Genomic DNA, 56876 nt, shown 5'->3' on the forward strand with positions numbered 1-56876 from the left:
TTTCCCCGCCAAACAGCAGGGGCTTGGTGCGGACTTCGATACAGGCCCTGGGTGTCTCGGATCGGACACACCGGGTGGGGCTCACCCGGTCCGGCCACGTAATCTCGTCGCGTGTCCTGTGCGAGTGCCACGCTGGTCGTGTGGACGTCGGGATGGCTGCACGGTCTGGCCGCCTCCGACGACGTCCTCGACGCCCTGCACACGTGGGCCGAGCAGCACGAGGTGGTGGCCGACGACGACGGCACCGCCACGGCGCTCGACCTCCCCGGTCCCGACGAGGCCCCCGTGGGTCCCGCCCTGCTGCTGGCCGCGTTGCGGCGCGCGGGGGCGACGTCCGCGCGGCTGGTGCTGCCCGTGCCGGGTGACGTGCGGGGTCTGGGCGGCAAGGGCCCGCTCGCGACGTGCGCGCTGCGGTCCGGTGAGGCGCTGGTGATCCCGTCGGTGCACGTCGGGCTGGTGCCGAAGATCGTGGCGGACGGCGTGATGCGCTGGACCGTGTTCGACCTGCCGTCCTCGAACGGTCTGGAGCACATCCCGATCGGCGAGGCCGAGCACGGGCTGGGCGCGGCGCTGCGCGAGGCGACGGCGGCGCTGGCGTCACTCGACGTGGCCAAGCACCGTCCGAACGTGCGCAAGGAGATCGCGGACCTCGCCGCCGCGAACTCGTCGCTGCCGTGGCCGGACGCGATGCCGCCGCGTGCGCTGCGGGTGTTGCAGCGTGCGGCCGAAGTGGACGCGATCGTGTCCGTGGCCAGGTCGGACTCGCCGGGTGGCGCCATGTCGGCGTCGGCGACGTCGGCCCGCACCGAGGCGTTGCGGCCGTTGTCGGAGGCCGTGCGACGGGCCCGGTGCGCGGCCGTGGACGAGGCCGTGCGCGTGCTCGCGGACAGCGGCGCCGGCAAGCACTGACCCAAACGAGTGGTTCTCGTCCGGCCAACTCCCCCTCACGCGGCAACTCTCCCGGAACTGTCGGTGGCCCCGCATAGGGTGCCGATGGGGAGGAACGCCGGATGGACGACGTCGACCAGCGCCGGTCGAGCACAGCACCCAGGTACGCGGGTGCCCTCATGCTGGCCGCCGTCGCGGGCCACCTGCTCTCACAGGCGGCGACGGGGGCGCTCGCGACCTGGCAGTCCTGGGTGCTCTACGGCATCGGCACGGCGCTGCTCGTGCTGTCGGCGTCCGCGATCGAGCGGCTGAACCAGCTGGTCAAGCGCATCCGGTTGCGCTGGGTGGTGTTCACGGCGGTGCTGGTGGTGGCGGCCGGGCTGATCGCGCTCGCGGCACCGCCTGTGGTCGCGTACGGCCGGGTGCTGCTGCTCGGCTGCCCGCAGCCGACCGAGGTGCGGGTGCTGACGTCGCAGGACGCGTTGCCCGCGATCAGCGAGGTGGCGCGGAAGTTCGAGCAGCACACGGCGAAGGAGCACCACGACTGCCGCACCGCGCGGCTGCACGTGTTCTCCGCACCGGCCGATCGGGGCGCCACGGCGTTGCGGACGTCCTGGCCGTCGCAGGCCCTGCGGGAGATCGGGCCGCATCCGGACGTGTGGCTGCCGGACTCCACTGCGGAGACGGCCGAGGTGGTGCGCCGCGCCGGTGGCCTCGGCTCGACGGTGCGCATCAGGCCGGGCGGCTCCGCGGCGTTCTCGCCGGTCGTGCTCGCGGTGCCGACGCGGATCGCGAAGGACGTCGTGACCGGTTCTTCCGAGAAGTGGGGCGACCTGCTGACCGCGGTCGCGGGCAAGGGTCTCGCGATCGGGCGGCCGAACCCGCTCACCTCGATCGACGGCAAGCTCGCGACGTACGCGTTGTACCAGGAGCTGACACCGGCCGTGGTGGAGCGCCGCGTCGAGGACGCCACGAGGTTGCGGCCGGACGCCGCGATGATCACCACCGAGCAGGTGTTGTTGCGGCACAACAAGAGCAGCTGCGCGCAGAGCCCGTGCCTCACCGCGCTGTACCCGTCGGACACCTACCACGCGGACTACCCGGTGAACCTCGTCGAGTGGGACGAGTGGGACGTGTCGAACTTCGCGGCGCGCGAGCCGGCGCGGGAGTTCCAGGCGTGGCTCGGCACGCCGGAAGGGATGTCTGCGCTCAACGCCGCCGGACTGCGGCCCGCCAAGCAGGCGGCGGGGGCCGAGTTCAGCGAGGAGCACGGCGTGCAGGCGGGTCTGGCGCTCGACCACGCCGAGGCCGCGCCCGAGGACAAGGCCCTGGAGTCCTTCCAGAAGAAGTACGAAGAGGCCAAGAGGGCCGGCCGGGTCTGGCTCACGCTCGACGCCTCCGGCTCGATGACCGAGCCGACCGCCACCGGTGACTCACGGTTCGCCGTCGCGGTCGAGGGCGTCCGCAAGGCTCTCTCGCAGATAGGCGCCAAGGACACGTACGGCCTGTCGGTGTTCAACAACAACGACGTCCGGCCGCTCGTCCCTCTCGGCAAGCGCGACGAGCAGACGGCGGCCACCGCCTTGAGCACGGTGCAGCCCACCGGCGGCACACCGCTGCACACCGCGATCCTCGACAGCCTCGACCGGGTCGGCGCGAACGACGCGGAGCACGTCAGCGCGGTGATCGCGTTGACCGACGGCGAGGACACGACGAGCGCGCAGACCCGTCAGGACGTGGTGGACGCGGTGCGGCAGAAGGGAATCCGGGTGTTCGTGATCGCGGTCGGGGACGCGAGCTGTGCGGCGCACGGGCTCGCCGCGATCACGGACACGTCCGGCGGTGAGTGCCGCGACTCGACGACGGACACGCTCGGGGACGACCTGGCCGCGTTGTTCCGCAAGGTGTGGGGAGGCACCGGATGAGGTGGATGCGACGACTGTGGGCGGCCAGACCGAGGCTCGGCCCGCCCGGCGTGGTGTGGGCGAACCGCTCGTGGCTCGCGATGGGCGTGGCCGTCGGCGTCGTGCTGACGATCCTGTTCACCAGCGGGATCCAGCCGCTCTTCCGCGAGTCGACCGAGTGGGAGAAGGGCAAGCTGGTCGTGCTCAGCGGCCGTGACCAGAGCGAGGGCGGCCAGCGCCGAGCGTTGATCAACCAGTGGAACGCCGAGCACCCCGAACAGCCGGCGGAGATCGTCGAGCTGCCCACGGAGGCGGACGGCCAGCGCAGCGAGATGGTGGCGCGCGCCAGGGAGAAGGCGGAGAACGCGGACGTCTACAACCTGGACGTCACGTGGACCGCGGAGTTCGCGCAGTCCGGTTACCTGCGCCCGCTGTCCGGTGTGGACACCAGCGGCTTCCTGCGCCGTCCCCTGGAGAGCTGCCACTACCAGGGCGTGCTGTGGGCGTTGCCGTTCAACACGGACGCGGGCCTGCTCTTCTACAACAAGAGCCACGTCACGGACAAGGAGGTGCCTCTCGACCTCGACGACATCGCCACCACCTCGACCCGCCGCCTGCGCGCACCGGAGGGCGAGGGTCTCGCCGCCGGCTACGCGGGCCAGCTCGCCGACTACGAGGGCCTCACCGTGAACGCCCTGGAGCTGATCTGGGCGGAGAAGGGCGATGTCGTCGACGAGACCGGCAAGGTCGTCATCGACTCCGACCGCACCCGCAAGGCCCTGCGCTGGCTCGCCGACGGCCTCAAAGGCGACGAACCGGTGGTGCTGCCGGACTCCCGCTCCCAGAACGAGCCGCTGAGCACCCAGGCGTTCCGCGACGGCAAGGTCGTCTTCATGCGCAACTGGCCGGTCGCCCACCGCACCCTGCAGGGCAACCGGGGCGAGTCGGCCGGTCGCCCCGGCATCGACTTCGAGGTGGCGCAGCTCCCCGGCCCGAGCGTCCTGGGCGGCCAGAACCTCGCGATCTCCGCCAAGTCCACGAAGCCGCGCGCCGCCCAGGCCCTCATCGAGTTCCTCACGAGCCCCCGCAGCCAGCAGCTCCTCTTCGAACGAGGAGGCCTGGCCGCCACCCGCGGCATCGTCTACCAGGACAGCCGAGTGGCCACCGAACACCCGTACGCGCGCACTCTGCTGAAAGCCATCGAGGACGCCCGATTACGTCCGGTCACCCCGTACTACTCGCGCTTCAGCGACGAGTTCCGCACCGTCGTCCGCTACGCCCTCGACCACGACGGTGCTCTGCCCAGCAACGCCTCCCAGGTGCTGAGCGCGGCACTTCAGGGCCACTGATCGGCGGAAGGAACAGTTTCCATCGCTTGGGATGCACCAGAGACCTCAACATCCTGGTCTCATGCCCTACAAGTTCAGGAAAACCGCCATCGCCCTCGCGGCAGTCGCCCTGACCGCCGTCGTGGCTCCGCCCGCGAGCGCCACCACCGCGCTCGCCGACTGCACAGCGAGGCTGAGCCCGCAGTACTGGCAGTGGACGGCGCAATGCACGGCGCCGCACACCGTCACGATCCGGACGGACCGCGTCTGGTACTGGCTGCACGCGCCCGACAAGGTCTACACCGACACGTGGAGGACCAGCCGCGAGGTCGTTCCCGGAACCCCGTGGAACGCGTGGTTCCTCCCTCTTCCGGAGTCGATGACCATCCAGCTCTGCCTGACCGCCTACCAGGACTCGACGCTGGTGATCGCGCCGACTACCTGCTACTTCCGCCCCAGACCGTAGAACCGCTCATGGCGTGCGCCTGCGCAGCGTCACGGCGCCCAGCACCAACGCCAGCAACCCGCACGCCGCCACGATCACGAGGTTGCGCAGCAGTTCGCCGGTGATGTCGGACGACGTCGTCACGGCCGTGAGCGCGTCCACGGCGTACGACAACGGCATGACGTTGGACAGCCACTCCAACACGGGCGTCATCGACTCGCGCGGCGCGAACAGCCCGCACAACAACACCTGCGGCATGACGAACAACGGCATGAACTGCACGGCCTGGAACTCGGTGCGGGCGAACGCGCTGGCGAACAACCCCAAAGCCGTGCCCAGCAAGGCATCCATCCCGGCGATGACCACGAGCAGCCAGACCGAACCACCGATCGACAGCCCGAGCCACCACAACGAAACACCAACGGCGACAAGCACCTGCACGAGCGCCACGACCCCGAACGCCAGCGCGTAGCCGAACAACAGGTCCAGCTTGGCGATCGGCATCGTCATCAGCCTTTCCAGCGTCGCCGTCGTGCGTTCGCGCAGGGTGGTGATCGACGTGACGATGAACATGATCGCGAACGGGAAGACCGCCAGCAGTGCCGGTGCGGCACGGCTGAAGGCGGCTTCGGAGTTGAAGACGAACCGCAGCAGGATCAGCAGCAACGACGGCATGAGCACCATCAGCGCGACGGTGCGGCGGTCGTGGCGGAACTGGTTCAGAATCCGCGCGGTCGTGGCGAGCAGGATCGAGGTGTTCACGCCGCCTCCTTCTCCCTGACCAGCGACAGGAACGCCTGCTCCAGGTCACCGGTGCCCGTCCGGGCGAGCAGTGCGGAAGGCGTGTCGTCGGCGAGCAACGCACCGTCGCGCATCAACAACAACCGCTCGCAGCGTGCCGCCTCGTCCATGACGTGGCTGGAAACCAGCAACGTCACCCCACTCGACGCCAACGTGCGGAACAACGTCCACAGCTCGTCACGCAGCAACGGGTCGAGGCCGACCGTCGGTTCGTCGAGCACCAACAGCTCGGGTGTGCCGAGCAGCGCGACAGCCAGGCTCGTGCGCGACAGCTCACCACCGGACAAAGAGGACACGAGCTGGCCTTCGTGCCCGCCCAGGCCCACTTCGTCAACCACGCGAGCGACGTCGGATCGAGGCGCGCGCAGGACCGCACAGAAGTAGCGCAGGTTCTCGACCACGGTGAGATCCCCGTACACGGAGGGGTTCTGGGTGGCGTATCCGATCCGGTTGCGCAGCCCGGGGCTGCCGGCCGGTGCACCCAGCACGGAGACCGACCCGCCCGAGACGATCTGCACGCCCACCACCGCGCGCATCAGGGTGGTCTTGCCGCAGCCGCTCGGGCCGAGCAGCCCGGTGACACTGCCCTGCGGGATCGTGCAGCTCACATCCCGCAGGACCAGACGCCCGCCCCGGTGGACCCGGAGCCCCTTGACCTCGACGGCCGCGGAACTGGTCATCCACCAATTCTGCGCCCGTTGAATAACCGGTGTCTAGGGGCGAACGGGCCTCTTGGCCGGTTCGCAACACAACGGCGCGCACGGCGCACCGTTCACCGTGCACCCCGCCGCCACGAACGACGACAGCTTCCGCACGGGCGCACCCGCCGTGTGCTCGGCGACCAGCTCGACCACGAGCTCGGCGAAGCGCGGGTCCCCGTTCGGGGTCGCGGCGCGGGCGAACTCCATGCCGAGCTCCGCAGCGCGGTCGCGGGCCTCGGTGTCGAGGTCCCACACGACCTCGAGGTGGTCGGACACGAACCCGATCGGGCACACCACGACCCCGGTGACGCCCTTGGCGTGCAGGGCGTCGACGTGGTCGACGATGTCCGGCTCCAGCCACGGGATCTGCGGCGGACCGGACCGCGACTGCCACACGACGTCGTACTCGGTGATGCCCAGCTCGGCGGCGACCAGGCGGGAGGCCTCGACGACCTGGCGCGAGTAGCGGTAACCGCCCTCGGACGGCGGGCCGGCGGCCTTGTCGGCCGACACCGGCACCGAGTGCGCGGTGAAGACGAGCCGGTAGGAACCGGACAGGGACGCAGCCGCGGCACGCACGCCGTCCGCGAAGGCGGAGATGAACAGCGGGTGGTCGAAGAACTGGCGCAGCTTCACCAGTTCCGGACCGTCCGGCACGGCCTGCAACGCCCGCACGATGTCCTCGTCGTACTGGCGGCACGCGGAGTAGCCGCCGTACGCGCTCGTCGGGAAGACCAGCGCCCTGCGAACGCCGTCGGCCTTCATCTGCGCGACGGTGTCCTCGACCATCGGGTGCCAGTTGCGGTTGCCGAAGTAGATCGGCAGCTCGAAGCCAGTGGCGCGGACGGCCTCGATGGCTTCGAGGTTCAGGCGGTTGATCGGCGAGACGCCGCCGAAGTGCTGGTAATGGGCCTCGACCTCGTCCAGCCGCTCCGGCGGCACGCCACGTCCGCGAACCACGTTCTCCAGGAAGGGGCGGACGTCCTCAGGACCCTCTGGGCCACCGAACGACAACCAGAGCAGCGCATCGAAACTCACCGCCCCATCCAATCAGACGCCGAATCGACTCACACGACGAGCCGCCGCCCCTGTTGCGAAGTGCACGCGGGGAGCTTTCGTTCACCCAGTGCGAACGAAAGGGCCCCGCGTGCGACTGAAGCAGGACGTCAGAGGCCGAGCAGAGAGGAGTACGCGGGGAGCTTTCGTACTCTTCTGGCGCACGAAAGGGCCCCGCGTGCCTCAAAACAGGCGTCAGAGACCTAGGAAGTGGACGCCGCCGTCGACGAACACCATCGAACCGGTGGTGGCCGGGAACCAGTCGGACAGCAGGCCGCACACCGACTTCGCGACCGGCGTCGGGTCGTCGACGTCCCACGACAGCGGAGCCTTCTCGCCCCACATCTTCTCCAGCTCGGAGAAGCCGGGGATCGACTTCGCGGCCATGGTGCGCACCGGGCCCGCCGAGATGAGGTTCACGCGGATGCCGTCCGGGCCGAGGTCGCGCGCCATGTAGCGGTTGATCGACTCGAACGCCGCCTTCGCCGCGCCCATCCAGTTGTAGGCGGGCCACGCCTGACGGGCGTCGAAGTCGAGACCGACGACCGACGAGCCGTGCGACAGCAACGGACGGACGGCCTGCACCAGCGCCTTGTACGAGTACGCCGAGACGTGCATCGCGACGGAGACGTCCTCCCACGGCGCGTCCATGAACGGCGCGCCGAGGCAGCTCTGCGGGGCGAAGCCGATGGCGTGCACGACACCGTCGAGGCCGTCGACGTGCTCACGGACGCGGTCGGCGAGCGTGTCCAGGTGCTCCTGGTTCTGCACGTCGAGCTCGACCACGGGCGCGGGCTTGGGCAGGCGCTGGGCGATGCGCTGCACGAGGCTCATCCGGCCGAACCCGGTCAGCACGACCTCGGCACCCTGCTCCTGGGCGACGCGTGCGACGTGGAAGGCGATCGACGCGTCGGTGATCACACCCGTGATCAGCAGTCGCTTGCCTTCGAGCAGTCCGGTCACTTGATCCAACCCTTTCCCAGAAAGAACAGAAACTTCAGTGGCCCATGCCGAGGCCGCCGTCGACCGGCAGCACGGCACCGTTGATGTAGCCCGCCTCGTTCGCCGCGAGGAACGTGACGGCGCGCGCGATCTCGTCGGCCGCGCCGTAGCGACCGGCCGGGATCTGCTTCAGCGCGGCCTCCCGGACGGCCTCGGGCAGCTCGGCCGTCATGTCGGTGGTGATGAAGCCGGGCGAGACGACGTTCGCGGTGATGTTGCGCGAACCCAGCTCCAGGGCGATCGAGCGCGCCATGCCGACCATGCCGGCCTTGGACGCCGCGTAGTTGACCTGGCCCGCGCCACCGGTCAGACCCACGACCGAGGAGATGAAGACGATGCGGCCGAACTTCTTGCGCAGCATGCCGCGGGAGGCGCGCTGGGCGAACCGGAACGCGCCGGTCAGGTTCGCGTCGATGACCTTGGTGAACTGCTCCTCGCTCATGCGCAGCAGCAGGGTGTCCTCGGTGATGCCCGCGTTGGCGACGAGCACCTCGACCGGGCCGTGCGCGGCCTCGATCTCGGTGAACGCGGCGTCGATCTCCTCGGAGTTCGTCACGTCGCACTTCACGCCGAGCAGGCCTTCGGGAGCGCCGGACCCGCGGTGCGTCACCGCGACCTTGTCGCCCTGCGCCGCGAACGCCTGCGCGATGGCGAGGCCGATGCCGCGGTTGCCTCCGGTGACCAGAACGGACCGACTCACTAGCTCTCCCTGCAATCGCTGCTGGTTGACCGGGTGAGGCTATCGGCTACCGGCAGGTAGACCGGCATCGGCGGGGACATGTCACACCAGCCGGGGCATGATCGGGTGATGCGGGCCTTTCTCGATCAACTCCGGCGCCACGTGGACGGCGACGTCCTCGACGATCCCGCGAGCAGGGCGCTCTACTCGGCGGACGCGTCGAACTACCGGCACGTGCCACGGGTGATCATCCGCCCGCGCACCCCCGAAGCGGTAGGGGCCGCTGTGGCGCTGGCCGCCGAGCACCGCGTGCCGATCACCAGCCGGGGCGCCGGGACCTCCGTCGCGGGCAACGCGTGCGGCACCGGCCTGGTGATCGACTTCAGCCGGTACCTGACCGCGTTCGAGATCAGTGGCGACCGGGCGTTCGCGCAGCCGGGCGCGGTGCTCGACAAGATCAACGCGAGCGCCGGCGACTACGTCTTCGGACCGGACCCGTCGACGCACTCGCGCTGCACGATCGGCGGGATGATCGGCAACAACGCGTGCGGCGCGCACTCGGTGAAGTGGGGCAAGACCAGCGAGAACGTCACGAATCTGAACGTGCTCACGGTCGACGGCCGCACGTTCGACACGACCGCTCCCCCGCCGCTGAGCCTTCCCGCGCACGACCCGGCGTGGTTCCCGCAGCTGGGCCGCAGGGTCAGCGGGTACGCGCTCGACGCCCCGACGCTCACCCAGCAGCTCGTCGGCACCGAGGGCACCTGCGTGGTCGTGCTCGGCGCGGAGCTGAAGCTCGTGCGCAGGCCTGAGCGGCGCGTTCTCGTCGTGCTCGGCTTCGCGGACACCTACGAGGCCGCCGACCAGGTCACCCAGATCGAGGACGCGCTGGCGATCGAGGGCCTCAACTCCTCGCTGGTGGACAGCGTGCGGACCCGTCCCGACCTGCCGGAAGGCCGCAGCTGGCTGTTCGTCGAGGTGGAGGACCACCCCGAACGCGTCGCGGCGATCACGAAGAACTCGATGATCGTCCACGACCCGGCGCACCAGCGGGCGCTGTGGCGGATCCGCGAGGACGGCGCCGGGCTCGCCACCCGCATGGCCGACGGCAGCGAGGCGTGGTCGGGCTGGGAGGACGCGGCCGTCCCGCCGGAACGCCTCGGCGCCTACCTGCGCGAGTTCGACCAGCTGCTGACCGGGCACGGCCGGCGCGGCGTCACGTACGGCCACTACGGCGAGGGCTGCCTGCACGTCCGCATCGACTTCGACCTCGCGCACGGCTACCGCGAGTTCCTGCAGGACGCCGCGGACCTGGTCGTGAGCCACGGCGGCAGCCTGTCGGGCGAGCACGGCGACGGCCAGGCGCGGTCCGAGCTGCTCAGCCGGATGTACCCGCCGGAGGCGATCAGGGCGTTCGAGGAGTTCAAGCACGCGTTCGACCCCGCGAACCTGCTCAACCCCGGCCGGATCGTGGCCCCGGCGAAGCTCGACGACGACCTGCGGATCCTCGTCGCACCACCGAGGATCCCGACGCGCGCGGAGTTCGCGAGCGACACCCGGCGGTGCGTCGGCGTGGGCAAGTGCCTGAACACCAAGGGCGGCGTGATGTGCCCGAGCTACCGCGTCACCCGCGAGGAGAAGCACTCGACGCGCGGCCGCGCGCACCTGCTGTTCGAGATGCTCGCCGGTGACGTGATCAAGGACGGCTGGCGGTCCGCCGAGGTCGCCGAGGCGCTGGACCTCTGCCTGGGGTGCAAGGGCTGCAAGCGCGACTGCCCGGTCGACGTGGACATGGCGAGCTACAAGGCGGAGTTCCTGCACGAGCACTACAAGGGACGGCCGCGGCCGCGTTCGCACTACGCGATGGGCTGGCTGCCGACGTGGCTGAAGTACGGGCTGGTGAACAGGTTCACCGCGAGGTTCGCCCGGTTCGCCGGGATCACCCCGGAGCGCTCACTGCCCACACCCACCACTCCCCTGGTCCGGCAGCTGCACCCGTTCGGCAGCGGTGACCCGGTGCTGCTGTTCCCCGACACGTTCACGAACTTCTTCGAACCGGGCATCGGTCTCGACGCCGCGAACGTCCTGGTGCACCTGGGAAACCGCGTCGAGCTGCCGTCGGCGAACGTCTGCTGTGGACTGACGTGGCACTCGACGGGTCAGCTCGCCAAGGCGCGCCGGGCGGTCGAACGGACCGCGCGGGTGCTGCTGCCGTGGACGAGCCGGGGCGTGCCGGTGATCGGCCTGGAGCCGAGCTGCACGGCGTTCCTGCGCGAGGAAGCCCCGAAGCTGTCGAGCGAACCGGCCGTGCACGCGCTCGCGGCGGCGACCCGCACGTTCGCCGAGCACGTCGCACCGGAGCTGCCGTCGCTGGAAGGCGAACGCGAAGCCGTCGTGCAGACCCACTGCCACCAGTACGCGGAACTGGGCTTCGAGGCGGACCGCGACGCGCTGGCCAAGGCCGGGGTGAAGCCGAAGATCGTCGAGGGCTGCTGCGGCCTGGCCGGCAACTTCGGGTTCGAGCAGGGCCACTACGAGGTGTCGATCGCGTGCGCGGAGCAGGACCTGTTGCCCGCCATCAGGGACAACGCCGGCGCACTGGTCATCGCCGACGGCTTCAGCTGCCGCACGCAGATCCGCCACACCACCGACCGCGAACCCGTCCACCTGGCCACCGTGCTCGCGACCCGGCTCGGTGTGACTCACCACTGAGCCCGGTCGACGCCATGAGGAGGCGGAGGGCGGTCGCCGCAAGACCGCCCTCCGCGTGGCCTTTCAGTCGCGGTCGAGCACCGAGTCCTTCGAGGTCTCCCGCATGAACCCGTAGACCAGCAACGAGATCAGCACGCACCCGGCGACGTAGTAGAAGAACACCGACTCGTGGCCCGCCTGCTTGAACCACAGCGCCACGTACTCCGCCGTGCCGCCGAAGATCGCCACCGTCAGCGCGTACGGCAGACCGACCCCGAGCGCGCGGATGTTCGTCGGGAACAGCTCGGCCTTCACGATCGCGTTGATCGACGTGTACCCGGTGACGATCACCAGGCCGCCCAGCATGAGCAGGAACGCCGGAAACGCCTCGGACGTCTTCGCGAGCGCCGACAGCAGCGGCACGGTCGCGAGCGTCCCGAGCACGCCGAACCCGAGCAGCAGCGGACGCCGGCCGATCCGGTCCGACAGCGCCCCGGCAACCGGCTGGAGCACCACGAACACCAGCAGCGCGGCGAAGTTGATCCAGCTGACCGTCGCGGCGTCGATCTTGCTGGTGTTCACCATGAACTTCTGCAGGTAGGTCGTGTACGTGTAGAACGCGACCGTGCCGCCCAGCGTCAGGCCCACGACGAGCAGACATTCCTTGGGGTGCCGCAGCAACGCCTTGAACGTGCCCTTCTGCGGGTTGTCCTTCTGCTTCTCGAAGTTCTCCGACTCGTCCATGCCGCGGCGCAGCCACATCACGATGATCGCCCCGGTCGCGCCGATGACGAACGCGATCCGCCAGCCCCACGACGTCATCTCCGCCTTGGACAGGAACTGCTGCAACACGATCTGCACGCCCAGCGCCACGAGCTGCCCGGCCGTCAGCGTCACGTACTGGAAGCTGGAGTAGAAGCCGCGCCGCGCAGGAGAGGCCACTTCGGACAGATAGGTCGCCGAGGTCGCGTACTCGCCACCGACCGACAGCCCCCGCAACAACCGCGCGAGCACCAGCAGAACCGGTGCCACCACACCGATCGACGCGTACGACGGCGTCAGCGCGATGATCAGCGAGCCCAGTGCCATCAACGTGACCGACAGGGTGAGTGCGGCGCGACGCCCGTGGCGGTCGGCGTAGCGGCCGAGCAACCAGCCACCCAGCGGACGCATGAGGAAGCCGACCGCGAACACGGCGGCGGTGTTGAGCAGCTGCGCGGTCTGGTCGCCCTTGGGGAAGAACGCGGCAGCGAAGTAGATGCTGAACGCGGTGTAGGCGTACCAGTCGTACCACTCGATCAAGTTTCCGACGGATCCGCGCAGCACGTTCGCGACCACTCGGCGCTCGGTGCTCTTCTCCTGAACGACTGTCATGCCGGACACCATCGTGGCGCCCCGAGACGTGTCACAACCTGGGCGGACGCTTCTTTACAGTCACTTAGGCGCGTCGCCACGCGCAGGAAACACCGGTCATGGCCGATACTGCTCGCATGCGGGTGCTGTTGGTCGAAGACGACGACGGTGTCGCGGACGCCCTGGTGGAGGCACTGCGGGCGAACGGGCACCGGCCTTCCCGCGTGAGCAGGGGCGCCGACGCGTTGATCGCCCACCGCGACGCCGACGTCGTGCTGCTGGACCTCGGCCTGCCCGACCAGGACGGTCTGGAGGTGCTGCGCAAGCTCCGCAAGATCGACCCGGTGCCCGTGCTGGTGCTGACCGCGCGCGGTGACGAGCGGACCGTGGTGCGCGGGTTGCGGCTGGGCGCGGACGACTACCTGGTCAAGCCGGTGCGGCTGGCCGAGCTGCTGGCCCGCATCGACGCCGTGGCGCGGCGCAGTGCGGCTCGGTCGCAGGAACCCGGGTACATCGTGCGGGTGTCCGATGTGGAGATCGACCTGCAGAGCCGCCAGGTCGTGGTCGGTGGGCGCGAGATCTCGTTGACCACCAAGGAGTTCGACGTCCTCGCGGTGCTCGCGCGCCGGCCGGGCACGGCGGTGAGCCGCCAGCAGTTGATGGACGAGGTGTGGGGCAACGCGTTCGTGGCCGTGTCGCGCACTCTCGACGTGCACCTCACACAGCTGCGCGCCAAGCTCGACCGGCCGGGCCTGCTGCACACGATCCGCGGTTTCGGTTACCGGCTCGGTGAGTGATGCGGCAACGGCTTCTGTTGGTGCTGCTGCTCTTCTCGCTCTCGGCGGTCACCGCGTTCGCCTTCCCGCTGCTGATGAGCACGGCGTCGGAGCGCACCCAGCAGTTCGTGATCAGCCGCACCGCCGACCTCGATCGCTTCGCCACGCTGCCCGTCGACGTCGTCGTGTCCGAGGCGCAGCGCTACGCCGAGGTCTACGGCGAGGAGGTCGTGGTCGTCGACGCGTCCGGCACTCCCGTCGTCGAGTCGGGCATGACGGTCGCCGACGTGTCCGCGCAGATCGACGCGGCGTTGCGCAACCAGCCCGCCGCGCCCGTGCCGACCGTGATGCCGTGGGGCGGTGGGGATGTCCTGTTCGCGCGTCCCGTCGGCACCGGCACGAAGGTCGCGGGGGCCGTGGTGCTGCGCGCGTCGACCGACGTGGCCGCTCTCGACGTCGCACGGCGGTGGGCGATCGTGCTGGCAGGGGCGTTGCTCGCGGCCTGCGCGTGCGTGCTGCTGGCGCTGGTCGTCGCCCGCTGGCTGCTGCGGCCGCTCAAGGAGCTCGACCGTGGCGTGCGGGCGGTCGCGGAGGGCCAGCGCCGCACCCACGTGGCCGACACCGCGGGTCCTGCCGAGCTGCGGGCGTTGTCCGAGTCGTTCAACCGCATGTCCGACGCCGTCGCCGAGGCGGCCGACCAGCAACGACGCCTGATCGCCGACGCCTCGCACCAGCTGCGCAACCCGATGGCGGCACTGCGGCTGCGCGTCGACATGCTGCCGTCCAACGGCTCGTTGCTGACCGAGGTCGAACGCCTGGAGTCGTTGCTGGACGGCCTGCTCGCCCTGGCCTCGGCCGAGAGCACCGCCACCGAACGCGCGGCGGGCGGCGTCGAACCCGAGCTCGCCGACCTCCAGGTCGTCGCGCACGACAGGGTGGACGCGTGGCGCGCCGCCGCCCACTCGGCCGGCGCCACGATCACGGTCGAGGACCGTGCGCCTGGGCTGGTGCGGTGCGCGGTGTCGGACCTCGCGCAGGTGCTGGACGTGTTGCTGGACAACGCCATCAAGTACGGCGGCCGGCAGATCACCGTCGTGTGCGACCGGGCGAGGCTGACCGTGCGGGACAACGGTCGCGGTCTGTCCAAAAAGGACATCAAGCACGCCACCGAACGGTTCTGGCGCGGCGACGACTCCCAGCGCGGCACGGGCCTGGGCCTCGCCATCGCGGAACGGATCGTCACCGCGCACGACGGGAAGCTCAAGCTGCACACCGACAACGGCCTGGTCGTGACGGTGGAGCTGCCGAAGGAGCCGCTGCTGTGAGACGCAGAACCTTCCTGCTCGGCGCCCTGGCCCTGACCGCGTGCGGCACCAGCGAGCCGTCCGGCACGATCCGGATCGCGGGCGGCGAACCCGGCGGCTTCTACAACGACTTCGCCGCGCTGATCTCCCGCCTCGCCCCCAGCCCGCTGACCATCACCCCGGTCGAGACCGGCGGCAGCGCCGACAACCTCAAGCACCTCCGCGAGCACACCGCCGACCTGGCGCTGACCCTGAGCGACAGCGCCCACCTGGAACCCGGCCTGGTCGCACTGGGCCGCGTCTACGAGAACTACCTGCAGCTGGTGGTCCTCGACTCCTCGCCCTACCGCTCCGCCACCGACCTGATCGGCAAACCGGTGTCGCTCGGCGCGGCCGGCTCCGGCGCCGCACTGCAGGGCTCCAGGCTCGCGCTGGGCGTGCAGGAGGAGCACTACCCGTTGCGCAACGCCGTGGACGCCCTGAAGGCGGGTGAGATCGCGGCGCTGCTGTGGTCCGGCGGCGTCCCGACCCCGGAGCTCGACAAGGCCAGCGGCATCAGGCTGCTGCCACTGGACAGCTTCCTGCCGCGCCTGCGCCAGGACTACGGCAAGGTCTACGAACGCGTGGACATCCGCATGGGCGTGTACGGCGCGGCGTTCGACGTCCCGACGATCGGCACGCCGAACCTGCTGGTGTGCCGGCCGGACCTGAGCGCGGACTACGCGGGCGCGGTCGTGCGGCTGCTCGTGGGCAAGGCGGCGCAGCTGGTGCCGGACCAGGCGCTCGGGACCCAGTACCTCGACGTGCGCAGTCTCATCGACACGGGCAAAGTACCTCTGCATCCAGGCGCGGCAGCGGAATACCGGAGGCTCCACGGATGATCATCACGATGGCGTCGGTCTCGCTGGACGGGTTCTTCGAGGGACCCGGCCACGACATCAGCTGGCACCACATGAGCGAGGACATGCACGACTACATCAACGCCGACCTGGCGTCGATGAGCCAGCTCCTCGACGGCCGACGCACGCACGAGCTGATGCTGGAGGCGTGGCCGCACGCCGAGGACAACCCCGACTTCACGCCGAAGATGCGGGAGTTCGCCCCGATCTGGCGGGACGTGCGCAAGATCATCTACAGCCGCACGCGGACGTTCACCGAGTGGAACAGCGAGACCCGCACCGAGGTCGATCCCGACGAGGTCAGGAACCTGCCGGGCGACAGCATGGTCGGCGGCCCGAACCTGCTGGAGACGTTCTTCGAGCACGACCTGGTCGACGAGATCCGCCTCTACGTCAACCCGGTCGCGATCGGCGGTGGCACGCCGTTCTTCAAGAAGCCGAACGCCCTGGCGCTCAAAGGCACCAGGGCGTTCGACAGCGGAGTCGTGCTGCTGACCTACGGCAGGTCCTAGGGAAGTCTCTGCCCCAGGAGCAACGCCGCGGCAGCCGCGAACATCGCCGTCATCGTGCCGAGCAACAGCCACGGCTTCGACGCGTCCGCCTGCTTCTTCTCGTAGCCGATCTGCTCGCCGAGCGTGTCGTAGACCCGGCGCAGCTCCTCGGCGGAGGCGGCCTTGAAGAACTCGCCGCCGGAGATCTTCGCGATCTCCTTCATCGAGTCGTCGTCGACCGGCACGGACTGCTGCCGTCCCTCGATGTCGACCACGCCGTCCTCGGTGCCGAACGAGATCGTGGAGATCGGGATCCCGGCCTTCTTGGCGTCCTCGGCCGCGTCGAACGCCTTGCGCGTACCGACCGTCTCCTTGCCGTCCGTCATCAGCACGATGCGGGCGGGCGGCGGGCCCTCGGCGCCACCGACGACCTTGCCGAACGAGTCGATCGACGCCATCGCGGCCACCAGCGCGTCACCGGTCGCGGTCGACTGGGCGAGCTTGAGCCCGTCGATCGACTGCGTGACGGCCGCGCGGTCCGTCGTCGGCGCGACCAGCACGGTGGCCGACCCGGCGAACGAGATCAGGCCGAGGTTGATGCCCGGTGTGAGGCCCTCGGCGAACGACTTGGCGGCCACCTGCGCGGCCTCCAGGCGGGACGGCTTCACGTCCGTCGCCTTCATCGACAGCGACACGTCGACCACGAGCATCACGGTCGCCCGGTTGCGCGGCACCCGCTGCTCGGACGTCGGCCCGGCCAGCGCGACCGTCAGCAACGCCAGCGCGGCCAGCAGGAACGCCGCCGGGACGTGACGCGACCAGCGTTCCCGCTTGGGCGCGACCTTCTCCAGCAGCTCCAGGTTCGTGAACCGCAGCACCCGCTTGCGCCGCATCCGTTGCGCCACAACGTATCCGGCGCCGAGCAGCGCGACCGCGACCAGCAGCAGGAACCACCACGGGGCGACGAAGTTCGAGAAGCTCACGCGACACCCCCAGACCAGCGGCGCTTGCGCGCCACCACGAAACGAACCGTGTCCGCGATCCAGTCCGAGTCGGTCCGCAGCACCAGGTGCCCGGCGCCCGCGCGCCGCAGCCCCGCCGCCACCTCGGCCCGGTGTTCCGCGGCCGCCGCGTTGAACTCCTTGCGCAGCAACGCGGACGCGGTCACCTCGCGCTGCCGTCCGGTCTCCGGGTCGGACAGCACGACGGTGCCGACCTCGGGCAGGTCGACGTCACGCGGGTCGACGACCTCGATGGCGACGATGTCGTGCCGCGCGGACAACGCTCGCAACGGCCGTTGCCACTCCATGCCGCCCAGGAAGTCCGAGATCACCACGATCAGGCCGCGCCGGCGTGGCGGACGGCGGAGCTGTTCGAGCAACGCCGCCAGGTCGCCGCGCGTGCCCTCTTCCGCGCGCGGCATCTCGGCGATCTTGCGGATCATGCCCCGCGCGTGGGCGAGGCCACCGCGCGCCGGGATCCGGAGGTTCTCCGCGCCGGTCGAGACGGCGGCGCCGATCCGGTTGCCGCCACCACGGGTCAGGTGCGCGACCGCGGCCGTCGCGGCGATGACCAGGTCGCGCTTCTCGCAGGCCGCCGTGCCGAAGTCGAGCGACGGCGACAGGTCGATCGCCATCCACGTCTCCAGCTCGCGATCCGCGACCGTCTCGCGGATGTGCGGCACCGTCGTGCGCGCCGTGACCGCCCAGTCCATCCGGCGCACGTCGTCACCGGGCTGGTAGGTCCTGGCCTCGCCCGGTTCGGTGCCCGGTCCCGGCACGAGCCCGAGGTGGTTGCCCTGGAGCAGTCCGTCGAGTCGGCGCCGGACGTCGAGCTCCAGCATGCGCAGCGCGGCCTCCATGCGGACACCGCGCAGGACGGGTGGCGCCCACGAAGGGCGCTCGGCGGCGGTCTTGTCGCGGCTCACTGCCTACCAGCCGGAACCGGCTGCTGCGGACGGGCCGACACCTGCGGCAACGGCACGATCTGCAGCACGCGCGTGATGATGTGGTCGATCGGCACGCCGTCGGCCAGCGCGTCGTACGAGAGCACCAGACGGTGGCGCAGCACGTCCGGCACCACGTCCACGACGTCCTGCGGCAGCACGTAGTCGCGGCCGCGGACCAGTGCGAGGCCACGGGCGGCGGCGATGATGCCGAGCGACGCACGCGGCGAGGCACCGTAGGCGACCCATCCGGCGACGTCGGTGAGCCCGTGCTCGCCGGGCGCGCGGGTCGCGATCACCAGGCGCACCACGTAGTCGACGAGCGCGTGGTGCACGAAGACGCGCGACGCCACGCCCTGCAGGCGCACGAGCTCCTCCGGCGAGAGGACCTGGTTCGGCGTGGGCGCCTCGACGCCCATGCGGTAGACGATCTCGCGCTCTTCCTCGGCCGTCGGGTACTCGACCTGGATCTTGAACAGGAACCGGTCGCGCTGCGCCTCCGGCAGCGGGTAGACGCCCTCGTTCTCGATCGGGTTCTGCGTCGCCAGCACGAGGAACGGGTTCGGCATCGGGAACGTCCGGCCGCCGATCGACACGTGCCGCTCGGCCATCACCTCGAGCATCGCCGACTGCACCTTGGCGGGCGCGCGGTTGATCTCGTCGGCGAGCACGAAGTTCGCGACGACGGGGCCGAGCTCGACGTCGAACGCCTCGCTGGACTGGCGGTAGATGCGGGTGCCGAGGATGTCGGCGGGCACCAGGTCGGGCGTGAACTGCACGCGGGAGAACGAACCGCCGACCACGCGGGCGAACGTCTCGACGGCGAGCGTCTTCGCGACGCCCGGCACACCTTCGAGCAGCAGGTGGCCCTTGGCCAGCAGACCCACGAGCATCCGCTCGACGAGCCGGTCCTGGCCGACGATCACCCGCTTCACCTCGAACACGGTGCGTTCGAGCAGCTGGGCGTCACGAGCCGGGGTGACGGGCGCCGATGCGTTCGGCGTTGCCTCGGCGGCGGGCTCGGTCACGTGCGGGCCTCCATGGAGAACAGGGTTTACCGATCGTGGGACAGTCTTGCTCTTCGCCTGTTCAACCGCTGTGAAGGGTGTCCAGGTCGGCGGGCGTGTCGACGTCCCGCGCCTCACCGGGCAAAGCGGACACCTCCACCGGGTCGAGTCGCTGAAGAGTCTTGCGCAGCGGCATGTTGCGCGGATCTTCAGGGAGGGCTTCGCGCAGCGCGGCGGTGTTCCAGACGCCGATCAGCCACTGCGTGCGATGGTCGGTGAGCACAGCGTTGCGTCCCGGCGCCCGCAGTCTCGCGATCGTGTCCTTCGTGAGGCCGGGCTGGTCGACCGCGAGCACCGCGACCCACTCCGCGCCGACGTGCCGCAGCCCCGCGGCGAGCCCGGCCAGCGGACCCCCGCCGGGTGGGTCCTCGCGCGCCCAGATGATGCCGGGAACGTCTTTCTCCGGCCCCACCACGACGATCTCGCTCGCATCGTCCACCACGGACAGGACGTGGTCGAGCAGGGTCGCGTCCCGGTAGGACAGTGCCGCCTTGTCGACGCCGCCGAGCCGTTCGCCCCTGCCCCCGGTGAGGATGATCGCCGCGTACGTCATGAGCGCCCCTTGATGTGTGCCGCAACGCCTTCCAGGAACAGGTGCAGGCCGAAGTCGAAGTCGGCCCCGAGGTCCTCGGCGCGGACCACGTCGTCGAGGTCGAACACGCCGGCCTCGATGATCTCGGCGAGCGCGGGCATCGCGCCGGGGTCGACGATCTCGCGCAGCCGCTGCCCGTACTGGTGGTTGAACCGGCCGGGGTCGGCCTCGAAGCCCTGGGCGAGCGTGCCGATCAGCCGCGCCTCACCCTGCACGAACGTCGACAGGCCCATCACGACACCGATCTTCTCCCCCGGCTCCAGCGGGACGTTTTCGAGGGCGGTGAGCGCGCTGTCGAGCCAGGCGAGGTTCTTCGGGCCGGCCGGCGGGCCGCTGATCGGGATCTGCAGGAACCACGGGCGCCTGCGGATGGCCGCGAGCACCGCTTTCGCCCAGAACCCGAGCTTGTCGCGCCAGTCGCCGTCCGGCAGAGGAGGCGGTTCCTCCATCGCCGAGTCCCACATCAGCGCGAGGAGCTCGTCCTTGCTCTTCACGTGCCGATAGAGCGCCATCGTCGCGTTGCCCATCTCCTGCGCGACACGTGCCATCGACACGGCAGCGAGCCCTTCGGCGTCCGCGACCGCGATGGCGGCCCGCGTGATGCCGGCGGCGTCGATGGTCGGCTTGCGCCCCCTTTTCATGCCCTCTAGTCAAACAGATGCGTATGTCATACGCTAATTCCGATTTCGCGTATGACATACGCATAAAAGGGGGTGGCAAGTGATCGTCGAGACGACCGGGCTGACGAAGAGCTACGGAACCAACACCGTGCTCACCGGCCTGGACCTGAAGGTGGCGGAGGGGTCGGTGCTCGCGCTGCTCGGGCCGAACGGCGCGGGCAAGACGACCACGATCCGGATCCTGAGCACGCTGACCAGGCCGGACGGCGGGACAGCGCGCATCGCGGGGTTCGACGTGGTGCGAGAGGCGGCGAAGGTGCGCGGGGTGATCAGCCTGACCGGCCAGTACGCGGCCGTGGACGAGGAGCAGACCGGCCGGGAGAACCTGGTGATGATCGCGCGGCTGCGTCGTTTCTCCCGCTCGGCGGCCCGATCGCGGTCGGCGGAGCTGCTGGAGCGGTTCGACCTGGTGGACGCGGCCGACCGCAGGGTTCGCACGTACTCCGGTGGCATGCGACGGCGGCTGGACCTCGCGATGAGCCTGGTCGCACGGCCACGGCTGCTGTTCCTGGACGAGCCGACGACCGGGCTCGACCCGGTGAGCCGCACGACGATGTGGGACGCGATCGGCGAGCTGGTGCGCGAGGGCGTGACGATCTTCCTCACGACCCAGTACCTGGAGGAGGCCGACCGGCTCGCGGACCGGATCGTGGTGCTGCACAACGGTGGTGTGGTCGCGGACGGCACCGCCGACGCGCTCAAGAACCAGGTCGGCGGGACCCGGCTCGACCTCGACTTCGCCACCGCCCCCGACGCGGGGCGCGCGGAGGCCCTGGTCGGCGGCGTGCGGACCGGGTCGCGGGTCAGCGTGCCGTCCGACGGCAGCGCGACCCACCTGCACCGGGTGCTGGACGACCTGCTGGCCGCGGGGGTGCGCACCGAACGCGTGTCCACGCACCGCCCGACCCTGGACGACGTCTTCACGACCTTGACGGCGGTGGCGGCATGACCGGAACGCTCACGATGGTCGGCCGCAGCGTGCGGTTGAGCCGGCGCAACCTCGACACGCTGCTGATGTCGATCCTGCTGCCGTTGATGATGATGGCGCTGTTCGTCTACGTGTTCGGCGGCGCGATCGCCACGGGAACGTCCTATGTGAACTACGTGGTGCCCGGAATCATCGTGCTGTGCACCGGTTACGGCGCCACGTCCACCGCGATGTCGGTGGCCGACGACATGAAGAAGGGCACGATCGACCGGTTCCGCTCGATGCCGGTCAGCAGCTTCGCCGTGCTGACCGGTCACGTCACCGCGTCCGTCGCCCGCAACGCCCTCGCCACGGCGATCGTCGTGCTGGCCGCCGTCGGGATGGGGTTCCGTCCGTCGGCGACCCTGCTCGACTGGGTGCTCGCGATGGGCTTGCTGCTGCTCTACGTGCTGGCGTTGTCGTGGCTCGCGGCGGCCGTGGGCGTCATCGCGCGGTCGGTGGAGTCAGCGAGCGTGTTCAGCTTCTTCATGCTGTTCCTGCCGTACCTGAGCAGCGCGTTCGTGCCGACCGCGACGATGCCGGCGGCGCTTCGGGCGATCAGCGAGCACCAGCCGATCACGCCGATCATCGAAACGGTGCGGTCGTTGCTGACTTCCGCGCCGTCGACGTCCGGCTGGCTCGCGCTGACGTGGGCGGGCGGACTGCTGGTGACCGCTTTCTCGTTGGCCACGTGGCTCTTCCGGCGCGTCAGTTCCCGTTGAGGTGCAGCGCGTCGAGGCGGGTGAGCTCCTCCGGTGTGAGGACGAGCTCGCCCGCCTGGACGTTCTGCCGCAGGTGGCCCGGATCCCCGGTGCCGGGGATGACCAGCACGTGCGGTCCCCGTGCGAGCGTCCACGCCAGCCTGACCTGGGCGGGCGTGGCGCCGTGCGCGGCGGCGATCGCGGTGACCTCGTCGTCCTCGGCCGAGGTGCCGGCTTCCTTGTTCGCGCCGGCGAGCGCGAAGAACGGCACGAACGCGACGCCGCGCTCTCCGCAGACGCCGAGGAAGTCGTCCTGGTCGGGGTGGTGGCCGAGCCCGTAGGAGTTCTGCACGCACACCACGGGCGCGATCCGCTGCGCCTGGTCGAGGTGGTGCGGCCGGACGTTCGACAGCCCGAGGTGCCTGACGAGCCCCTCCTGCCGGAGTCCCGCGAGCTGCTCGAAGTGCGCACTGACGTCGTCCAGCCCGCTGACCCGCAGGTTCACCACGTCGAGGTGGTCGCGGCCGAGCTGGCGCAGGTTCTCCTCGACCTGGCCGCGGAGCTGTTCCGGCGTGGCGAGCGGCAGCCACTCCCCCTGCGGCGTGCGGCTCGGGCCGACCTTGGTGGTGATCACCAGGTCGTCCGGGTACGGCGAGAGCGCGCTGTTGATCAGCTCGTTCGCCGATCTGGTGGCGGAGAAGTAGAACGCGGCCGTGTCGACGTGGTTGACGCCCAGCTCGACGGCCGTGCGCAGGACCTCGATCGCCTGCGCGCGGTCGCGTGGTCTCGCCTGCGGGTCGAACGCCGTGCCCTGCTGCGGCAGGCGCATCGCTCCGAAGCCGATCCGGTTCACGGTGAGGTCACCCAGTCGCCACGTCACCGGGTCCACTGTGCCAGCCTTGGTGTCGTGGGACTGTTCACCCTCTCCGAAGCCCAGGCCGAGCTCGCCCGGTTGTTGCCGGTGCTGGACGAGATCGTGCGCCTGCGCGCCGACGCGGCCGAACTCGCCGTCGGCTCGTCCTCGCTGGGCGGCCTGCCGGAGTTCAAGGCAGCGCAGGCCCGGCTCGACGAGCTGATGGAGGCCGTCCAGCAGACCGGTGCCGAGCTGAAGGGGTTCGCGCCGTTGCTCGTCGACTTCCCGTCCGAGATGGACGGTGTACCGGTGCTGCTGTGCTGGCTCGAGGGCGACCGGACGCTGTCCTGGTACCACCGGGCGGATCTGGGCATCGCCGGCCGTCGGCCGCTCCCAACGGAATGATATTCAGACCGGCTTGCGCCACACGGAGATGTGCTTCGTGGAGTCCTGGGTGAACGGGGCCCCGTCCCAGTCCGCGACGCGACGTTCCAGCTCGAGCCCGGCGAGCCGTGCCATCAGGTCGAGTTCTGCCGGCCAGGCGTACCGGTGCCGGGAGCTGTTGCGGCGGTAGCGACCGTCGTCGCCGTCGCGGGTGAAGTGGTGCGAAACGAGAATCTGCTCGACCAGGTCGAAGGTGTCGAAGCCGAGGTGGTGCTCGGAGACGTCGAACGGCACTGCGACCTGGCCGGGCGTGAAGGATCGCAGCGGCGGCACACCCAGCTCGATGACGAACCGGCCGCCGGGCTCCAGGTGCCGCGCGGCGTTGCGGAAGCACTCGACCTGCTCGTCCTGGGTGAGCAGGTTCGTGATGGTGTTGTAGACGAGGTAGACCAGGCTGAACTCACCGGGAACGACGGTGGTGGCCATGTCCCCGATGACCACCGGGAGCGCGTCCTCGTCGATCTTGCGCCGGAGCACCGCCGCCATGTGCTCGGACAGCTCGATGCCCACCACCGGCACGCCGCGTTCCCGGAGCGGCACTCCCACTCGTCCGGTTCCGATGGCGAACTCCAGTGCCCGGCCGTCTCCGGCGAGCTCGGTGAGAAGAGCGAGAGTCGGTTCGAGAACGGCAGCCGAGAAGAGTTCGGTCTGCTCGGCGTCGTAGCGGTCGGCGGTCGCACGGCTCCACAGTTCACTGCTCGTCACGGACAACCACCTTGCCGAGTGCCGAGGACGCTGTCGAAGCATTTACGCCGTTTCAGGGCGCGAGGAAGCCCGCGATCAGCAGGACTCCGATCAGGCCCGCTATCAGGCCGAGCGCGGCGAGGTACTGCTTCGCGGTGGTGCGGCCGGGAATGCGGTGCAGGATGATTCCCGCGGCCACGGTGAGCGCGCCCGCGATCGGTACCAGCGCGCGCCAGGCCTTGTCCCACGTGAACGGCAGGTAGTCGTCCGCGCCGTACAGGGACAGGATCAGCGCGGGCAGACCGAGTCCGGCGGCGGCCGCGGCGGCGAGCGTGTTGAACCGTTGCTGCGCCTCGCCTTCCTGCGCGACAGCGAACGTCGACACGCTGCTGAGCAACGACTGCAGCCGGGTGACCTCGTCGCCGAGCTCGACGTCGATGGCCTCGCAGTGGCGCATGGTGACGGTGTTGAAGCGTCCCTCACGGATGGCCTCGCGTGCGTGGTCACGGGCGCGGCTGAACGCCAGCGACAGCTCCACCAGCTGCGCCATGACCATGCGCAGCGCGGTGTTCCTGCGCTGTGCCAGCAGGTCCGCGACCTGACGTTCCATCTCGTACCGGAGGCCGCGCAGGTCCGCGACGGTGTTGCGCGACCCCTCCGCGAGCGCTTTGGCGATCGTCAGCGCCCGCTCGCGCCCGTCGACCGGGTGGGCGGGTTCGTCCAGCGATCCGGCGAGGTCGTCCGCGGAGAAGGTGCTCTGGCGCCAGCCCTGTTCGTCGCTCCACGCCGCGCGGACGACGATCTCGACGCTGGTGCCGTCCGTGCGCGCCTCGCCGACGAGGATCTTGCGGTGCTCACGGCCGGTGATCCGCACGAACGGCACCGCCGGTCCGTCGAGCCGCCCCTCGGTGAGGGTGATCTCCGCGCCTAACGCCGGGTCTGCGGGATCGCCCGCCAGGATGCGCATGCCGATGATCTTCGCACGGTGACCGGATCCGTCCGTTCCTCGGCCGGGTCGTGCCTGTCTGCGCGCCGTCGTCCCGGCGAAGCTCGGTGACATGAAGCGAGCATTGATCGTCATCGACGTGCAGGAGTCGTTCCGGCAGCGCGCCAACTGGGCCGAGACGTCCAACCCCGGGATCGTGGGCAAGGTGAACCAGCTGGTCGACCTGTCGCGCGACGCCGGTGACCTGGTGGTGTGGGTGCTGCACTCCGAACCGGGCAGCGGTGACGTGTTCGACCCGGCGCTGGGCCACGTGCGACTGATCGACGGGCTCAAGCCGCTCGACGACGAACCCGTGCTGACCAAGACGTCGCACAACGCGTTCACCACGACGAACCTCCAGCAGACGCTCACCACGCACGGTGTGCGGGAGCTGCTGATCAGCGGCATCAGGACCGAGCAGTGCTGCGAGACGACCACGCGGGTCGGGTCGGACCTCGGGTTCGACATGACGTTCGTGACGGACGCGACCGCGACCACGCCGCTGCCGCACTGGCGGACGGGGAAGGTGCTCGGAGTCGAGGAGATCATCGAGCGGACCGAGTACGTCCTGGCGGGCCGGTTCGCGCGTATCTCGGATGTCGCTACGCTGACCGGATCGTGACCAGAGTCGTTTTTCTGCTCGTGCCGGGAGTGCACCTGCTCGACCTCGCGGGGCCGGCGCAGGTGTTCTCCAGCGCGGCCGACCTCGTGGGCGGCTACGAGCTGTCGTACGTGGGCGACTCGGACTCCGTGCTCAGCCATCAGGGCGTGCCGCTGGGTACGTCGTCCGAGCTGCCCTCTCTCGACGTGCACGACCTCGTGTTCGTGCCGGGGTGGCGGTCGCCCCGGATCGTTGGTTCCGGACCGTTGAGTGCGCGCGCGTTGGCCTGGTTGCGCACACACCACGACAACGGGGGCACGGTCGCGAGTGTGTGTGCCGGTGCGGACGCGTTGGGTCGCGCCGGACTGCTCGACGGTCACCGGTGCACCACACACCACGAACTGCAGGACGAACTCGAACAGCGCTACCCCGCCGCACGGGTCGTGCGTGACGTTCTGTTCGTGGAGGACAACCGAGTGGTGACGTCCGCGGGCATCGCGAGCGGCATCGACCTGGCCCTGCACCTCGTCGCCGTGCGCCACGGCCCCACCGTCGCCGCGGCCATCGCACGCACGATGGTCGTCTACGCGCGCAGGAACGGTGACGACCAGCAAGCCAGCGTGCTGCTGCGGCACCGCTCGCACATCAACGAGACGGTGCACCGCATCCAGGACGTCATCGAGTCACGCCTCACCGATCGTCTTTCCTTGGCAGAGCTGGCAAAACTCGCCGGTTGCAGCGAACGAACCGTCACGCGACTGTTCGGCCGTGCGACCGGCATGACGCCGTTGAAATACCAACAAGCCCTGCGCGTCGAACGGGCGGAGCACCTCATCGGCCAGGGCGCCACTGTCGAGTCAGCGGCGCGGAACGTGGGCTTCGAGGACGCCCGGATGCTGCGCCGGCTGCGCTCCCGCTGAAAATTGTCAGACCCCCGGCATAGTGTGACCCGCGTGACGACTCTGGCGAACCGCCCCAACACCGCATTGCTCGTGATCGACGTGCAGAACGGCGTGGTCAACCACGCCCACAACCGCGACGAAGTCGTCGCCAACGTCGCCACCCTCGTCGACAAGGCCCGCGCGGCCGGCGTCGACGTGGTGTGGGTGCAGCACAGCAACGCCGAACACATGCCGAAGGAGTCCGACGGCTGGCAGTTCGTGTCCGAGCTGAAGGTCGCCGACGGCGAACCGGTGGTGCACAAGACGTACGCCGACTCCTTCGAGGCCACCGACCTGGAGGAAGTGCTGGCGGGCAAGGGCATCGGCAGCCTCGTGGTCTCCGGCGCGCAGACCGACGAGTGCATCCGCTCGACCCTGCACGGCGCCCTGGTGCGCGGCTACGACGCCCTGCTGGTCAGCGACGCGCACACCACCGAGGACCTGTCGGAGTACGGCGCGCCCACCCCGGACAAGGTCATCGCGCACACGAACCTGTACTGGGAGAACCACACCGCACCCGGCCGCACGGCGGGGGTGGTGAAGACGGAGGACGCGTTCAAGCCCGCGTGAGCAGATGGCCGGCCCGGGAGGTTTCTCCCCATCCGAACCGGATGAGAACGCGACAGCGGCGGTGAACTCTCGCCGGCGCGCTCGCCAGGCGTCAGCCCGCCAGCCGGTTGATCTCGTCGCTGCGCAGCACCCGTTCCGTCTGAGCACCCTTGGCCAGCGCCACCACGGCGCGGCCCAGGTGCTCGGTGGTGGTCACGTACTTCGGCGCGAGCCGCCGCAACACCGGCAGCAGCCACCACGTCCACGTGTAGACGTACCGGTAGATCCGGGTCCGCGACGTGATCCCGTGCCGCGGCTGGATGAACCCCGGCCGCACGACGAACACCCGCCGTTCCAGCGCCAGCAGCTCGTTCTCCGTGCGCCCCTTCACCCGAGCCCACATCGCGCGGCCGTCAGCGTTCGCACCCTCACCCGACACGTACACATACGTGCCACCAACAACACGCGCCGCCTCAAGCGCGTAGTCGTGCGTCACGGGCGTGTACTCGGCCTCGGTCAGACCCGCCGACGTCAGCCCCATGCAGTAGAAGCACGCATCGGCATCGGCCAGTTCGTCCGCGATCGGGGACAGGTCGCCGAAGTCCGTGTGCACGACGTGCCGCAGCTTCGGATCGTCCACCGCCAGCGGAGAACGCCCCACCGTCACCACGGAGCCGACCGCGGGGTCGAGCAGACACTCACGCAGCGCGCCCTGACCCACCATCCCGGAGGCGCCGAACACCACGATCTTCACGCCACAAAACTAGTGGACCTCATCGCACTGAGCAGACGAGCCGCCGGCGACGCGCAGTGCCGCAGTGACGCGGTCACCGTCACCCGTCGCAAGCAGATCGAGCAACGCACCCCGCAACAGCGCGAGTTCCCGTGTGCGCAAGGCCAGCCCATCAGCCGTATCGCGCACATCCGCGGGTTGTGCAGCGCGCAGCACCTCCAACCAGTCCTCCACGGTCGCGCGCGCGAACCCCGCCCACGGCCCCTCAGGCTCCACGAGAGAGCGGGCGTAAGCCTCCAGCCACAACGTCAGCAACGGCCGATGCGCCGGCGCCGACAACCACTCCCACAGCCTCGCCACGACACCGGGCCCGGTGCCGAGGTCGGCGAGCAGCGCCAGCTCGTCCTCCCGAGCCCGCGCCAACAGGGCTCTGACCAGCCCGTCCTTGCTCCCGAACAGGTAGAGCAACACCCGCGTGCTCGACCCGATCGCCGCCGCCAGCGGCCGCAGCGACACGTCGGCCAGGCCGTGGCTGAGCGCATAGCGGTAGGCGGCCTCGAGCAGTTCGGTCTCCCGTGCGGACGGCATGGCCCCATCTTGGCATCACTGAAACAGTCGTGTCAGTATTGCCGCACTGAAACACTCGTGTCAGTTGGAGGAGCCGTGCTGATCCGCCCCCTCGACCGACCCGGCGACCTCGGCTGGGTCGTCCAGGCGCACGGCGAGCTCTACGCCACCGAGTTCGGCTGGGACACCTCCTTCGAGGCACTGGTCGCCAAGATCATCGGCGACTACGCGACCGACCACGACGCCACCAGGGAGGCAGCCTGGATCGCCGAGCTCGACGGCGAACGCGTCGGATGCGTGTTGTGCGTCAAAGAAGACGACACGACCGCAAAGCTGCGCGTGCTGCTCGTGCACCCCGACGCCCGTGGCCACGGCGCGGGCCGCAAGCTCGTCGACACCTGCATCGAGTTCGCCAAAGCCGTTGGCTACCAACGCATGGTGCTGTGGACGGTCGACGGCCTCACGTCAGCCAGGAAGATCTACGAGGCGCACGGGTTCGAGCTGACCGAGGAGACACCGCAGCACAGCTTCGGCCACGACGTGATCGGTCAGCTCTGGGCCCGCGACCTCTAGGAACACGCCCAGGTGGACGGACCCCAGAAGTCGTCCTCCGCCCGCCACTGCCGGTACCCCGCCAGCAGACCGCTGTCCGTCACGGCCATGACGCGCAGGTCGGGCCCGACGTCACCGAGGAACGTGCTGCCCTGCCACGCCCCGTACGCGTTGCCCGTGCCGGACTTGAAGTAGCCGCTGGCGAGCAGACCGTCGCGGTTGATGCCGACCGGGCTGCTCGGCGAGATCCGGTAGTCGCGCACCACCGCGCCCGTGAGGCTCCACTCCCGCAGCGAGGTGAAGTCGCGGTCGACGCGGCCGATCACCCGGCCGCCCTGGAACTTCTCGATCCGCACGGCGGGATGGCCGGCGATCTGCACGGACGTGCCGTCGGCCGACCGGATCACCCCGCTCCGGAACGCGATGCGGCCCTCGTCGTCGAGCCCCACCGGGTTCGCGGTCGCGATGAGCTCGTACGTGCCGGAGCCCTTCCACACGATCGTCGGGCTTCCTCCGTCGAGGTACCCGAGGACGTCGCCGGCCTCGTTGATGTCGGCCACGACCGCGCTGCGGCCCGCCGGCACCGGCAGGTACTGCTTCGTGCCGTCGCGGTGGACAAAGGCGCCGGCGTCGTCGTTCGCGATGACGTGCCCGCTGCCGTTGACGCCGAACGCCCGCCAGCTGCCCTCCGTGCCCGCCAGCTCAGTCAGCTGCCGGTCGTGCCACAGCAACAGCGTGCCCTCTTCGGCCTGCCCGGCGAAGTACCGGCCGTCCGGGCTCGCGGCGCTCAGCGATCCGCTGATCGCGTTCGCCGGGAGCGGCAGGTCGGTCGGTCTCCAGACGCATCCGGTCTGCGCCTGGGCGGGCACGGCGGCCGCCAGGACCGTCACGACCGCAGCGCATAACGCAACTACGCGCACGATGTTCCCCCATGTCAAAGATCTTGCGGAGCGACATCATGCACGACGGGATCACAGCATGCGAGTCACATACGGCATGATGCCGCCGTACCGCACGGGCGAGATCCGCACCACCGCACCGGAATGCGGCGCCTCCACCATCATTCCGCCGCCCAGGTACAACGCCACGTGCGTGCCGCCACCGGGGCCCCAGAAGATCATGTCGCCCGGCGCCATCTGCGAGAGCGGCACCTTGCGGCCCGAGTTGTACTGATAGCCGCTGTAGTGCGGCAGGTACACGCCGACGCCCGCGAAGGCGTACATCATCAGGCCGGAGCAGTCGAAGCCGATCTTGCGGTAGTCACCGAACGAGTCGGCCACGCCACCGTCGCGCACGCCGTACGTCGGGCCGTTGTAGTTGCCGCCACCCCACGCGTAGATGACGCCGCGTTGCGACAACGCACGGTTGATCACGGTCTGCACGCGGTTGCCGGACGGAGCCGCCGCGACGGGACGCTGGGGCGCCGGCGCCTGGGCCGCCGCTGCCTGAGCCGCCGCGGCACGACGGGCGTTCTCCTCGTCCTCGCGCTTCTTCGCCTCGACCCACGTGTCGTACTGACGGCGTTGCGCTTCCAGGCCGCTGACTTCTCCGCGCGCCGAGGCGAGCTCGCGTTCGACAGCGTCCTTGTTGGACTGCAGCTCCGCGGTCGCCGCCGCCTGCGCCGAGTGCGCGTCCACGGCCACCTGCTGCGCCTGGTCCGCGACCTTCTTCGCCTCGTCGGCGGCGGCCTGCTTCGACTCGGCCTTCTGCAGCGCCGCACGGGCCGCGGCGTCGAGGTTCGCGGCGGTGCCCTGGTCGCGGGTCACCTGGTCGAGGCGGTTCAGACTGGCCGCCGACACCGCCTCCAGCATCTGGGCGCGGGCGAGCAGGTCCTCCGGCGACTTCGCGCCGATGTACGCGGAGAAGGAACCGACGGTGCTGCCCTGTGCGTAGGAGGCCGCCGCGAACTCGTCCAGCTCACGACGACTCTGCTCGACGGCGGCCGACGCCGCGTCGGCCTGCACACGGGCGGAAGTGGCCTCACGGCGCGCGGCCTCGGCCTCGGAGATCGCGGTCTCCAGGTCCACCCGCGCCTTGTTGGCGAGCTCGCGTTTGTACGAGACGTCGTCGAGCAGCTCCTGCAGGCGCGACTCGGCCTGCGTGAGCCGCCCGGTCAGCTCGCCCACGCGGGCCGCCTTCGCGTCTGCCTCTGCCCGCGACGCCGAGATCTCCGCGTCACTCGGGTTCGGCGGAGGCGGCGGCACGGCGGCGGCCGTCCCCGTGAGGACGGCCGTCATCAGCACCACCACGGCGGAGAGTCGTGTCAACACCGGACATCACCTCCGACCGCATTAGACCAATCAGACCCATTCGGCGCATCCGGAACTAGCACACCGTCAGCCACACGTGTCACAGTGGAACACGCCATGCGGTCCTATTGGGACGATCGGAGGTCCGGCGTGTCGCCGGTCCGGCCTAGTTGACGCCGCGCTCTCGCCCAGCCCAGTACCGTTCGCGGAGCTTGAACTTCTGGATCTTGCCCGTCGCGGTGCGCGGGATCGAGTCGCGGAACTCGATCGACGTCGGCGCCTTGTACCCGGCGAGCCGCTCCTTGCAGTGGGCGATCAGCTCGGTCTCCGAGACCTCCTCGGTGCGCACGACCAGCGCCTTGATCGTTTCACCCCACTTCTCGTCCGGCACGCCGATGACCGCGACCTCGGCGACGGCCGGGTGCGAGAACAGGCAGTCCTCGACCTCGATGGACGAGACGTTCTCGCCGCCGGTGATGATCACGTCCTTCTTGCGGTCGGAGATCGTCAGGTAGCCCTCGTCGTCGAAGTGGCCGCCGTCGCCGGTGTGGAACCAGCCGTCCTCGATGGCGTCGGAGGTCGCCTCCGGGTTCTCCCAGTAGCCCTCCATGACCACGTTCGAGCGCGCGAGCACCTCGCCGGTGTCGGAGATCTTCAGCTGCGCGCCCAACGCCGGTGCGCCGGCCCGCGACTGCTTCTTCGCCTTCTCCTCACCGACGGGCCCCGGCTGGGCGCGGTTGAAGGTCAGCAGTGGTGCCGTCTCGGTCAGGCCGTAGATCTGCAGGAACTCCCAGCCGAGCTCCTCGGTCACGCGTTGGATCGTGCGTGAGGGCGGCGGCGCACCAGCGCACACGATCCGTACGCGGTCACGGCCGGGGATCTCGCCTTCCCACGACTGAGCGGCGTCCAGCACGGCGTTCCACACGGCCGGTGCACCGCACATCAGCGTGACGCCGTGGTCGCGCACACGGCGCAGGATCTCGGCGCCGTCGACCTTGCGCAGCACCACCTGCGGTACGCCCAGCCCGGCCAGCCCGAACGGCATGCCCCAGCCGTTGCAGTGGAACATCGGCAGGACGTGCATGTACACGTCGCCTTCCCACGCGCGTGTGTGCATGGCGAACGTGACCGCGTTCAGCCAGATGTTGCGGTGTGTTAGTTGCACGCCCTTGGGCCGTGCGGTGGTGCCGGACGTGTAGTTGATGGTCGCCGTCGCGTCCTCCGAGGGATCGCTCCACGGCCGTGGCTCCACGTCGAACCGAAGCAGTGACTCAGACTCCTCGCCCAGCGTGAACCGGTGCCGCGCGGTGACGTCGTCCAGGGACAGCTCGGGGTCGACGAACAACGCCGACGCACCGCTGTGCTCGACGATGTACTTCACCTCGTCAGGTCGCAGGCGGAAGTTCACCGGCACGCAGATCCGCCCGCTGCCGGGCACCGCGTGCAGCAGTTCCAGCAGCCGCGCCGAGTTGTGGCTGACGACGGCGATCCGCTCGCCCTCGCCGATGCCGAGTGCGTCGAGCCCGGCCTGCCACGCGCGCACACGGGTCGCCATCTCCGCATACGTCGTCGTCTCGACCGGTTTCGCCGGCTGGTCGGGTTCGTCGATGGTCGCGGTCGTCGCCGAGAACGCGAACGACGCCCGGTCCAGGAAGTCGGTGGTGATCAGCGGTACGCGCATGAAACGACACTACGACCAGGTGCTCGGATCTCCCCAGGACGAGAACCTGCCTCCCCCGGATGGAGGAACGGAGCTGAGGTCGGGCAGCACCTCGCCGACCGGTTCGTGCAGGACGACGGCCGCCACGGAGTCGTACGGCGTCGGCTCGTCGTTGCAGATGATGACCTGGGCTCCGGCGCGAGCGGCCAGCGACACGAGACCCGCGGCGGGTTGCACGGAGAGCGACGTCCCCGCCACCAGCAGCACGTCGCAGTCGAGTGCCGCGAGCCGGGCGCGGCGCAGCACCTCGCCGTCGAGCTCCTGTCCGAACGAGATGGTGGCCGACTTGAGGATTCCCCCGCAGCGCAGGCATTGCGGTTCCGGCTCGCCCTCGGCGACGCGCTTGAGCGCCTCCCGCATCGGGCCCGTGGCACCGCATCCCAGGCACACGGTCGCGTGCAACGTGCCGTGCAGCTCCAGCACCCGGTGCGGGTCGGAACCGGCTTTCTGGTGCAGGCCGTCGATGTTCTGGGTGACGACGGTGCGCAGCCGCCCGGACCGTTCGAGCTCCACCAGCGCCTTGTGCGCGGCGTTGGGCCTGGCCGTCCACACGGGACTGTCGAGCTTCGTCCGCCAGGACAGGCGGCGGAGCTCGGGATCGGCCAGGTAGGCGTCGAGGGAGGCGGCACGTCCGGCGTCCGCGTCACGCGTCCACAGCCCCTCCGGGCCGCGGAAGTCCGGGATGCCCGAGTCCGTGGAGACTCCGGCGCCCGTCAGCACCGTGATCCGGTGCGCGGACGCGACCAGCGCCCGTGCCGCTGCGCACGCCTGAGAAGCCACCGGTTCACACTAGTGCGGTGCGCAGCGCTGTGGGAGCCGCCATCGCGGCAGTGGGCTTGATCACTTCCATCGCCGGAACCTTCTTGCCGTGGCTGAAATCCGGATCGACCACGAGGGACAGTTACGAGGTGCTTTCGCTGCGTAGTCTCGCCGGGTTGGACGGGGTGGCGGGCAGCGTCGTCACGGGGGTCTGGGTGGGTCTCACGCCCCTCGCCATGATCGCGGTGGCGCTGCACGTGGTCCGATTTCGACGGTTTGCCGCGTGCGTCGGCCTTCTCTTTGGCACGATCAGTGGAACCGTGGCCCTGTTGGCCACAGTCCAAGGGGACAGCAAGGGCGCGTTGGTCGGAATCAGCATCGCCGGACCAGCCGTCACCCTTGCCGGTGCCGTGCTGACGATCGTGGGGGCGATCACGGTGCTCACCTCTACCAGGCGCAGCGCAGTGAGAACTCCAGGAGGGAAACCGTGAGCTACCCAGGTGGTGGCGGCGGCCAGTGGCAGCCGCAGAACAACCCGTACGGGCAACAGCCCCAGCAGGGCGGCTATCCGCAGCAGGGTGGCTACCAGCAGCAGCCGGGTGGTTACCCGCAGCAGGGCGGCTACCCGCAGACCGGGCCGCAGGGTTTCCCGCAGCAGGGCTACCCGCAGACGGGCCCGCAGGGATTTCCGCAGCAGGGATTTCCGCAGCAGGGCTTCGAGCAGCAGCCGTACGGCTACGCACCGATGGGCGGCGAGCCGCCGAAGAAGAAGCGCACCGGCCTGGTCATCACGGCCGTTGTCGCCGTGCTGCTGCTGATCGGTGGCGGTGTCACGTTCTTCGCGCTGAAGAAGTCCGACCCGGCGGCGAACGCGGGGCAGGACACCCCGGCCATCGCGGCGAAGAACCTCATCGAGCAGCTCGGCAGCGGTGACGTCGTCGGCATCATGGCCTCGCTGGCACCGGCGGAGGCCGCGCTGTCGAAGGACTACATGGACTCGATGACGAAGGAGATGAAGCGTCTCGAGATCCTCAAGCCCGACGCCGACCCGAACAAGCTGACCGGCGTCGAGTTCAAGAGCGAGAACATCAAGTTCGACGAGGCCAAGGCCGAGAAGATCAACGACCACCTCACGATCAACAAGCTGACCGAGGGCAAGATCACGATCACCTCGGACGTCTCGAAGATCCCGCTCACCGACAAGCTCGTCGACGCGCTCGGCGACAAGGTCAGCCTGACCACGTCGAAGTCCGAGACCTGGGACATCACCGCCGAGGTGCAGAAGCGCGGCCAGCCGATCGGCATCGCGTCGATCAAGGTCGGCGACAAGTGGTACCCGAGCGCGTTCTACACGATCGCCAACGCCGTTCTCGAGGACGAGAAGCTGAAGTGGCCGCAGCAGGGCTTCGCGCCGCAGGGCGCGGGCTCGCCGGAGGACGCCGCGAAGCAGCTGGTCAACGCCGCGCTGGACGCCGACCTGAAGAAGGTCGTCTCGCTGCTGCCGCCGGACGAGGCCGGTGTGCTGCAGGACCTCGGCCCGCTGCTGCTGGAGCAGGCCGGCACGCAGAAGCCGACCGGTGCCAAGCTGAACGCGCTGGAGACCGACGTCAAGGACGTCACCGGCGGCAAGCAGGTCACGGTCAAGAAGCTGTCGATCACCGCCGAGGGCGAGACGGTCACGATCACGCGCGAGGGTGACTGCTACTCGGCAGACATCCCTCGCGAGGGCACGCAGAAGCTGTGCGCGGACGACATCACGCAGCTGCTGCAGCAGCAGGGCGGCAAGAAGGTCCCGTCCGAGGCCCTCGAGATCATCGGCCGCGTGGCCGGGTCGGTCATGAAGACCGGTGTCGGTGTCGTCACGACCAAGGTCGACGGCAAGTGGTACGTGAGCCCGGTCCGCTCGTACTACGAGCTGGCGCTGACGCTGTTCCGCGGCTTCGAGCCCAAGGACGTCGACGCGCTGATCGAGCTGCTCAAGAAGTAAGTTTCCGCAGGTCAACTTCGGCCCTGTCACCCGCAACAGCGCGGTGACAGGGCCGTGGCAGTTCCTGGGCCGACTGTGGGCGCCATGGAAACTCAGGTTCTGATCATCGGCGCCGGCCCGACCGGCCTCACCCTGGCCCTCGACCTCTCGCGCCGCGGTGTCGGGTTCCGGATCGTCGACGCCTCGCCCGCGCCGTTCGCCGGCTCGCGCGGCAAGGGCCTGCAGCCGCGCAGCATGGAGGTCTTCCACGACCTGGGCGTCATCGAGCCGGTCCTGGAGTCCGGCCGCTTCCACATGACGATGCGCACCTACAACGGCCGCGAGGTGCTGCGGGAGTGGGACGTCCACGAAGGACGGCACCCGACGACCGAACGCCCTTACGCGAGCACGATGCTCATCCCGCAGTTCCGGGTCGAGCAGATCCTGCGCGACGCGTTGCCTTCCGGCACCGTCGAGTACGGCACGCCGCTGTCGTCGTTCTCCCAGGACGACGACGGCGTGACGGCGGTAATCGGCTCGGAGACCGTGCGCGCCAAGTACCTCGTCGGGTGCGACGGCGGGAAGTCGTTCGTGCGCAAGCATCTCGGCGTGCAGTTCGTCGGAGAGACGCGGGAGGACCAGCGGATGCTCGTCGGCGACGTCCGCGTGTCCGGCCTCGACCGCGACCACTGGCACAGCTGGGGCGGCGGCGTCGACCAGTGGCTCGCCCTGTGTCCGTTGCCCGGCACGGACCTCTTCCAGTTCCAGGCGACCGGTGACGGCGAACCGTCGCTCGAGCTGTACCGCCAGATCGTCCGCGACCGCACCGGCCTGGACGACGTGGTGGTGCAGGACGCGACGTGGATGTCGTTGTACCGCACCAACATCCGCATGGTCGACAGGTTCCGCGTCGGCCGGGTGTTCCTCGCCGGCGACGCGGCGCACGTGCACGCCCCCGCCGGCGCGCAGGGCATGAACACCGGCATCCAGGACGCCTACAACCTCGGCTGGAAGCTCGCGATGGAGACGCTGCTCGACACCTACGAGTCCGAGCGCAAGCCCGTCGCGCAGTGGCTGCTCGGCATGACGACCGCGATCATGATGTCCGGCAACCCGTTCGAGCGGCGCGGCGACGAGACGCTCCAGCTCTCGCTCTCCTACCGGACCGAGGACGGCCCCGGCCTGCAGGTGGGTGACCGCGTGCCCGACGGGATCACCGACCAGGGCCGCGTCTTCGACCTGTTGTGCGGCCCCGACTTCGTGACGCTGGACTTCCCCGACGGCCCGGTGCTGGTCCGCCCGGACGGCTACGTCGCCGCGATCGGCCGGTCAGCGATCGACGCCTACTTCGGCGCGAACCCGGTCACGCAGCTGCACCACCGCCGGGTCGCTGCTCGCACCGCCGCGTAACCGTTCCGCCTCGTCCAGGGCCTCCTCCGCACCGCGGGGGTCGCCCTGGGCGAGCAGCCAGTCCGCGTACTGCTCCAGCACCATCGCCCGCGCCGGCCCGTCCGCACTCCTGTTGACGGTGTCGAGTGCCTTCCGGTGTTCCTCCCCCGCCTGGCCCAGGTGCCCGAGGCGGGTGAGCGCCAGCCCGAGTCCGGCGTGGACGGTCGCCCGGAACTGGTTCGCCCGCTCGTCCGTGGTGTCGAGCGCCTGCCGGTAGAGCCGCACGGCCTGCTCGAAGTCACCGCTGAAGTACGCCACCTCACCGTGGGCCAGCGCGACCCGTGCCTGATCGAGGTCGAGCGATGAGGCCGGCACGAGCTCCAGATCCGCACGGGCCCCGGCGAGGTCACCGATCCTGACCTTGATGCGCGCCGCCTGCATGAGCACCGACATCGGCACCAGCACGCTCTCCGGCTCCCCCAGCTCGGCCGCCACCTGCCTGGCCTCGGACACGGCCTTGAACGCCTCGGCGAACGCCCCGCGGTTCACCAGAACCATGACCAGGCAGGACAACCCGAACACGACGGCCCACCGGTCACCCACCGCCCGGAAACCCTTCAGCGCCGCGCGATACGCGACCTCCGCCTGGGGCGCCGACCCTTCGCTGAACTCCCCGGCCACGATCCCGCGGATGAGGACCGAAAACGCCCGCATCCACTCGTCGGCCGACCGCGCCAGCCGGTCAGCCAGCGCCTCGAGCCGCCCACCGAGCTCGGCCTCACCCCAGATCTGACCGCTGGTGAGCATCAACGCGCAAAGGGCCGTCGGCAGGTCCTCCTGCCACAACCGCTCCGCCGCCACGACGGCCTCGGGCGTGCCGAGCGAGACCAGCACCTCCGACAACGGGTCGTCCGGTACGAGAGGCGCCCAGCGGCGGATCTCCTCGAACCGCTTGGTCATCACCAGCCAGTGCCACGTCCGCGCGGCCATCATCCGCCGCGCGATCCCGTGGTCGTGGCGGACCGCCCACGCCAGCGCGGCGTCGAGGTTGGACCGTTCCGCGTCGAACACCTTGAGGGCTTCGAGCTGCCGGGGACCGCGCAGCAGCGGCTCGTTCTGCTCGGCGAGTGCCACGTAGTAGGCGGCGTGTTCGGCGGGGTCGGTCCGGTGCTGCTCCAGGGCGTACTCGCGAACGGTCTCCAGGAGGCGGTAGCGCTCACCGGCACGTACGACCAACGACTTCTCGACGAGGGCGGCCAGCAGATCCTCGGTCTCCCAGAGGTCCTGATCTTGTCGGTGGTCCTGAGTACGTTGAGATGCAGGGGTTCCCGGCTCGGGGGTACCCCTGCGCGAGCCTGCCCCGCACACCTCGTGCACCGCCGCCGCCGTCGCCCCACCCACGAACACCGCCAGCCGCGCCAGCAGCAACCGCTCGGCGTCGTCCAGCAGCTCCCAGCTCCAGTCGATCACCGCCCGCAGCGTCCGGTGCCGTGCCGGTCCGGTGCGTGCGCCGCGGTCCAGCAGTCGCAGCCGGCTGTCCACACGGGACTCCAGCTGCGCGGCCGACAGCGAGCGGGCTCGGGCGGCCGCCAGTTCCAGTGCCAGTGGGATGCCGTCCAGCGCGCCGCACACCCGGCGCACCACGTCCCGGTCCAGCGCCGAACCCACCCGTGCCGCGAACAGGCGCACGGCGTGGTCGAGGTCCAGCGGTGCCACCGGGTGCACCACCTCGCCCGGAATTCCCAAGGGCTCGCGCGATGTCGCCAGCACGCGTGCGTCTGGCGCCTCGGCCAGCAAGCGGACGCACAGTGCGGCGGCCGCGTCCACGACGTGTTCGCAGTTGTCGAGCACCACCAGTGACGACCCGAGCCGGGAGAACACCGGTGTGGCCAACGGGTTCGGGCCCAGCGCCGCGTCCAACGCCGCCAGCGGTTCCGCGGCCGAGTCCAGTTCTGCGAACCACGCCTGCGGGACCGACGCCGCGTGCGTCAGCGCCAGGCGGGTCTTGCCCACGCCGCCGAAGCCGGTCAGCGTCACCAAACGGTTGTCCCGCAACAACTCGGCCAACGTCACCAAGTCGGCATCGCGACCGACGAACGACCCCACCGGCGCCGGGAGGTTCCCGCGGGAGACGCGTTCCCGCAGCACCGTGAGGTGTGCGGCGGCCAGCGTCTCGCCGGGGTCGACGCCCAGCTCGTCGGCCAGCGCGTCGCGGACTCGCGAGAACACCGCCAGCGCGTCCGAACGCCGGCCAGCCGCGTGCAGGGCCAGCATCAGGCGGGCCTGCACGTCCTCCCGCAACGGGTGTGCGGCCGCCAACGCCTCCAGCCCGGCCAGGTCGTCGCGCAGCAACGCCAGGCGCACGGCCTCGTCGACGGCGAACGGCGCCTCCTCGAACGCCGCCCCGCGCCACAACGCCGCGTCACGGGTGCGCGCGAACTCCTCGACGTCGGTCGACGCCTCCAAGCGGTAGCCCAGGGCGTGCGACGACACCGCGCCGGCTCCCAGCGTCCGCCGCAGCCGCGACACCAGCGACTGCAGCGCGGCGACGCCGCCGACGGGCGGTTCGTCCGGCCACAGGTCGGCGATCAGCCGGTCCGCGGGCACGACCCGGCCGGGCTCCATCGCGAGCCTGATCAGCAACCACCGCAGCCGCTTCCCGCGCACCTCGACGGGAGCGCCCTCCGCGACGACCTGGAGCGGCCCGAGAACGTTGACGCGCATCAGGTTCGCCGCACGCCCACGACGACCGCGGCGGCCACCAGCGCGACGCCGACCACCCCGGCCCACAGCACCGACAGCGAGACCTGGTTGTGCCCCAGCGCGTCCAGCACCCACCCGAGCGGAGTCGCCCGCCCCAGCGGATACGTCAGCACCACCACCGAGAACACCGCCAGCACGGTGCGCCCGATCGAGTCGAACACAGGCCTCGCGAACATCAGTCCCACGCCGACACCCAGCAACGCACACACAGTATGCGCGCCGAGTCCGACAAAAAACTGACCGGCCGTGTACGGGTGCGGGTTCGTCACCACCGGCCACACCGCCGCCACCAGCGCCATGGCCAGCGCGATCGCCACCGCGACCAGCGCCGCCGCCGTCAGCACCCGCGACCAGCCGCCCGCCGACACCACCGTGATCTCACGCCGCACCACGTCCTCGGACGTCGCCACCACGACGGCCATCCAGGCCGTGACGGGGTAGAGCAACGCCGCGGAACCCGAGTACGCCTCCAGCGGCTGCCCGGCATCGCTCGAGAACAGCATCCCCATCACACCGAGGAACACCAGCAACGGCGCCAGGAACCGTTGCCCGCGAAACACATCAGCCGCGAGGTACCGCACCAGGGAGATCACCGCACGCTCCGCACCGAACACCCGAGCCGCAACGCCTCCGCCAGCACGTGGTCGCTCCGCTCCGGCGCCACCAGCACCTGCACCGAAGAGCCGCGGGACAACACCGACCGCACGCCTTCCAACGCCTCCAACGCATCCAGCCCCACGACGCGGCTGAGCTCGATCGTCACGTGCCCACCGGACAGATCCACGCGCGTCGCACCGGCGAGGTGCCCCTCGTGGTCGGACACCAGCGCGGTCCGCCCCTGCAACAGCGACACCAGCTCGAGAGCCGCCTCCGGGTCGAGACCGGTCCACGGCTCGTCGAGCACCAGCACGTCGGCGGCCAGGAACGCCTGCGCCAGCGCGACCTTCTGCGCGTTGCCCTTCGACAGCTGCGACATCGGCGCCGTCATCGAGCCTGCGAAACCCAGTCGTTCCAGCACGTCCCCGACTGCGGCGCCGCGAATCCGGCCCATGTGCGCAAGATAGGACGAGGCGGACATCTTGACGTCCGAGGGGAACCGTTCCGGCACGTAGCCGACCGACGCCGGCCGGACCACGCGTCCGGTCGTGGGCTTCAGGATCCCGGCCGCGATCTTGAGCAGCGTGGACTTGCCGGTGCCGTTCGCGCCGGTCAGCACGACCAGGCCGGAGACCTCCAGCGTGAGGTCGCGCAGCACCCACGGGCCGCGCCCGTAACGCTTGGAAACCTGATCGAGGTGCACCACGCCAAGATAACCATCCATGACACCGCTTCCGCTCGCTTTGGCGTGCATCTGGCTCGGCATGGTCCTGGCGATCTCCCTCGAGGCACCGCTGAAGTTCCGCGCACCCGGCATCACGCTGCCGCTGGGCCTGGGCATCGGGCGGCTCGTGTTCCGCGCCCTGAACGCCTCGGAGATCGTGCTCGCGACGGCCACCGCCGTCACGTTCTCCCTGGCTCCCCGCCCGCTCGCCGCCACCGTTCTGCTCGTCGCACTGGCCGTGACCCTCGCCGTTCAGGTGGCGGTGCTGCGTCCGCGGCTCGAGGCCAGGGCGCAGCTCATCATCGACGGAGTGACACCTCCCCGGTCACGCGCGCACCTCGCCTACATCGTGCTCGAATGCGCGAAACTGCTGATGCTGGGTACCTTCGGAATCATTCTCATGTTCGCCTGAAGAAACTCTCCGTCGCATTACATGCATTCCCAATGAATACAGTTGCCCCACCTTTCACACGATCGAGTGAACCGTGGCGACAAACCGTCACCCGAGCGACAAAGATGAGTTGTCTCAAGCCCAGTTCGACGAAATGCGGGTGACACCCCTGAAAAGCGGTACGCAATTCTCCTTCGACCTGCTCGCGGGCGCGTTGACCGGACGAGATGCGGCACGCGCCACAGGCACGTTGCACGTCCTGGGCAATCCCGGCGGAAGAATTCACCTGCGCGATGGCGGGGTCATCTGCGTGGAAAGCCCGGGCTCACCCGGTCCGGACGCCTTGTTGTTGCGCACAGGACGTTTGAGCGAATCCGAGTGGACCGCCGCGCTGACCACAGGTACGCGCGGCACCATCGGCGAGACCGAACTGCACGTCGTGGCGATGATGGCCACGCACGACGCCGCGTTCACCGTCGTCGCCGGAGAAGTCGAGGACTGCGTGTTCACCCCGCAGACGCTCGACACGGCGGTCGCGATGAGCGTCGCGATCGACCCGGTCCGACTGCTGCAGGAGACGTCGCGCCGGATCACGTCGCTGCTCGCGCTGCCGTGTTCGCTCTCACCGCACCGCGACCGCGTCGCCCCCGTTCCAGGCGCTGACCTGCACGATCTCGCCCCAGTGCGCGAGGAGATCCTCGCGCACGCCACCGGCAGGCGCACGACCAGGGACATCGCGTTCGCGGCAGGCCGCAGCGTCTACCCGGTGACGATCGAGGCCTGCCGGATGGTGACCGACGGCCTGATGACCGTGGTGGCCGGCACTTCGGTCATCGCCACGGCGGCACAGCCCCTGGTGCCGCTACGCCCCCGGAAGCCACCCACACGGAGACCACCCACGCAGATGCCACCCACCCAGATGCCACCCGCGGAGAACCCGCTTCCGGAGCCACCGGAGGGCGATGACGGCGACGACGTTCCGCTGCCCCGGTCGTTGCGGCGCCAACTGTTGCCGAAACTGTTCAAACAACCTGAGAGGAAGAAGCTGTGAATCACGACGTGCTGGCCGCCGAACTGCACGGTCTGCGCGAACGGGTCACCGGGATAACGGACACGCTGATAGCCGCCAACGACGGCATCCTGATCATGGCGGACATGTCCGAGAAACTCGACACCGAAGTCATCTCCGCACTGGCCGCAGCAGATCTCGGAATTGCGCGAAGAACCAGCGAGGTGGCCCGCCAGGGAGCATTCCGGCAAACCGTCGTCTACAACAGCGGCGGATGCATGGCCGTGTACGCGGTCGGTTCCCTGGCATTGATGGTCGTGCTCGGCGACGAAGGTCTCAACGTGTCCCGGCTCCACCAGGAGTCGCAGCCCGCGATCGAACGCATCAATTCCATCCTCTCCGCCGCCTGAAAAGAAGTGTGAAATGACCAAGCCCAAGATGAGCAGCATGTCCGACCAGATGGTCGCGATGGTCCGGTACCTGCGGCAGGAGGTGCCCGGCTGCGTGGCCGCCGGCGTCGTCGACATGGCCACGGGCATGCTGCTGTCGTTCGAGACGACCGAGAGCCACCCGTCCGAGGTCCTCGACCTGCTCGCCGGCGCGACGCTGGACCTCTTCCAGGGCCGCACGGTGACCATGATCGAAGACGTCTTCAAGGAGCGGCGCGGCATCGCGAGCGCCGAGCACTACTTCCAGGAGGTCCTGGTCAACAGCAGCAACCTCACGCACCTGTTCATCCGCAGCAACCACAACCAGGACGTGGTCGCCGTCGTCGTCTGTCCGAAGTCGGTGAACATCGGCATGCTCTTCGCCGCGGCCCGCCGCGTCGTCAAGGAACACGGCGGCGCGTAGCCTCGCCGCCCTGCGCGGGTAGCCCGGCGCACTCCTCCGGCCCCGGCCGGGCTACCCCTGGGCGATGTCGCAGATCAGCTCGGCGAGCTCGCGCGGCCGCGACAGGAACGGCGAGTGCGAACCGGGCAGGTACCGCACGTCGGCCGCCTTGAGCCGTTCGGTGAACACCGCCGGGAACGCGATGTCGTCCGTGCACACGATCGACGTGGTCGGCACGGTCTTCCAGGCCGCCGCGGTCACCGGTTCCTCGAACACCCGCGCGCTCTGCGGCCGCAACCGGTCGACCGCCCACGAGGTCAGCTCGTCCGGCACGTCGCCGTAGAGCAGCGCCGGCGGCGGCACGTCCAGCATCTTCGCGCCCGGCTCGTACCACGGCTTGCCGAGCACCGACACGACCGACTCCCCCGGCTCCAGCAGGTGCGCGGCCAGGTAGATGAGCCGGTCCGCGGATCCCGCGGCCTCACCCACCGGCACTCCGGCGTAGGAGTGGGCCAGCACGGTCACCGGTCCGTCCAACGCCCGCAACGCCTCCCGCACGGCCTCGGCGTCCTCGCGCAGGCCGTTCGCCGGCGAGCCCGACGTGCTCGGCAGGTCGATCGCCGACGTGGTCCAGCCCCGCGACGTCAGCTCGGGCACGAGGCGCTCCCAGCACCACGAGCCGTGCCAGGCGCCGTGCACGAGCAACAGGTTCCCCCGGTCCATCAAGATCTCCTCTTCATCGGTGTGCACGTACGCTAACCAGGCAAGATCACCCGCGACATCGTCGAGAGTCCGCCGTCCTGTCGAGAGAGTCCGAACGTGAACCCGCTGGAGCACGTGCTGTCGGCGCTCAGCGTCGAGTGCGCCGTCGCGACGCCCCTGCACGCGGGCGGACGATGGGCGCTGCACTTCGTCGGGCGGCTCAACCTGCGGGTCGAGGTCGTCCTGCGCGGCCGGGTGCACGTGGTCGTCGGGGACGAGAGCTTCTGGGCCGGAGAAGGCGACTGCTACGTCATCGCCGGGCGGCGGCCCTACCGCATCGCCAGCGACCCGGACACGCCGTCGGTGTTCGCGGCCCCGGTGTACGAGCACCCCGACGGCACGCCTCGCGAGCTCGGGACGATCGGCGAAGGCCACGACACGACGTTGCTCGGCGCGGGGTTCACCGCAGGCCCGGAAGCGGACCAGGTCCTCGCCGTCCTGCCGCCGGTCATCCACGTGCGCGGCGCCGAGAGCGGCACGGCCCAGGCGACCATCGAACTCATCTCCCGCGAGATCGAGGGCGGCGGCAGGATGATCCTCGACCGGCTCACCCAGGTGCTGCTGCTCCAGGTCCTGCGGGACCACGCGTTGAGCGCGTCGCTGCACCCGCAGCTCGGACCGGCGCTCAAGGCGTTGCACGGCAACGTGAAGCACCCGTGGACGGTCAGCGAACTGGCGTCGGTCGCCGCGATGTCGCGGTCGACGTTCTTCCTGCGGTTCAAGGAGATCGTGGGCACGACACCACTCGACTACCTGCTGCGCCTGCGCATGCAGACGGCTTCGCGCGCGCTCCGCGAGACCACCGACACCGTCGCCACGATCGCGTCGAACGTCGGGTACGGCACGGAGAGCGCGTTCAGCGCCGCGTTCAAGAGGTTCACGGGACGCTCTCCGGGCGAGTACCGCGTGACTTAGGGCAACCTTGGTTGAACCGGCTTACAGGACAAGCGTACTGTTTGGGGTCGAGGGGCAGTGGTCGACCGGTTGAGGAAGACTCTCCCCGTACCCCGAACTGACCACTGCGCTGTCACCAGATGGAGTTGCACGTGACTAACAGCCTGGACAGCTTCGGCGCCCGCGGCACGCTCAACGTCGGCGACGCCTCGTACGAGGTGTTCCGGCTGAGCGCCGTGGAGGGCGCCGAGCGTCTTCCGTTCAGCCTGAAGATCCTGCTGGAGAACCTGCTGCGGACCGAGGACGGCGCGAACATCACCGCCGACCACGTGCGCGCTCTCGCCAACTGGGACCCGGCCGCCGAGCCGAACACCGAGATCCAGTTCACGCCCGCCCGCGTCGTGATGCAGGACTTCACCGGTGTGCCGTGCGTCGTCGACCTCGCCACCATGCGCGAGGCCGTCACGCAGCTGGGCGGCGACGCCGAGAAGGTGAACCCGCTCGCTCCCGCCGAGCTCGTGATCGACCACTCGGTCATCGCCGACATCTTCGGCCGCCCGGACGCGTTCGAGCTGAACGTCGACCTGGAGTACCAGCGCAACAAGGAGCGTTACCAGTTCCTGCGCTGGGGGCAGACCGCGTTCGACGAGTTCAAGGTCGTCCCGCCCGGCACCGGCATCGTGCACCAGGTCAACATCGAGCACCTCGCTCGCGTCGTCATGGTCCGCAACGGCCAGGCGTACCCGGACACCCTGGTCGGCACCGACTCGCACACCACGATGGTCAACGGCATCGGCGTGCTGGGCTGGGGCGTCGGCGGCATCGAGGCCGAGGCCGCGATGCTCGGCCAGCCGGTCTCCATGCTGATCCCGCGCGTCGTGGGCTTCAAGCTCTCCGGTGAGCTGCCCGCGGGCGCCACCGCCACCGACCTCGTGCTCACGATCACCGAGATGCTGCGCAAGCAGGGCGTCGTCGGCAAGTTCGTCGAGTTCTACGGCGAGGGCGTCGGCGCCGTGCCGCTCGCGAACCGCGCCACCATCGGCAACATGTCGCCGGAGTTCGGCTCCACGGTCGGCATCTTCCCGATCGACGGCGAGACCATCGACTACCTGCGCCTGACCGGCCGCACCGAGGAGCAGATCGCGCTCGTCGAGGCGTACGCCAAGGAGCAGGGCCTCTGGCACGACCCGTCCCGCGAGGCCGTCTACTCCGAGACGCTGGAGCTGGACCTGGCGACGGTCGTCCCGTCCATCGCCGGCCCGAAGCGCCCGCAGGACCGCATCGAGCTGACCTCCGCCAAGGAGGCGTTCCGCCAGGCCCTGGGCGCCTACGTCGCGCACACCGACACCGCGGCGCTGTCCGGTGTGGACGAGGCTGTCGACGAGACGTTCCCGGCCAGCGACCCGGTCGCCATCCACGAGGGCGGCAACGGCTCCGGCACGCCGAAGGTGTTCCAGTCCGCCGCCGAAGGTGCCACCGGCCGCGTCTCGAACCCGGTCAAGGTCACCGTCGACGGCAACGAGTTCGAGCTGGACCACGGCGCCGTCGCGATCGCCGCGATCACGTCGTGCACCAACACCTCGAACCCGTCCGTGATGCTCGGCGCGGCCCTGCTCGCGAAGAAGGCCGTCGAGCGCGGTCTCGAGCGCAAGCCGTGGGTCAAGACGACCCTGGCGCCGGGCTCGAAGGTCGTCATGGACTACTACGAGCGCGCCGGCCTCATGCCGTACCTGGAGAAGCTCGGCTTCCACCTCGTCGGCTACGGCTGCACCACCTGCATCGGCAACTCGGGCCCGCTGCAGGAAGAGATCTCGGCGGGCGTGCAGGAAGGCGACCTCGCGGTCGTCTCGGTGCTGTCCGGCAACCGCAACTTCGAGGGCCGGATCAACCCGGACATCAAGATGAACTACCTCGCGTCGCCGCCGCTCGTCGTGGCGTACGCGCTGGCCGGTTCGATGGACAAGGACATCACCACCGAGCCGCTCGGCACCGACACCGAGGGCAAGCCGGTGTACCTCTCCGAGATCTGGCCGTCGCCGGCCGAGATCGCCGAGGTCATCTCCTCCTCGATCTCCGCGGAGGGCTTCACCAAGGGCTACACCAACGTGTTCTCCGGCGACGAGCGCTGGCAGTCGCTGCCCACGCCGACCGGCAACACGTTCGAGTGGGACACCGAGTCGACCTACGTCCGCAAGCCCCCGTACTTCGAGGGCATGGAGATGGAGCCGAAGCCGGTCACCGACATCTCGGGTGCCCGCGTCCTCGCGCTGCTCGGTGACTCGGTCACCACGGACCACATCTCCCCCGCCGGTTCGATCAAGGCCGACTCGCCAGCAGGCAAGTACCTGACCGAGCACGGCGTGGAGCGCAAGGACTTCAACTCCTACGGCTCCCGCCGCGGCAACCACGAGGTGATGATCCGCGGCACGTTCGCGAACATCCGCCTGCGCAACCTGCTGCTCGACGACGTCCAGGGCGGCTTCACCCGCAACTTCCTGGAAGCCGACGCCCCGCAGACGACGATCTACGACGCGTCGGTCGCGTACGCGGAGGCCGGCGTTCCGCTGGTCGTGCTCGCGGGCAAGGAGTACGGCTCCGGCTCGTCACGCGACTGGGCCGCCAAGGGCACCTCGCTGCTCGGCGTCCGCGCCGTCATCGCCGAGTCCTACGAGCGCATCCACCGCTCGAACCTGATCGGCATGGGCGTGCTGCCGCTGCAGTTCCCGGCGGGCGACAACGCCGCGTCGCTGGGTCTCGACGGCACCGAGACGTTCGACTTCTCCGGCGTCACCGAGCTGAACAACGGCACCACGCCGTCGACGGTGCACGTGACCGCCACGAAGGCCGACGGCGCCAAGGTCGAGTTCGACGCGGTCGTCCGCATCGACACGCCCGGTGAGGCCGACTACTACCGCAACGGCGGCATCATGCAGTACGTGCTGCGCAAGATGGTCCGCAGCTAGTCAGTTCGATTAAGAAAAGGCCGTCCACTCACAGTGGGCGGCCTTTTCACATTCACAGAATTACCCTTTCGGTAGTCGCGTGAATGCTCATCGCATGTGATGTAACAATTTTCTGACCTGCGCAGATGTCCCTGCGAACACCCTTACTACGGGAAGCGGTGAGACATTTGTTGAATCGTCCACGAGCACTGATGGCCGCCGCCGGTCTCGGGGCGGCTCTGTGTGTCGCCCCGGCGATCCAGGCCGGTGCCGCGACGGAGTCCACCTACGTCGTCCTCTACCGCGAGGGCGCCTCGTCGTCGAACGCCGCGAACACCATCGCGAGCGCCGGCGGCACCGTGGTCGCGAACTACAGCCAGATCGGCGTCGTGATCGCACGGTCGTCGAGCGGCGGGTTCGCCTCCGCGTTGAAGCAGAACGGCAACGTCGAGGGCGTCGCCGCGACGTCGGGCCTCGGCGTGCAGGTCGCACCCGCTCAGGCCGACGGCACCGAGGACGTGTCGGCCGACGCCACGTGGGGCGACTCGCTGTCCGGCCTGCAGTGGGACATGCAGCAGATCAACGTGCCGCAGGCGCACCAGGTCACGCCCGGCAGCAAGCAGGTCGTCGTCGCCACGCTCGACACCGGCCTCGACTTCACCCACCCCGACCTCGCGCCGAACTACGACGCGTCACGCAGCGCGGACTGCTCGAGCGGCGCACCGGCACCGCTGCTGCCCGGCAACGACCAGAACGGCCACGGCACCCACACGGCCGGGACCATCGCCGCCGCCGCGAACGGCACCGGCATCGTCGGCGTGGCGCCGAACGTGCGTCTCGCGGGCGTGAAGACGAGCAACGACGACGGCTACTTCTTCCCGGAGATGGTCGTCTGCGCGTTCATGTGGTCCGCCGCGCACGGCATCAACGTCACCAACAACAGCTACTTCGCCGACCCGTGGCTCTTCAACTGCCGCAACGACGCCGACCAGCGCGCGATCTGGAAGGCCGAGCGCAGGGCGATCCGGTACGCGCAGTCCAAGGGCGTGCTCGTGGTGTCCTCTGAAGGCAACGACAGCACGGACCTCTCGCACCCGCGCGTCGACGTGATCAGCCCCGACTTCCCGCCCGGCAGCGAGCAGGAGCGGGAGATCACCAACGCGTGCGCGGTCGTCCCGGTCGAGGTCCCCGGCGTCGTCGGCGTGACGGCGACGGGCAACAAGCGGTTCAAGTCGTACTACTCGAGCTACGGCATCTCGACGGCCGACGTGGCCGCACCGGGTGGCGACGCGCTCCTGCAGCTCACCCCGGCCGCCCCGAACGGCCGTGTGCTGTCGACGTACCCGAGCTACCGGCCGTGCACGCGGCAGGTGGTCGAGAACGGCGCGAAGTACTGCTACCTGCAGGGCACGTCGATGGCCGGGCCGCACGTGGCCGGTGTCGCCGCGCTGCTGCTGAGCCAGCAGGGCAGCGCGGGCGCGGCGGCCAAGCTCCAGCAGGCGACCAACCCGCTCCCGTGCCCCGACACGTCGATCTACGCGGCCTTCCCGCAGAACAGCGGGGAGCCGCAGACGTGCCAGGGCGGAACGGCGCACAACAGCTTCTACGGCTCGGGTGAGATCGACGCCCTCAAGGCCGTGAGCTGACGACGAGGGGCCGCTCACCTGCGGGTGGGCGGCCCCATTCGCCGCCGTGATGTCCGGACCCGAACCACCGGTAACAGCTATCAGGTGGCTCGCGATGCCAAGTCACCCTGATCACGGCGGGAGACCCTCATGACCTTGAGCGTGCTCGGCGACCTGAACTGGTTAGCCGTCATCGTGGCCACTATCGCGTACTTCGCGCTGGGCGGCCTGTGGTACGCGGAGTTCGCGTTCGGCAGGGCCTGGCAGCGGTCGGCGGGCTGGGACCTCAACCCTCCGGAGAACGCGGGCGCCGGCATCTACGCCGTGCCGCTCGTCACCTGCTTCGTCGCGACGCTCGCCACCGCGATGGTCGGTGCCGCGTCGAACACCGACAACATCATGGAAGGCATCCTGCTCGGCCTCCTGGTCGGCATCGGCGTCGCTCTACCGGTGATCTTCGTGACGGGCACCTTCGACATGACCAAGCCCGCTCCCATGACCTTCGCGGCCATCGGAGCGGGTTATCACATAGTGGGGCTCGCGCTCGCGGGCGCGATTCTGGGGCTCTGGGTCTGAGTCCCGTTGCGCCGCGCGTACCTGGCCGCCTCCGCCCGGTTCGGCACGCGCAGCTTCCGCAGGACCGACGCCACGTGGTGCTCCACGGTCCGGCGCGACAGGAACAACTCCTCGGCGATCTCGGTGTTCCGCCGCCCGTCGGCGAGCAGGGTCAGCACCTCGCGTTCGCGCGCGCTGAGGCCGTCGGCACCGGTGGTGGTGGCACGTCTGGGGATGTCGCGGACGCCGTGCTCGCGCAGGCGTCGTGCGGTGACGTCGCGCATCGGCTGGGCGCCCAGCTCGTCGAACACGGCGAGGGCCTCGCGCAGCAGGCGTTCGTCGTCGCTGTCGAGCAGGGCGAGCGCCGCCTCGTACGGGCAGCCGATCTCCCGCCACCGCAGCGCGGCCTGCTCGTGGAAACCGTTGAGCTGCAACCGGTACGGCTCGGCGGCGCCCGCCGGAACCGCGGACGGCGGCTCGGTCCGCGACAGCAGGAGAGCGAGCTCGCCGAGGTGCCACGGTTCCTCCGCGACGGCCAGCGCGGGCGTCACGATCGTGCGCACCGCGTCGAGATCGCCCGCGTACCAAGCGGTTTCGGCCAGTGCGCGGGTGGCGCCGACCATCCAGCCGACGACGGGTTCGGCGTTGACCATGACCGAACGGACGTGGGTGAGCAGTTCCCGCGCGTCCTGGTCGCCGCGACGGGCCCTGAGCGTGCCGAGCACCACCATGCTGATCATCGTGCGGCCGTCGTCCACGCCAGCTGACCGCAGCACCTCGGAGGCGAGCGACTCGGCCTCCTCCCACGCGCCCTGCTCGAGCAACGCCCGTGCCCGGAACGCGCGCAGCCACTGCCGCCAGATCTCCTGGCCGTGGTCCTCGGTGAACGCGATCGCCTCCGCGTACCACTGGTCGGCCAGCCGGTACCAGCGGCGCGTCACGCAGATCAGCTGCGCCCAGAAGTACCCGAGACCGGCCTCGTCGTGCGCGCCGGCGGACCGGGTCTGCCTGATGCTGTCCGCGATGAGGTCGAGACCGGCCGGGTCACCGCTCTGCGCACGGCCGATGCCGATCGCCAACGCCGCCAACGCCCGTGTGAGCGGGCCGTCGACCGGCACCCGCTCGCCCCACGCGACGGCCTCGGCGTTGCGGAACCCCATGGCCGCGAACTTCCCCCGCACGGCGCAGGCGAGGGCGAACTCCGGCCCCGACGGCGGGCCGCCGAGCAGTTCGACGGCCTGCTCGCTGGCCCGTTCACCGAGCGGCACCTCCCGTGCGAGGTGCAACGCGGTGATCGCCAGGCCGACCAGCGCCACGCCCTGACGACGCCGGTCCCCGACCGCCGTCCACGCCGCCACGGACTCCTGCCACCACCGCAGCGCGGCGTCGAGGTCGTCGGACAGGTGGCACTGTCGTCCCAGCCCTTCGAGCAGCTCCGCCCGTTGCGCACGATCACCGCAGACGTCGAGGGCACGCCGCAGGTGCGCGGCCGCTTCCTTGTGCGCGCCGAGAGCGGAAGCCTGCTCAGCGGCCGCCCGCGCGTACGTGAGCAGCGCCGCGCGGTCGTGGGCGCGCAGGGCGTGGCCTGCGAGCCGGACGGGGTCGGCGTCCGGCCGCAACACCTCCAGCGCGCGCCGGTGCAGCTCCGCGGCACGCCCCGGTGCGATCGCCTCCTCGACCGCCACCCGCGCGAGCTCGTGCCGGAACGACACCACGCCGCCGTCCGCGACGACGAGGCCCCGGTCCGCGCATTCGTCGAGATCACCGGGAGGACGTCCGGACACGGCCGCCACCACGCGCGGTGCGGCTCGCGGCCCGAGGCACGCGAGCGCGTCCAACGCGTCGCGCGCACCGGGCGCCAGCCGTGCGGCCCTGGCCAGCACCGCGTCCCGGACGGTCGTGGGCACGGACTCCGCCTGGTCGGCCAGCACCTGCGTGACGAAGAAGGCGTTGCCGCCGGTGCACCGGTGCAGTTCGGCCGGGTCCACCCCGGACCCCGAGGCGAGAGCGGTCACGGCGGCGAGCGACAACGGTGGCACGGCGAGCCTGCGCACCATCGGGGCGGTCGACAGGTCGCCCGCGAGCACCCGCAACGGATGGCGCGCCCCGACCTCGTCCTCCCGGTACGCCACCACGACCATCGCCTGGCACCGCTCGATCCGCCGGCCGAGGAACCGCAGGAGGTCGAGCGTGCTGTCGTCGGCCCACTGCGCGTCGTCGACCACGACCAGCGTCGCGGTGGCACGCAGCTCGTCCAGGAAGAGGCGGCGGAACTCGACGGGGTCGCCGCTGACCGGGAGCTCCATGTCGCGCAGGGGTCCCAACGGCACGGGCGTGGTCAGCGGCTCGCAGGTGCCGTGCCACGACCGTCCGTCGACGCACCGGCCGAACTCGCTGATCAGCGCGGTCTTGCCCGCACCGGCGTCACCACCGACGAGCACCAGCCGGCCGTGCCCGGACACGGCCTCGTCCCACCACGAGGCCAGCGCGGCACGCTCGCGGTCGCGTTCCACCAGCGCGGTTGCGCCCACGAACCGATGGTAGGTAGTGAATTGGGTAGTCACCACGGATGTCCGGCTCCCCCGTCCGGCCGCACTCTCGCCGCATGGACTACGACGTGATCATCGTGGGAGCGAGCATCGCCGGGTGCACCGCGGCGACGGCGTACGGACGCGCGGGACTGCGCGTGGCGTTGCTGGAACGGCACCACAACCCTCAGGCGCACAAGACGCTGTGCGGGCACTTCATCCTCGGCGGAACCCACGACGTGTTGCAGCGGCTGGGTTTCTGGCAGCAGATGCTCGACCACGGCGCGGCCGTCACTCCGCGGCTGGGCATCTGGACGGACGCCGGGTGGATCGTGCAGAGACCGGGCAACGGCGTGCCGCCCGCCATCAGCCTGCGCCGCAGCAAGCTCGACCCGCTGCTGCGCGACATCGCCGCCGCCACTCCCGGGGTGGACCTGCTGATGGGTCAGAAAGTCGTCGAACTGGTCGAAGACGGGGTCGTGACGAACACGGGCACCACGCTGCGCGCCCGCCTGGTCGTCGGTGCGGACGGCCACCGCTCGACGGTCGCGCAGCTCGCCGGGGTGCCGGAGGACCACGCCCCGAACGAGCGGTTCCTGTTCTGGGCCTACTACGAGGGCGTGCGGATGAGCGGCCCCGGCGACGGTCAGGTGTGGCAGCTCGACCCGGACGTCGCCGTCTGCGTGCCTGCGGGAGACGGCCTGACGCTGGTCGGCGTCTTCCCCGCCAAGGCACGGCTGGCGGAGTTCGCGGACGACCGGCTCGCGGCGTTCGACAGCTTCGTCGCACGGCTGCCGAGTGGTCCGTCACTGGCCGGCGCCCGCCGCACGTCGAACCTGGTCGGCACCACCGACTACCCGTGTGTGCGGCGTGATCCGGCCCCGCGGCCGGGGGTCGCGCTGATCGGTGACGCAGCTACGACCTCCGACCCCGTTCCCGCCGTCGGGTGCGGCTGGGCGTTCCGGAGTGCGGCGTGGCTGGCCGAGGCCACCGCCGGACCGTTGCGCGACGGGACGGACCTCGGTCCGGCGTTGCGCCGCTACCGCCGTGCGCACCGGTTCATCGGCAGGTACGACGACATCGGACGACGTGACGCGCTCGCGAAGCCGCCCAACGCACTTCAGCGCACCATTCGTTCCGCTGCCGTCACCGACCCGTGGATCGCCCGCAGGCTGGCCGCGTTCGGGGCGCGCGCGGAGCCACCGTCGGTGCTGCTCAACCCGGTGGTGGCCGGGCGGGCGCTGCTCAGCTACTTGCGCCAGAACAGGTGATGCGTCACGCCGCTCGAGCTCGGCACCACGTCGAGGTGGAACCGGTCGAGCAGCTCGTCGGGCGAGTCCCACAGCCGCAGTCCCGAGCCCAGTTCCAGCGGCGACACCGCGACGTGCATGGTGTCGACGAGGTCTGCGTCGAGGAACTCACGGATGGTCGTGACGCCGCCGCCGAGCCGGACGTCCTTGCCCTGCGCCGCCTCCCGCGCCTGCGCGAGCACGGAGGCGGGGTCGTCGTCGACGAAGTGGAACGTGGTCTCGCCCAGCGTGAAGGACGGGCGCAGGTGGTGGGTCAGGACGAAGACCGGCGTGTGGAACGGCGGCTCGTCACCCCACCAGCCCTGCCACTCGTGGTCGGTCCACGGCCCGCGCTGGGGCCCGAACTTGTTGCGGCCCATGATCTCGGCGCCGATGTTGTGCGCGAAGTCCCGCGTGAAGTAGTCGTCGAGACCCCGGCTGCCACCGGGGTCCGTGCGGTTGGGCCAGCTCGCCGTCGCGCCCGCCCAGGCGAACAGGCGCTCGGGCGAGACGTCGAGACCGAAGGGGTTCTCGAAGCTCTGGGCCTCGCCGGCGGCGATCCCGTCGCTCGAGACCACGAAGTTCTGCACTCGCAGCAGTTGAGTCACGTCATGAAGACTCGCAGAGCCGGCAGAACTCATCGCTGGCCGTGCGCCGCCTTGTGCAACTCACGCAGCGCGCGCACCGACGACACGGCGTACTCGCGGTCCACGGCCTGAACAGCCATGACCGAGATGTACTCGTCGTCCGGCAGCTCCAGCCGGGCCCACGCGGCGCCGTCCGGGAAGCTGACCGACAGCACGTCGTTCCACTCGAAGTGGTGAGACGTCACGACGTTGCGCACGTCGACACCCGAGGCGTCGGCGGTGACGCGCGGACGGGTCAGCAGCAGCACCCCGCCCGCCAGCAGGAAGCCCAGGACGATCATCGCGACCTGGTCGGACGTCCGGAAGATCACGCCGGTCGGGGTGTTGCCGAGCAGCAGGCCGACGACCGTGAAGACGACGACCAGACCGACCGCGCACGCCCACGCGACGCGGCGGATCTTCTTGGGGCGGAACACGATCGTCGTCACTCGAAACCCCGCTCGGTCCACGGCTGACGCAGTCCGCGCAGCACCAGCGCCGTGTCGATGGCGGCCACGGTCGCCTCGTAGCCCTTGTCCTCCACCGAGTCCGGCCAACCGGCTCGCGCCACGGCCTGCTCCTCGGTGTTGCAGGTGAGCACGCCGTTGCCGACCGGCGTCGACTCGTCCAGGGCGACACGCGTCAGGCCGTCGGTCACCGAATCGCACACGTACTCGAAGTGCGGGGTGCCGCCGCGGATCACCACGCCCAGCGCGACGACCGCGTCGTGGTGGCGTGCGAGCTCCTGCACCACGACGGGAAGCTCGATCGCACCGGCGACGCGCACGACCGTGGTGTCGACGCAGCCCGCGTCGGCGGCGGCCTTCAGCGCACGGTCGAGGAGCTGATCGGTGATCTTGCTGTTCCAGCGCGTCGCGGCGATCCCGACGCTCAGGCCCTTGCCGTCGAGCGGAGTCTGCTCTGGACGGCCCTCGCCACTCATTCCTGGTCCTCCGTAGCGGAAACAACGGCCTCGTACTGCTCCAGCTGGTGCAGCTCGTGGCCCATCCGGTCACGCTTGGTGCGCAGGTACCGCAGGTTCTCCGGGTTCGGGGAGATCGGCAACGGCACCCTGTCGAGCACACGCAGACCGTATCCGGCCTCCAGACCGACGCGCTTGGCCGGGTTGTTCGTCAGCAGCCGCATGGACTTGATGCCGAGGTCGACGAGGATCTGCGCGCCCGTGCCGTAGTCGCGCGCGTCGGCGGGGACGCCCAGCGCGAGGTTCGCGTCCACGGTGTCCGCGCCCTGGTCCTGCAGCTGGTAGGCCTGCAGCTTGTGCATCAGGCCGATGCCGCGGCCCTCGTGGCCGCGCATGTACAGCACGACGCCACGTCCTTGTGCCGCAACGGCTTCCAGTGCCGCGTCGAGCTGCGGGCCGCAGTCGCAGCGCAACGAGCCGAACACGTCACCGGTGAGGCATTCGGAGTGCACGCGCACCAGCACGTCCTCGCCGTCGCCGATCTCGCCGTACACCAGCGCCACGTGCTCGATGCCGTCGAGCGTGCTGTCGAAGCCGACGGCGGTGAACACGCCGTGCGCGGTCGGGATCCGCGCTTCCGCGACGCGTTCGACCTGGGTCTCGACGCGGCGGCGGTACGCGATCAGGTCGGCGATCGTGATCAGCGCGAGGTCGTGGTCGGCCGCGAACACCTCGAGCTCGTCGCGTTGCGCCATCTCCTCTTCGAGCTTCTGCGACACGATCTCGCAGAGCACACCCGCCGGGGACAGTCCCGCGAGACGGGCGAGGTCGACGGACGCCTCCGTGTGACCGGGGCGGCGCAGCACCCCGCCGTCGCGGGCGCGCAACGGCACGACGTGGCCGGGCCGGGTGAAGTCGCTGGCCTTCGCGGTCGGGTCGGCGAGCAGCCGGATGGTGCGGGCGCGGTCGGCGGCCGAGATGCCGGTGCCGATGCCCTCGCGCGCGTCCACCGTGACCGTGTACGCGGTGCCGCGCTGGTCCTGGTTCGTGTGGTACATCGGCGGCAGGTCGAGCCGGTCGCAGTCGGAGTCGGTCAGCGCCACGCACACGTACCCGGACGTGTAGCGGACCATGAACGCGAGCAGCTCCGGCGTCG

At 70.0% G+C, this 56876-nt stretch carries 57 protein-coding genes (1 of these 57 cut by a window edge); 28 read left to right on the forward strand and 29 right to left on the reverse strand.

Annotated elements, in window-relative coordinates; all coding sequences use genetic code 11:
* The first annotated feature begins 111 nt into the window (after positions 1–111).
* The 4 genes from ACFOWZ_RS34595 to ACFOWZ_RS34610 all read left to right on the forward strand — a co-directional run bounded on the left by ACFOWZ_RS34595 (position 112) and on the right by ACFOWZ_RS34610 (position 4586).
* Positions 112–909 carry a hypothetical protein gene (locus ACFOWZ_RS34595; protein ID WP_382378159.1) on the forward strand — a complete coding sequence of 266 codons (798 nt, stop codon included), beginning with the start codon at positions 112–114 and terminating at the stop codon, positions 907–909.
* A 101-nt stretch (positions 910–1010) separates the two neighbouring features.
* Positions 1011–2813, forward strand: coding sequence for a vWA domain-containing protein (locus tag ACFOWZ_RS34600; RefSeq protein ID WP_382378160.1), 1803 nt, complete (start codon positions 1011–1013; stop codon positions 2811–2813).
* Entirely contained in the window at positions 2810–4141 is a 1332-nt protein-coding gene (locus ACFOWZ_RS34605; RefSeq protein ID WP_382378161.1) for an extracellular solute-binding protein, read from the forward strand. Before ACFOWZ_RS34600 ends, ACFOWZ_RS34605 begins: the two co-directional genes overlap by 4 nt.
* A 61-nt stretch (positions 4142–4202) precedes the next feature.
* Complete coding sequence (locus tag ACFOWZ_RS34610; RefSeq protein WP_382378162.1) at positions 4203–4586, forward strand: hypothetical protein; 384 nt, start codon at positions 4203–4205, stop codon at positions 4584–4586.
* Positions 4587–4592: 6 nt separating this feature from the next.
* On the opposite strand, the gene ACFOWZ_RS34615 is transcribed toward ACFOWZ_RS34610, so the two are convergent.
* The 5 genes from ACFOWZ_RS34615 to fabG form a co-directional block, all read right to left on the reverse strand.
* Positions 4593–5327 carry an ABC transporter permease gene (locus ACFOWZ_RS34615; protein ID WP_382378163.1) on the reverse strand — a complete coding sequence of 245 codons (735 nt, stop codon included), beginning with the start codon at positions 5325–5327 and terminating at the stop codon, positions 4593–4595.
* Positions 5324–6046: an ABC transporter ATP-binding protein gene (locus ACFOWZ_RS34620; protein WP_382378164.1), complete on the reverse strand. Its 723-nt coding sequence runs from the start codon at positions 6044–6046 to the stop codon at positions 5324–5326. Before ACFOWZ_RS34620 ends, ACFOWZ_RS34615 begins: the two co-directional genes overlap by 4 nt.
* A gap of 33 nt (positions 6047–6079) precedes the next feature.
* Positions 6080–7105, reverse strand: coding sequence for a ferrochelatase (locus ACFOWZ_RS34625; RefSeq protein ID WP_382378165.1), 1026 nt, complete (start codon positions 7103–7105; stop codon positions 6080–6082).
* Positions 7106–7318: 213 nt separating this feature from the next.
* Positions 7319–8086, reverse strand: a complete 768-nt coding sequence (gene fabI / locus ACFOWZ_RS34630; RefSeq protein ID WP_030471460.1) for an enoyl-ACP reductase FabI — start codon at positions 8084–8086, stop codon at positions 7319–7321.
* A 34-nt stretch (positions 8087–8120) separates the two neighbouring features.
* Positions 8121–8825, reverse strand: coding sequence for a 3-oxoacyl-ACP reductase FabG (fabG, locus tag ACFOWZ_RS34635; RefSeq protein WP_382378166.1), 705 nt, complete (start codon positions 8823–8825; stop codon positions 8121–8123).
* 108 nt (positions 8826–8933) lie between these two features.
* Between fabG and ACFOWZ_RS34640 the strand changes: the two genes are divergently transcribed.
* The gene (locus tag ACFOWZ_RS34640; protein WP_382378167.1) at positions 8934–11516 is read left to right on the forward strand and encodes an FAD-binding and (Fe-S)-binding domain-containing protein; all 2583 of its coding nucleotides are present in this window, start codon (positions 8934–8936) and stop codon (positions 11514–11516) included.
* Positions 11517–11579: 63 nt separating this feature from the next.
* Here ACFOWZ_RS34640 and ACFOWZ_RS34645 read toward each other — a convergent pair whose 3' ends face one another.
* Positions 11580–12869 (reverse strand): MFS transporter, encoded by a 1290-nt coding sequence (locus ACFOWZ_RS34645; protein WP_382378168.1) that lies wholly within the window; start codon positions 12867–12869, stop codon positions 11580–11582.
* 116 nt (positions 12870–12985) lie between these two features.
* Here ACFOWZ_RS34645 and ACFOWZ_RS34650 point away from each other — a divergent pair, with 116 nt between their 5' ends.
* From ACFOWZ_RS34650 to ACFOWZ_RS34665, 4 genes are read left to right on the forward strand one after another with little or no spacing between them, the layout of a single operon-like run.
* Positions 12986–13645, forward strand: a complete 660-nt coding sequence (locus ACFOWZ_RS34650; protein WP_382378169.1) for a response regulator transcription factor — start codon at positions 12986–12988, stop codon at positions 13643–13645.
* Complete coding sequence (locus tag ACFOWZ_RS34655; protein WP_382378170.1) at positions 13645–14949, forward strand: sensor histidine kinase; 1305 nt, start codon at positions 13645–13647, stop codon at positions 14947–14949. The genes ACFOWZ_RS34650 and ACFOWZ_RS34655 overlap by 1 nt, the downstream gene beginning before the upstream one ends.
* Entirely contained in the window at positions 14946–15809 is an 864-nt protein-coding gene (locus tag ACFOWZ_RS34660; protein WP_382378171.1) for a TAXI family TRAP transporter solute-binding subunit, read from the forward strand. Before ACFOWZ_RS34655 ends, ACFOWZ_RS34660 begins: the two co-directional genes overlap by 4 nt.
* On the forward strand, positions 15806–16339 hold the full coding sequence (locus ACFOWZ_RS34665; protein ID WP_382378172.1) for a dihydrofolate reductase family protein: 534 nt from the start codon (positions 15806–15808) through the stop codon (positions 16337–16339). The genes ACFOWZ_RS34660 and ACFOWZ_RS34665 overlap by 4 nt, the downstream gene beginning before the upstream one ends.
* Here the strand turns inward: ACFOWZ_RS34665 and ACFOWZ_RS34670 are convergent.
* The 5 genes from ACFOWZ_RS34670 to ACFOWZ_RS34690 all read right to left on the reverse strand — a co-directional run bounded on the left by ACFOWZ_RS34670 (position 16336) and on the right by ACFOWZ_RS34690 (position 20563).
* Positions 16336–17301 (reverse strand): VWA domain-containing protein, encoded by a 966-nt coding sequence (locus tag ACFOWZ_RS34670; RefSeq protein ID WP_030471452.1) that lies wholly within the window; start codon positions 17299–17301, stop codon positions 16336–16338. The genes ACFOWZ_RS34665 and ACFOWZ_RS34670 overlap by 4 nt on opposite strands.
* The gene (locus tag ACFOWZ_RS34675; protein ID WP_382378339.1) at positions 17298–18179 is read right to left on the reverse strand and encodes a DUF58 domain-containing protein; all 882 of its coding nucleotides are present in this window, start codon (positions 18177–18179) and stop codon (positions 17298–17300) included. Before ACFOWZ_RS34675 ends, ACFOWZ_RS34670 begins: the two co-directional genes overlap by 4 nt.
* Before the next feature lie 62 nt (positions 18180–18241).
* Positions 18242–19291: an AAA family ATPase gene (locus ACFOWZ_RS34680; RefSeq protein WP_030471450.1), complete on the reverse strand. Its 1050-nt coding sequence runs from the start codon at positions 19289–19291 to the stop codon at positions 18242–18244.
* Between the two features lie 61 nt (positions 19292–19352).
* Positions 19353–19883, reverse strand: a complete 531-nt coding sequence (gene mobA, locus ACFOWZ_RS34685; RefSeq protein WP_382378173.1) for a molybdenum cofactor guanylyltransferase — start codon at positions 19881–19883, stop codon at positions 19353–19355.
* Positions 19880–20563: a TetR/AcrR family transcriptional regulator gene (locus ACFOWZ_RS34690; RefSeq protein ID WP_382378174.1), complete on the reverse strand. Its 684-nt coding sequence runs from the start codon at positions 20561–20563 to the stop codon at positions 19880–19882. Before ACFOWZ_RS34690 ends, mobA begins: the two co-directional genes overlap by 4 nt.
* Positions 20564–20642: 79 nt before the next feature.
* Here ACFOWZ_RS34690 and ACFOWZ_RS34695 point away from each other — a divergent pair, with 79 nt between their 5' ends.
* Both ACFOWZ_RS34695 and ACFOWZ_RS34700 read left to right on the forward strand, forming a co-directional pair.
* Entirely contained in the window at positions 20643–21551 is a 909-nt protein-coding gene (locus ACFOWZ_RS34695) for an ATP-binding cassette domain-containing protein (RefSeq protein ID WP_382378175.1), read from the forward strand.
* Positions 21548–22291 carry an ABC transporter permease gene (locus ACFOWZ_RS34700; protein ID WP_382378176.1) on the forward strand — a complete coding sequence of 248 codons (744 nt, stop codon included), beginning with the start codon at positions 21548–21550 and terminating at the stop codon, positions 22289–22291. The genes ACFOWZ_RS34695 and ACFOWZ_RS34700 overlap by 4 nt, the downstream gene beginning before the upstream one ends.
* Here the strand turns inward: ACFOWZ_RS34700 and ACFOWZ_RS34705 are convergent.
* Positions 22278–23159 carry an oxidoreductase gene (locus ACFOWZ_RS34705; RefSeq protein WP_382378177.1) on the reverse strand — a complete coding sequence of 294 codons (882 nt, stop codon included), beginning with the start codon at positions 23157–23159 and terminating at the stop codon, positions 22278–22280. The genes ACFOWZ_RS34700 and ACFOWZ_RS34705 overlap by 14 nt on opposite strands.
* An 18-nt stretch (positions 23160–23177) precedes the next feature.
* On the opposite strand from ACFOWZ_RS34705, the gene ACFOWZ_RS34710 reads away from it, so the two are divergent.
* Positions 23178–23528: a DUF2203 domain-containing protein gene (locus ACFOWZ_RS34710; protein ID WP_382378178.1), complete on the forward strand. Its 351-nt coding sequence runs from the start codon at positions 23178–23180 to the stop codon at positions 23526–23528.
* A gap of 3 nt (positions 23529–23531) precedes the next feature.
* On the opposite strand, the gene ACFOWZ_RS34715 is transcribed toward ACFOWZ_RS34710, so the two are convergent.
* Positions 23532–24272 (reverse strand): class I SAM-dependent DNA methyltransferase, encoded by a 741-nt coding sequence (locus tag ACFOWZ_RS34715; protein ID WP_382378179.1) that lies wholly within the window; start codon positions 24270–24272, stop codon positions 23532–23534.
* A 52-nt stretch (positions 24273–24324) separates the two neighbouring features.
* Positions 24325–25218: a hypothetical protein gene (locus ACFOWZ_RS34720; protein ID WP_382378180.1), complete on the reverse strand. Its 894-nt coding sequence runs from the start codon at positions 25216–25218 to the stop codon at positions 24325–24327.
* Between the two features lie 91 nt (positions 25219–25309).
* On the opposite strand from ACFOWZ_RS34720, the gene ACFOWZ_RS34725 reads away from it, so the two are divergent.
* Genes ACFOWZ_RS34725 through ACFOWZ_RS34735 form a run of 3 tightly spaced genes read left to right on the forward strand, consistent with a single transcriptional unit; the run spans position 25310 to position 27348 of the window.
* Positions 25310–25858 carry a cysteine hydrolase family protein gene (locus tag ACFOWZ_RS34725; protein ID WP_382378181.1) on the forward strand — a complete coding sequence of 183 codons (549 nt, stop codon included), beginning with the start codon at positions 25310–25312 and terminating at the stop codon, positions 25856–25858.
* Positions 25855–26757 (forward strand): GlxA family transcriptional regulator, encoded by a 903-nt coding sequence (locus tag ACFOWZ_RS34730; protein WP_382378182.1) that lies wholly within the window; start codon positions 25855–25857, stop codon positions 26755–26757. Before ACFOWZ_RS34725 ends, ACFOWZ_RS34730 begins: the two co-directional genes overlap by 4 nt.
* A 33-nt stretch (positions 26758–26790) precedes the next feature.
* Complete coding sequence (locus ACFOWZ_RS34735) at positions 26791–27348, forward strand: isochorismatase family protein (RefSeq protein ID WP_030471439.1); 558 nt, start codon at positions 26791–26793, stop codon at positions 27346–27348.
* Between the two features lie 91 nt (positions 27349–27439).
* Here the strand turns inward: ACFOWZ_RS34735 and ACFOWZ_RS34740 are convergent, their stop codons facing one another.
* Together ACFOWZ_RS34740 and ACFOWZ_RS34745 are read right to left on the reverse strand one after the other, a co-directional pair.
* Complete coding sequence (locus tag ACFOWZ_RS34740) at positions 27440–28081, reverse strand: epimerase (protein WP_382378183.1); 642 nt, start codon at positions 28079–28081, stop codon at positions 27440–27442.
* A 9-nt stretch (positions 28082–28090) separates the two neighbouring features.
* Entirely contained in the window at positions 28091–28648 is a 558-nt protein-coding gene (locus ACFOWZ_RS34745) for a TetR/AcrR family transcriptional regulator (protein WP_382378184.1), read from the reverse strand.
* A gap of 75 nt (positions 28649–28723) precedes the next feature.
* Between ACFOWZ_RS34745 and ACFOWZ_RS34750 the strand changes: the two genes are divergently transcribed.
* A complete protein-coding gene (locus ACFOWZ_RS34750) occupies positions 28724–29200 on the forward strand; it encodes a GNAT family N-acetyltransferase (RefSeq protein ID WP_382378185.1) in 477 nt (158 codons plus the stop codon).
* Here ACFOWZ_RS34750 and ACFOWZ_RS34755 read toward each other — a convergent pair.
* From ACFOWZ_RS34755 to ACFOWZ_RS34770, 4 genes are all read right to left on the reverse strand, one after another.
* Positions 29197–30069: a hypothetical protein gene (locus ACFOWZ_RS34755; RefSeq protein ID WP_382378186.1), complete on the reverse strand. Its 873-nt coding sequence runs from the start codon at positions 30067–30069 to the stop codon at positions 29197–29199. The two genes, ACFOWZ_RS34750 and ACFOWZ_RS34755, sit on opposite strands and share 4 nt — an antisense overlap.
* 81 nt (positions 30070–30150) lie before the next feature.
* A complete protein-coding gene (locus ACFOWZ_RS34760; RefSeq protein ID WP_382378187.1) occupies positions 30151–31449 on the reverse strand; it encodes an NlpC/P60 family protein in 1299 nt (432 codons plus the stop codon).
* A 145-nt stretch (positions 31450–31594) separates the two neighbouring features.
* Positions 31595–33109, reverse strand: a complete 1515-nt coding sequence (locus tag ACFOWZ_RS34765) for a class I adenylate-forming enzyme family protein (protein WP_382378188.1) — start codon at positions 33107–33109, stop codon at positions 31595–31597.
* Between the two features lie 9 nt (positions 33110–33118).
* Positions 33119–33928 (reverse strand): SIR2 family NAD-dependent protein deacylase, encoded by an 810-nt coding sequence (locus ACFOWZ_RS34770; RefSeq protein WP_382378189.1) that lies wholly within the window; start codon positions 33926–33928, stop codon positions 33119–33121.
* Positions 33929–33945: 17 nt separating this feature from the next.
* Between ACFOWZ_RS34770 and ACFOWZ_RS34775 the strand changes: the two genes are divergently transcribed.
* The 3 genes from ACFOWZ_RS34775 (at position 33946) to ACFOWZ_RS34785 (ending at position 37283) form a co-directional block, all read left to right on the forward strand.
* A complete protein-coding gene (locus tag ACFOWZ_RS34775; protein ID WP_382378190.1) occupies positions 33946–34398 on the forward strand; it encodes a hypothetical protein in 453 nt (150 codons plus the stop codon).
* Positions 34395–35894: a flagellar basal body protein FliL gene (locus ACFOWZ_RS34780; protein WP_382378191.1), complete on the forward strand. Its 1500-nt coding sequence runs from the start codon at positions 34395–34397 to the stop codon at positions 35892–35894. Before ACFOWZ_RS34775 ends, ACFOWZ_RS34780 begins: the two co-directional genes overlap by 4 nt.
* Before the next feature lie 84 nt (positions 35895–35978).
* On the forward strand, positions 35979–37283 hold the full coding sequence (locus tag ACFOWZ_RS34785; RefSeq protein WP_382378192.1) for an FAD-dependent monooxygenase: 1305 nt from the start codon (positions 35979–35981) through the stop codon (positions 37281–37283).
* On the opposite strand, the gene ACFOWZ_RS34790 is transcribed toward ACFOWZ_RS34785, so the two are convergent.
* The 3 genes from ACFOWZ_RS34790 to ACFOWZ_RS34800 are packed head-to-tail and all read right to left on the reverse strand — an operon-like array spanning position 37203 to position 41346.
* Positions 37203–39986, reverse strand: a complete 2784-nt coding sequence (locus tag ACFOWZ_RS34790) for a BTAD domain-containing putative transcriptional regulator (protein ID WP_382378193.1) — start codon at positions 39984–39986, stop codon at positions 37203–37205. The two genes, ACFOWZ_RS34785 and ACFOWZ_RS34790, sit on opposite strands and share 81 nt — an antisense overlap.
* Positions 39986–40618, reverse strand: coding sequence for a hypothetical protein (locus ACFOWZ_RS34795; protein WP_382378194.1), 633 nt, complete (start codon positions 40616–40618; stop codon positions 39986–39988). Before ACFOWZ_RS34795 ends, ACFOWZ_RS34790 begins: the two co-directional genes overlap by 1 nt.
* Entirely contained in the window at positions 40615–41346 is a 732-nt protein-coding gene (locus tag ACFOWZ_RS34800; protein ID WP_382378195.1) for an ATP-binding cassette domain-containing protein, read from the reverse strand. Before ACFOWZ_RS34800 ends, ACFOWZ_RS34795 begins: the two co-directional genes overlap by 4 nt.
* On the opposite strand from ACFOWZ_RS34800, the gene ACFOWZ_RS34805 reads away from it, so the two are divergent.
* The 4 genes from ACFOWZ_RS34805 to ACFOWZ_RS34820 all read left to right on the forward strand — a co-directional run bounded on the left by ACFOWZ_RS34805 (position 41345) and on the right by ACFOWZ_RS34820 (position 43598).
* The gene (locus tag ACFOWZ_RS34805; RefSeq protein WP_382378196.1) at positions 41345–41758 is read left to right on the forward strand and encodes a hypothetical protein; all 414 of its coding nucleotides are present in this window, start codon (positions 41345–41347) and stop codon (positions 41756–41758) included. The genes ACFOWZ_RS34800 and ACFOWZ_RS34805 overlap by 2 nt on opposite strands.
* Before the next feature lie 139 nt (positions 41759–41897).
* A complete protein-coding gene (locus ACFOWZ_RS34810) occupies positions 41898–42788 on the forward strand; it encodes a hypothetical protein (protein ID WP_382378197.1) in 891 nt (296 codons plus the stop codon).
* Positions 42785–43156, forward strand: coding sequence for a roadblock/LC7 domain-containing protein (locus tag ACFOWZ_RS34815; RefSeq protein WP_382378198.1), 372 nt, complete (start codon positions 42785–42787; stop codon positions 43154–43156). The genes ACFOWZ_RS34810 and ACFOWZ_RS34815 overlap by 4 nt, the downstream gene beginning before the upstream one ends.
* Positions 43157–43169: 13 nt before the next feature.
* Positions 43170–43598, forward strand: a complete 429-nt coding sequence (locus tag ACFOWZ_RS34820; RefSeq protein WP_382378199.1) for a hypothetical protein — start codon at positions 43170–43172, stop codon at positions 43596–43598.
* 51 nt (positions 43599–43649) lie between these two features.
* On the opposite strand, the gene ACFOWZ_RS34825 is transcribed toward ACFOWZ_RS34820, so the two are convergent.
* Positions 43650–44300, reverse strand: coding sequence for an alpha/beta fold hydrolase (locus ACFOWZ_RS34825; protein WP_382378200.1), 651 nt, complete (start codon positions 44298–44300; stop codon positions 43650–43652).
* A gap of 96 nt (positions 44301–44396) precedes the next feature.
* Between ACFOWZ_RS34825 and ACFOWZ_RS34830 the strand changes: the two genes are divergently transcribed.
* From ACFOWZ_RS34830 to ACFOWZ_RS34845, 4 genes are all read left to right on the forward strand, one after another.
* On the forward strand, positions 44397–45254 hold the full coding sequence (locus ACFOWZ_RS34830) for an AraC family transcriptional regulator (protein ID WP_382378201.1): 858 nt from the start codon (positions 44397–44399) through the stop codon (positions 45252–45254).
* A gap of 131 nt (positions 45255–45385) precedes the next feature.
* Complete coding sequence (locus ACFOWZ_RS34835; protein ID WP_382378202.1) at positions 45386–48196, forward strand: aconitate hydratase; 2811 nt, start codon at positions 45386–45388, stop codon at positions 48194–48196.
* A gap of 191 nt (positions 48197–48387) precedes the next feature.
* On the forward strand, positions 48388–49821 hold the full coding sequence (locus tag ACFOWZ_RS34840; RefSeq protein WP_382378203.1) for a S8 family serine peptidase: 1434 nt from the start codon (positions 48388–48390) through the stop codon (positions 49819–49821).
* 129 nt (positions 49822–49950) lie between these two features.
* Positions 49951–50376: a DUF1761 domain-containing protein gene (locus ACFOWZ_RS34845; protein WP_382378204.1), complete on the forward strand. Its 426-nt coding sequence runs from the start codon at positions 49951–49953 to the stop codon at positions 50374–50376.
* On the opposite strand, the gene ACFOWZ_RS34850 is transcribed toward ACFOWZ_RS34845, so the two are convergent.
* A complete protein-coding gene (locus ACFOWZ_RS34850) occupies positions 50325–52886 on the reverse strand; it encodes an ATP-binding protein (RefSeq protein WP_382378205.1) in 2562 nt (853 codons plus the stop codon). The genes ACFOWZ_RS34845 and ACFOWZ_RS34850 overlap by 52 nt on opposite strands.
* Positions 52887–52960: 74 nt before the next feature.
* Here ACFOWZ_RS34850 and ACFOWZ_RS34855 point away from each other — a divergent pair, with 74 nt between their 5' ends.
* Positions 52961–54154, forward strand: coding sequence for an FAD-dependent oxidoreductase (locus ACFOWZ_RS34855; RefSeq protein ID WP_382378206.1), 1194 nt, complete (start codon positions 52961–52963; stop codon positions 54152–54154).
* On the opposite strand, the gene ACFOWZ_RS34860 is transcribed toward ACFOWZ_RS34855, so the two are convergent.
* The 4 genes in view from ACFOWZ_RS34860 to ACFOWZ_RS34875 are tightly spaced (at most 29 nt apart) and all read right to left on the reverse strand, a layout consistent with a single transcriptional unit that may run on beyond the window.
* Positions 54133–54780, reverse strand: a complete 648-nt coding sequence (locus ACFOWZ_RS34860) for a dihydrofolate reductase family protein (protein ID WP_382378207.1) — start codon at positions 54778–54780, stop codon at positions 54133–54135. The genes ACFOWZ_RS34855 and ACFOWZ_RS34860 overlap by 22 nt on opposite strands.
* A gap of 29 nt (positions 54781–54809) precedes the next feature.
* Positions 54810–55247, reverse strand: coding sequence for a PH domain-containing protein (locus tag ACFOWZ_RS34865; RefSeq protein ID WP_382378208.1), 438 nt, complete (start codon positions 55245–55247; stop codon positions 54810–54812).
* A complete protein-coding gene (gene ribH, locus ACFOWZ_RS34870; RefSeq protein WP_030471575.1) occupies positions 55244–55741 on the reverse strand; it encodes a 6,7-dimethyl-8-ribityllumazine synthase in 498 nt (165 codons plus the stop codon). Before ribH ends, ACFOWZ_RS34865 begins: the two co-directional genes overlap by 4 nt.
* Positions 55738–56876, reverse strand: partial view of a bifunctional 3,4-dihydroxy-2-butanone-4-phosphate synthase/GTP cyclohydrolase II gene (locus ACFOWZ_RS34875; RefSeq protein WP_382378209.1) — the 3' portion only. Its footprint extends 124 nt past the window's final position; the window shows 1139 of its 1263 coding nt (coding positions 125–1263); its start codon lies beyond the right edge, outside the window; its stop codon occupies positions 55738–55740. Before ACFOWZ_RS34875 ends, ribH begins: the two co-directional genes overlap by 4 nt.

It is taken from the genome of Lentzea rhizosphaerae (assembly GCF_042649515.1).
GTDB classification, from domain to species: domain Bacteria; phylum Actinomycetota; class Actinomycetes; order Mycobacteriales; family Pseudonocardiaceae; genus Lentzea; species Lentzea aerocolonigenes.

Coding starts and splice junctions, on each gene's coding strand:
- ACFOWZ_RS34655 (WP_382378170.1), top strand. CDS start 13,645: ATGCGGCAACGGCTTCTGTTGGTGCTGCTGCTCTTCTCGCTCTCGGCG.
- ACFOWZ_RS34820 (WP_382378199.1), top strand. CDS start 43,170: ATGACCAAGCCCAAGATGAGCAGCATGTCCGACCAGATGGTCGCGATG.
- ACFOWZ_RS34700 (WP_382378176.1), top strand. CDS start 21,548: ATGACCGGAACGCTCACGATGGTCGGCCGCAGCGTGCGGTTGAGCCGG.
- ribH (WP_030471575.1), bottom strand. CDS start 55,741: ATGAGTGGCGAGGGCCGTCCAGAGCAGACTCCGCTCGACGGCAAGGGC.
- ACFOWZ_RS34720 (WP_382378180.1), bottom strand. CDS start 25,218: ATGCGCATCCTGGCGGGCGATCCCGCAGACCCGGCGTTAGGCGCGGAG.
- ACFOWZ_RS34650 (WP_382378169.1), top strand. CDS start 12,986: ATGCGGGTGCTGTTGGTCGAAGACGACGACGGTGTCGCGGACGCCCTG.
- ACFOWZ_RS34800 (WP_382378195.1), bottom strand. CDS start 41,346: ATGGATGGTTATCTTGGCGTGGTGCACCTCGATCAGGTTTCCAAGCGT.
- ACFOWZ_RS34840 (WP_382378203.1), top strand. CDS start 48,388: ATGGCCGCCGCCGGTCTCGGGGCGGCTCTGTGTGTCGCCCCGGCGATC.
- ACFOWZ_RS34790 (WP_382378193.1), bottom strand. CDS start 39,986: ATGCGCGTCAACGTTCTCGGGCCGCTCCAGGTCGTCGCGGAGGGCGCT.
- ACFOWZ_RS34855 (WP_382378206.1), top strand. CDS start 52,961: ATGGACTACGACGTGATCATCGTGGGAGCGAGCATCGCCGGGTGCACC.
- ACFOWZ_RS34645 (WP_382378168.1), bottom strand. CDS start 12,869: ATGACAGTCGTTCAGGAGAAGAGCACCGAGCGCCGAGTGGTCGCGAAC.
- ACFOWZ_RS34805 (WP_382378196.1), top strand. CDS start 41,345: ATGACACCGCTTCCGCTCGCTTTGGCGTGCATCTGGCTCGGCATGGTC.
- ACFOWZ_RS34620 (WP_382378164.1), bottom strand. CDS start 6,046: ATGACCAGTTCCGCGGCCGTCGAGGTCAAGGGGCTCCGGGTCCACCGG.
- ACFOWZ_RS34845 (WP_382378204.1), top strand. CDS start 49,951: ATGACCTTGAGCGTGCTCGGCGACCTGAACTGGTTAGCCGTCATCGTG.
- ACFOWZ_RS34725 (WP_382378181.1), top strand. CDS start 25,310: ATGAAGCGAGCATTGATCGTCATCGACGTGCAGGAGTCGTTCCGGCAG.
- ACFOWZ_RS34640 (WP_382378167.1), top strand. CDS start 8,934: ATGCGGGCCTTTCTCGATCAACTCCGGCGCCACGTGGACGGCGACGTC.
- ACFOWZ_RS34600 (WP_382378160.1), top strand. CDS start 1,011: ATGGACGACGTCGACCAGCGCCGGTCGAGCACAGCACCCAGGTACGCG.
- ACFOWZ_RS34745 (WP_382378184.1), bottom strand. CDS start 28,648: ATGCCGTCCGCACGGGAGACCGAACTGCTCGAGGCCGCCTACCGCTAT.
- ACFOWZ_RS34605 (WP_382378161.1), top strand. CDS start 2,810: ATGAGGTGGATGCGACGACTGTGGGCGGCCAGACCGAGGCTCGGCCCG.
- mobA (WP_382378173.1), bottom strand. CDS start 19,883: ATGACGTACGCGGCGATCATCCTCACCGGGGGCAGGGGCGAACGGCTC.
- ACFOWZ_RS34610 (WP_382378162.1), top strand. CDS start 4,203: ATGCCCTACAAGTTCAGGAAAACCGCCATCGCCCTCGCGGCAGTCGCC.
- ACFOWZ_RS34690 (WP_382378174.1), bottom strand. CDS start 20,563: ATGAAAAGGGGGCGCAAGCCGACCATCGACGCCGCCGGCATCACGCGG.
- ACFOWZ_RS34675 (WP_382378339.1), bottom strand. CDS start 18,179: ATGGAGGCCGCGCTGCGCATGCTGGAGCTCGACGTCCGGCGCCGACTC.
- ACFOWZ_RS34665 (WP_382378172.1), top strand. CDS start 15,806: ATGATCATCACGATGGCGTCGGTCTCGCTGGACGGGTTCTTCGAGGGA.
- ACFOWZ_RS34765 (WP_382378188.1), bottom strand. CDS start 33,109: ATGCGCGTACCGCTGATCACCACCGACTTCCTGGACCGGGCGTCGTTC.
- ACFOWZ_RS34785 (WP_382378192.1), top strand. CDS start 35,979: ATGGAAACTCAGGTTCTGATCATCGGCGCCGGCCCGACCGGCCTCACC.
- ACFOWZ_RS34825 (WP_382378200.1), bottom strand. CDS start 44,300: ATGGACCGGGGGAACCTGTTGCTCGTGCACGGCGCCTGGCACGGCTCG.